The organism is Rummeliibacillus sp. TYF005, from assembly GCF_003844195.1.
GTDB lineage: Bacteria > Bacillota > Bacilli > Bacillales_A > Planococcaceae > Rummeliibacillus.
The window spans coordinates 1-47346 of sequence record NZ_ML122571.1 but is presented as its reverse complement, the minus strand read 5'-3'; the positions used below and the strand labels follow the sequence as shown (position 1 = coordinate 47346).

Here is a 47346-nt window from a genome sequence, read left to right as displayed (position 1 = left end):
TGTCCCCACCCCAACTATTTACAAAGAGCCGAAATGTTTTATTGATTAAATTATCATTCCTCCTTCTTGAGGTCCTCCTGTTTTATCCTATATTAATTCATGCTAAGCAAAAGATGAAAATATAATAATATCAAGATAGATAGCGAGAATTGAATAGAAGGAGGGAAAATACTGAAGTACGATGTAATCATAATAGGTTCGGGTCTTGCAGGTTTAACAGCAGCTAGTGAATTAGTGGATGCTGGAAAGAAGGTGTTATTGGTTGATCAGGAAGGAGAACAATCACTAGGTGGTCAAGCTTTTTGGTCATTTGGGGGATTATTTTTGGTTGATACACCGGAGCAACGCCGATTAGGTGTGAAGGATAGTTTTGAACTTGCTTGGCAAGATTGGCAAGGTACAGCAGGATTTGATCGCTTAGAAGACGAAGATGCTTTTGCATATCGATGGGCAAAAGCATATGTCGAATTTGCAGCAGGTGAAAAGTATAGTTGGCTTAAAGAAAAAGGTATCAAGCTATTTCCAGTCGTTGGTTGGGCAGAAAGAGGAGGTTCCTTTGCAGATGGACATGGAAATTCAGTGCCAAGATTTCATATTACTTGGGGGACAGGTCCAGGATTATTAGAACCTTTTTTAAAGCGAGTACAAAGTGCAAGAGTTGCAGGATTACTCGATTTTAAACCGCGCCATCAAGTAACTGAACTCATTGCAAAGAATGGCACCGTTGTAGGAATAGCAGGTACAATACTAGCTGAAGATAATACCCCACGTGGTCAAGAAACGTCACGAGAGATAGTAGGGGAATTTTATCATTACGCTGATGCTGTGATTGTGGCAAGTGGAGGTATCGGAGCGAACCTAGAACTCGTACGTCAAAATTGGCCCTCACGTCTTAGCTCCCCACCTCAAAATATGATTGCTGGAGTTCCTGCGTTTGTGGATGGGAAAATGTTGGCCGTATCAGAGAAGGTAGGAGGGCGCATCGTTAATCGTGATCGCATGTGGCATTATACGGAAGGGTTGAAGAATTGGAATCCAATTTGGAAAAACCATGGTATACGTATATTGCCAGGACCGTCTTCTCTTTGGATTGATGCAAAAGGAAATCGCTTCCATGCTCCTAATTTCCCAGGATTTGATACGTTGAGTACACTAGAAGCAATTCAAAAGACAGGCTATGATTATTCCTGGTTTATCCTAACAGAAAAAATTATTGAAAAGGAATTTGCGTTATCTGGATCTGAACAGAATCCAGACTTAACAAATAAAAGTATTAAGCAGGTATTAAAACGAATATTACCAGGACCACCAGCACCAGTACAAGCGTTTAAAGAACGAGGAGAAGATTTTGTCGTTGCCAATAATGTTAAAGAACTAGTTGAAGGTATGAATAAACTAGTAGGTAATAATCTTCTAGATTTTATCAATATTAAAGAACAGATTATAGCACGTGATAGAGAACTAGATAATCCATTTACAAAAGATGCACAAATCAATGCCATCTTCTGTGCACGTAAATATATAGGAGACAAATTAATACGTGTTTCGAAACCGCACAAACTATTAGATCCTTCTTGTGGACCGTTAATAGCCGTACGACTGAATATTTTAACCCGTAAAACTCTAGGTGGATTGCAAACAGATTTAAATGGGGCAGTACTTAATCATGCAGGAGAACCCATTCCTGGACTATTTGCTGCAGGAGAAGTTGCTGGCTTTGGTGGTGGAGGGGTACATGGATATCGTTCGTTAGAGGGTACTTTCTTAGGTGGATGTCTTTTTACAGGATTGAGAGTAGGAAGGTATTTAGCAAAGTAGATATTTTATAAATAGCTTTGCTATAATAATAAATATATGAAAATAGGTAAGAAAATATAATAAAAGTTATTGGTAAAATACTAGAAAGTAGATGAATATTTTGGAAAATAAATTTCGTGTTAGCCAAATTCTTATTGCAAGAGATACTCAAAAAGTAGAAAAAATTTATGCAGTAAATGAAAAAGGAGAACCATTCGACTTGCTTGAAATTGGGGTTCTAGAGCATTTCCATATCCTTACGAAAGAGCAGCTACAAGAAAAATTAGATCAGTATAATATTGGAGCAACACTTAAGGTGGATGGGTATCGTACACTTTTAACCTTAAATTCAAAACAGGACGCAAATCTCTATATCGAACATATAGGACCTTATTTTAATGAAATATTATTATAACTTTCATATTTAAATCAAATCACTCTATTAAAATATATTGCTGCAAGGAGAGAAAATAGAATTAATGAACCAGCCTCAAGAAAAGCGAACAGATTATAAGATTCAGCCCTTTTTCTCAATTTGGCTTCATCCTAAAAAAACTGCCCAATTCATACTAGAACATAAAAATTGGACATATACAATTGGATTTATTTTATTGGGTGGAATTGCTACGGGAATTTCAGAATTAGAAGATACAAAGCTCTATCCCTCTTTTCAAACATGGTTATTGCTTTTGGCATGTATTATTACAGGACCTTTTATAGGTGCAGTTAGTGTTGCCATTGGTACAGCTGTTACTTGGATCGTAGGTAAAATCTTCGGTGGTAAGGGTAGTTTTGAGGATATTTGGAAAGTAACAAGTGTTTCCTCTATTCCATCAATAGCGATAACTCCATTTCTGATTGTTTGGATGGCAAATTCGCCTCAAACCTTTTTTGATACAAACTATGAATCATCAACGATTATATTAAATATTGCCGCTTTTGCTTCACTTCTAATCAGCACAATTGTTTCAGTCTGGTCATTAGTGATTAATATAGCTGGTATTGCTGTTGCACATCGATTTTCGAATTGGAAAGCATTTTTTACAATTTTTATCCCGACTTTCTTGCTAATAGTAGTAATAGGTATTTGGGGTTTATTGTTGTATAGTGCATTTTCAGGAATATCTATTTAAAGGACCAAAAGAGATATCTCACTATTTATTGAGATATCTTTTTTATTAAAGTTATCAATAACAGTATAACTAGAAATAAATATGAAAATATGAATTTTCAAAAGACATAAAAAATTTACAAATTAACGTCTTTTCAGTATGATTAAATTTGTCTCTAGTAAATTTTTGATACGCTTTTTGTTAAGATGGAGGTATTTTTTTATACATGGAACATATTGAAAAGGGCAATAAATGGGCGTTACTTCCTTTTGTTGTATTTGTACTTTTATTTATAGGAACAGGTATAGTAACAAAAGATTTTACGGCTATGCCATTAAATGTTGCCGTAGGAGTTAGTTGTATACTATCATTTATGATGAATCGTCAAGAGAAGATGACGAAAAAAATTGAAATTTTCACAAAAGGAGCAGGCAATGCAAATGTAATGCTAATGGTCGTTATATTTGTATTAGCAGGAGCCTTTTCAAGCGTAGCTAAAGAAATGGGAGCAGTAGAGTCAACTGTAAATTTAGGGTTGTCATATTTGCCAGAGAACTTCTTATTAGTTGGCTTATTTATCATTGGATGTTTTATCTCACTTTCAATGGGGACATCAATGGGAACAGTAGTTGCATTAGCGCCAATTGGTGTTGGAATTGCTGATGCTACTGGTATATCAATGGGACTAGCTATGGCAACTGTTGTTGGAGGAGCGATGTTTGGCGATAATTTATCCATTATTTCAGACACCACCATTGCTGCAGTTCGTACACAGGGAACAGATATGAAGGATAAATTTAAAGTGAATTTACGTATCGTCCTACCGGCAGCCATGGTTACTGCAATCATAATAGCTTTAATGACTATGGGAAAGAGTCAATCCTTACAAGGAAATTATGATTATTCCATTATTTCTGTCATACCTTACCTGTTTGTATTGATCGTTGCATTAATCGGTGTTGATGTATTAAAAGTTTTAATCGGAGGTATTATCGCTTCAGCTATTGTTGGTTTTATCAATGGTAAGTTAACGTTCCTTTCATTCATCAAAGCAGTAAGTGAGGGAATGATAGGAATGGAGGATATTGCAATTATTGCTATTCTAATTAGTGGTTTAGTTGCATTAATACAACATAATGGTGGTATTCAATATTTACTTTATACGATTTCAACACGTATTCGTTCGAAAAAGGGAGCAGAGTTTGGAATTGCCTCACTGGTTAGTGTGACAGATATTTCAACAGTAAATAATACAATTTCAATCTTAATGACTGGTCCAATTGCCAAAAATATTGCTGATCAATATCAAGTTGATCATCGAAAATCAGCCAGCTTATTAGATATTTTTGCGAGTGTTTGGCAAGGATTTTTACCTTATTCGCCACAATTATTAGCAGCTGCAAGTGTAGCAGGGATTTCAACTATTGATATGTTGCAATATTCATATTATCCAATTTTAATGGGGATTTGCGCAATTGTAGCGATACTAATTGGTTATCCTAAATTCAAAAAATAGTAAAAAGGTCAAGTTACTACTGTATAGTCGTAGTACTTGACCTTTTACTTCCATCATCGGTGTTAATGAAGATATTATGCTCCGAAAATATTGTCTTCAGTGACAACTTCTCTTGAGATAGCTATGGCACCTTTTTTTCTTAAATGCAAGATGCACTCTTCGTTTGATTTTAGAATTTTTTCAAGGTAATATTCCTGCTTTTCAGGAGGAATGTGCATACCATTAAATTCATCTCGAAGTGCAAATTCATATACTGCTAATTCATCTTCAGTTAATTTTCCTGGATTTTTTGCTTCCATATATACAAACTTCCTTTACTTTAAAAACTAATAAGAACTTCTTTTAATTATACACTACAATTTAGTGTATTGAAGATATCAAACTCCTCTTGATAAATCCTACACTTATTTTAAAAGCATTTGAAGCTCAGGCACCACATTTTGCATTTTTCCGTTAATTAAGACCTCTATCGTATTTTCTATAGCTAGTTTTGTCATGGCGTTTCTAGTTTCTTGCGTAGCGGAACCTATATGTGGGGTTGCTGTAAAGTTATCTAATTCAAGCAATGGGTTATCATTGTTTATAGGTTCATGAACAAATACGTCCGAAGCAGCTGCGTAAATATCATGATTTTTTAACGCATTATACAGTGCTTTTTCGTCTACCGTCGCACCTCTTGACATATTAATGAATATCGCTGTTTTTTTCATCTTTTCAAACTTAGAAGCATTCATTAAATTCCTTGTTTCTTCAGTAAGTGGTGTTAGTAGAACAACAAAATCAGATTCTTCTAGAAGTTGATCTAGTGGTTTCCATAAAATATTTTCATTCTCTAATTCACTCTTTTTACGACGATTATAATAACTAACATCCATTGAAAACCCAAGTTTAGCACGTCTAGCTAGTTCTTCACCAATACGTCCCAGTCCAATAATGCCTAATTTTTTGTGGTGTACATCAAGTCCATAATAATTTACATCATCTTTTATAGTCCACTTTTTCCTTTTAATAGTAGAGGCAAGTTCACTGATTCTTCTAGAGGTATTTAACATAAGACCAAATGTTAAATCTACCACACAGTCATTTAATACATTAGGTGTATGTGTACCAATTATTCCAGCTTTCTTCATTGCAGCAATATCAAAATTATCATATCCAACACTTATGTTACTAACTAGTTTTAATCGAGGAGCATGTTGAATGAGTTCTTCATCAATTTTAATACTATAATTTAAGATAGCTTGTGCACTTTCTAGTGAAGTTAGAAATTGTTCTCTAGAAAAAGATGGTTGGTAGTCTGTTTCAAAATAATTAGATAAATAATCTAGAAAATGATGGTCTATCTCTCTCATAACTAAAAGTCTTGGTTTCACCCTAAACACTCCTTCAACGCATAATATAAATACATAATTAATAATATATGAAAAATGAGTGAAAAATCCAAAGATTCTTATTCCTTATAGTAGTTTATATACAAGGTAAAACTAAATACAAGTAAGATACATTGGATAACTATTATACTTACATATCACGTTGTTGAAAATAATGGCCACAGTTTATAAAATATTGTTAAGTAATCATCGTAAATATTTGAGATTTTTAACAAATAACAAGGCGAATATCGTAAAGGAAAGAATAAAATTGATAGCTCAATCGTAAACTGTTTTAGAGTAAGAAAGTATAAATATGTTCCAAAAAACAATAGATTTTCCTTTTCATTTCTGTTGAAAAGAGTAGAATAGTACAAGATAGGATTTTAGAAAGTGGGAGAATAAATGGAAGCAGCATTCCTAGCAAAAATAGCTTCAATTATTTTGTTAGATATCGTTTTGAGTGGGGATAATGCAGTCGTAATTGCACTCGCTTGCCGAAATTTAGCAAAAGAACAACGTAAAAAGGCAATTTTACTTGGTACAGGTGGCGCCATTGGTTTACGGATTGTCTTAACATTTGTAGCCGTTTGGCTTTTACAAATACCGTTAGTAAAAGTAGTCGGTGGCTTATTGCTACTTTACATTGCATTTGACTTATTAAGATCTGGAGATGAAGATCCAGATGTTAAAAGTGGTAATAACTTATTTGCAGCAGTTCGAACAATTATTGTTGCGGACTTTGTGATGAGTTTAGATAATGTACTTGCCATCGCTGGAGTTGCGAATGGTCACATTGGCCTTGTCGCATTAGGATTACTTGTTAGTATTCCTTTAATCGTCTTTGGTAGCCAAATTATTATTAAGTTAATGGAGAAATTTCCAATTCTTATTTGGATTGGTGCATTATTAATTGCTTACACTGCAGGCACAATGGTTGTAGATGATAAGTATGGTCATCAACTTGTTGAAGCTACTTTCCCTATGATGGAACATCTTATACCAATTATTAGTATGGTATTATTAATCATCATCGGTGTATGGACAAAAAATCGTCAAGTTAGAAATATAAGAAGATAAATGTTTGAAAATAGAAAGAGATGGCACCAGTAATTTGGTAGCCATCTCTTTCTGTTTTAATAATTTATAGTAGTGAGTATAATCCTTATTTAGCTTGATGGATTTCCTCTGTCAACGCTTCTAATTGATCAATTAATGAGCCGATAAAGGCAATTGTATCTTGTAGAGGTTTATCGGTTGTAATGTCCACACCAGCCATTTGTGCTAATTCAACAGGTGACTTAGTACCACCAGCTTGTAAGACTTTCAACCAATCATCTACCGCTGGTTGACCTTCATGTAAAATACGTTGTGATACTTGTGTAGAAATTGTTAACCCTGCGCTGTAAGTGTAAGGATATAACCCCATATAATAATGTGGTTGGCGCATCCAAGTTAGTTCAGCCCCCTTATTAAGTTCTACATCGTCTCCCCAGAACTCTTCTAAAACGGAGCGTTTTAAATCGTTTAAAATGGTTGCATTAACACTTTCACCAGCATCCACTAATTCATAAACTTTTCGTTGATATGCAGCTTCTAAAAGGTGAGTAACAAAGTTATGATAGTAAGTACGAGCGACTATGGTTGAAATTACCCAACGTTTAAAACGTGGATCATTCGAATTTTTAAGTAAATAATTGGCCATTAACATTTCATTCATAGTTGATGGTGATTCTACGAAATAAGTAGAAGATTCACTGTTGAAATAAGATTGATGTTTATGCGCATTTCTAAAATGTCCAGCATGGCCTAGTTCATGGGCTAATACAAAAACCTCATTCATACGTTGAGTCCAAGAAATTAAAATATATGAGTGGGATCCATATGGACTAGAACAAAATGCACCAGTAGATTTTCCTTCGTTGTTCGCAAAATCTATCCAGCGATCCTCAAATGCACTATCAATCATTTTTACATAATCTTCTCCCATAACTCCAAGTGCTTTTTTCATATAATCACGTGACTCTGGGATAGTGATAGATGGCTCATAATCAGGATCTAGGGAGATTTTTAAATCAGCAAAAGTCATCTTATCTAAGCCATGTTCTTTTTGTAGAAGTTTTGCATAACGGCGCATATGTGGTGCTAATTCCTTCATAATTACATCAATTTGACGATTGTATAAATCACGATCTACCTCTTGGTCAAATAGGAGATAATCGATTACCGATTCGTAGCCACGTAAATTAGCAATTGTTTTTTCAGTTTGTACATGTGTGTTGTATGCTTTAGCTGTTGTATGTTGATAGTCAGCTAGTTTTTCAGAAAATGCTTTGAATGCTTCACGACGGATATTCTTATCAGACTCTAGTTCCCAATCTCCTTCGAAAAGGTTATAGCTCAGTGGATAACTTTTATCACCAACAGTGAAGTTTTTGAATTTCATATCAACTAGTTTAGTAGTATTGTATATACCATATGCAGCATCAAAAGTAGAACCAAGTGCAGCTAAAGCTTTTTCCGCTTCAGGATGTAATTGATGTTCTTTTTTTGCAATAAGGCGTTTAATATAGTGTGTATAATTTGGTGCTAGTTGAATAGCTTCTTCTAGTAATTCCGTCGGTAAGGCAAGTATTTCACTATCTACAAATGATACTAAACTAGCAATTTGAGATGAAATATTTCCAAAGTTGTTAGCACGCATTTGAGCAAAGTCATTTGTTTGATCTGTTTCAAGATCTAATGACATAAATGCACCATAAGGAATTATAGCTTCTACTAAAGCTTCATAATCGGTAATAACATTAGCTACTTGCTTTGCATCCGTAATATGCCCTTGATATTGAAGATTGAATTTTTTTGCATCTTCAAATACTTTTTTTACACCTTCATTGTATGCTTCTTCATTTGTTACAAGATCCGTTAAATCCCAAGTTTCAGAAACGGGAACATCCTTGCGTTTAAGAATATTATCAATCATTTATAGCACTCCCTTTTATTACGTAATACGAATTATTTTCATTATAAAACGTATATTTAGTAAAGTAAAACATTTCAGAAAAAACAAGAAATTAAAAAGCCTAACACTAAGGTTAGGCTACATGTATTATTTGTTTAATATTATCTTGTCTAGTAACAGAGGGGTAATATATTTGGTATCCTGGTAAGCAATAATATTCTGGCCTGAAATTTCATCGATTAAAAGCAAATCACCATTTTGAGTTTCACGGCCAAATTTTAACTTTATCTCATGAAGTTTTAGACCTTTTTTGGCCAATTCAGTTCTTACAAAATTCGAAATATCAATAGAAAGTAATTCTAATGATCGTTCTTCATCTTTGGATAAAATTCCTTTTTCAAATAAAATCGATTTAGCAATAGAATCATTTTGATGTTCATCTTCAAAATATGAAATAGATACAACATCTTCAAGTTCATGACCATCTTGGTCATAATGCCAAAGCGTATTAGCACTTGGAAACTGACATAATACTATAAGGCCATTGCCTATAAGAGTAGTTGGCTTTACAGTAATTGTTGCCTCTTCCATATTTGAAGATAGATAATATGTCGGAATATCGATTGCTTTTAATCTTTTATAAAAGTATGTTGTTAAACTATGACTTGCGTTCATGATTTCAGTAGTTGTTCCAACATTATTGTGACTTGTCACCCCTTGGTCACTTAAAACATGTTTAAATTGTAAAACAAAATGATTTTCATCAATTTTATAAACATCTTTGGTTGTACCTTTATAAATCAGTTCCATTTTCCATACCCCCTTTCATGTTATTGTAAGTTATTGTAATTCATAATAGTAAAAAATATCCTAAAGAGAGGAGAAAAGTGTTGAAATGGACAAATATGGCGAAAAAAGCAGTAAACCCATTAGGATTTACCGCTTTACTATACTAAAGAGAAAAACATTATTAATGATTAGATAACACCTTGTGCAATCATTGCATCTGCAACTTTTAAGAATCCTGCGATGTTGGCACCGATTAATAAGTTACCTTCATGACCAAATTCTTTTGCAGCTTGGACACTATTTTTGTATATAGATGTCATGATGTCATGCAATTTTTGATCTACTTCTTCAAATGTCCAGAATAGACGCATACTGTTTTGTGCCATTTCAAGAGCAGAAACAGCTACACCACCAGCGTTTGCAGCTTTAGCAGGTGCGAACAATACATTATTTTCAAAGTAAACATCGATGGCTTTAAGAGTAGAAGGCATATTCGCACCTTCACCAACAGCTTTTACGCCATTTTTAACAAGTGTCTTAGCAGATTCCTCATCTATTTCATTTTGTGTTGCACATGGAAGGGCAATATCACATGGAATAGACCAAATACCATGACAATCTTCTGTATAAGTTGCATTTGGGTGAGTTTCAACATATTCTTTAATACGACCATGTCGCACTTCTTTAATTTCTTTAACTGTATCTAAATCGATGCCATTTGAATCAAATATATAACCGTTTGAATCAGAACATGCAACAACTTTTGCACCTAATTGTTGTGCTTTTTCAATCGCATATGTTGAAACATTTCCTGAACCTGAAACGACAACAGTTGCACCATCAAATGTCATGTTTATTTCTTTTAGCATTTCTTGTACGAAGTAAACACATCCATAACCAGTTGCTTCTTTTCGAGCTAAAGAACCTCCAAAACGTGGTAACTTACCAGTAATAACACCTGGTTCATATGCTCCACGGATACGGTTATACTGACCAAATAAGAAACCAATTTCACGAGCTCCTACACCAATATCACCAGCTGGCACGTCAACGTCAGGTCCAATATATTTATGTAATTCGGTCATAAATGCTTGACAAAAACGCATGATTTCAGCATCTGATTTACCTTTTGGATCGAAGTCTGAACCGCCTTTTGCACCACCAATTGGTTGACCTGTTAATGAGTTTTTGAAAATTTGCTCAAAACCTAAGAATTTGATAATACTTTCGTTAACAGATGGATGGAAGCGTAGGCCACCTTTGTAAGGTCCGATTGCTGAGCTATATTGAACTCGATAGCCACGGTTAACTTGAATTTTACCATGATCATCTTCCCAAGATACACGGAATTTTACTACACGTTCTGGTTCAACGATTCTTTCTAAAAGACTTGCTTTCATATACTCAGGACGTTGTGCAAATACGGGTGTTAAAGAATATAGAATTTCTTTAACTGCTTGTAAAAATTCTGGTTCATGCCCGTGTTTTTCTTTAAGGTTGTTATACACTGAATCAATATATTCAGTTGCTACTTTTTGTGAATCTGACATTGTTGTGACCATTTTGAAAACCCCCATGAAGTATTAGTAAAGTATATTTGTATTTTAGACTTAATCATATGAATTTTCAATCACTTAATATTATAAAAATACGAAATTAACTGAATTTTTAACCGGAAAGCGCTAACAATTGTGGCAATTAAGCATTATTATGTACGATTAAATAAGGTAAACTATATATAGGAGGTACGACAAATGTCAAAAATATGTATAGATGCCGATGGGTGTCCTGTCGTTAAAGAGGCCATTCAAATTGCAAAAGAGTTCCAATTAGAAGTAATTATTTTTTGTGATACCTCACATCGATTTGAAATAGAAGGTATTAAAACGGTAATAGTTTCTAAAGGTGCAGATGCAGTTGACTTTGCACTAGTTAATCAACTACAAAAAGGGGATATTTCAATAACACAGGATTATGGTCTTGCCGCTATGGTGTTAGCAAAAGGTGGCTATGTTATGAATCAAAATGGTCTACAATATACGTCTGAAAATATAGATCAACTTCTATATTCGCGTCATATCAACCAAAAAATTCGTCAGGCTGGTGGAAGAACAAAAGGGCCGAAAAAAAGGTCAAAAGAGTCAAATGAAAGATTTATCACTAACTTCCGTAAATTATGTGATTATGTAGTAACCAATATCAAATAGTAAATTTAAAAGACAAAAGAAAACAGACCGGTTAGAGTCAGTTTTCTTTTGTCTTAAAATCTAAGTTATTCAGCGGTTAGTTCCTCAACAGTTTGTTCGACTTCCTTACGCGTCATTTTTTTATTTCCTTTTCGCATTGTGTCGAGTGTTTTATGTGCTAATGCAAGAGGAATTTTACAAAACATTAAAATACTGCGTTTTGAAATACTTTTATTGTATTCATCCGCTTTAGCTAAATTTTCTTCTGCATAATTGAACAAATCTTCTCTTGTCCATCCTTCTGGGACAAAGCTTACTCCACGTTCTTGATCTTCAGATTGATTGCGTAAAATATTGACAGCTTGTAATCCTCGGCCATAGCCTATCGCAAGTTCTCGATTTGTTTCGATACCAGCACCCCAGCACCAAATATCTGATAGCATAACACCAACAAGACCAGCAACATAATAGGTGTATTCATCTAAATCTTCTTTCGTTTTGACAATCCATTCTTTAGACGCCCATTTCGCCATTCCTTCTGCCATTTCACTAGTTGAAGCTGCAACAGTTTCACGAATTTCCTCAGGGCATAGAGTTAACCAATCACTCAGCCGTAATGTTACTTCCGGTAATTGATCTTTGTAAGGTTCTAATAATTTCATGTAAGCATCATTGTCAAAAGGCTTTAACAATAATTTACTTGTTTCGTTTAATAGCTCTGTTTTAATATGGTTAGGCAATTCCTCATGATCTTCTATTTCATCGATGGCTCTCATGCATAAATAAGCTGTTCCTACAGTAGTTTTTAGGTCTTTTTCTAAAAATGTAATGGGGATGAAGAAAGTTCGACTAGTCTTTTTTAAAACTGCCATTGCTTCTTTATAAAGTTCTTTTTGTTGTGTCACTTGCAATTTCCTCCGTTTAATAAATAAAACATTATCTATATCGTATATCAAAATTACTAAAATAGAAAATCAAATCATTATAAAAACTAATTTCTTTTGATAAAAAGACTCAAATGCTCGAATATTTTATGTAATAAAATATGAATTGTTGGCAACAAGTCAGTACAATTTTACATTAATAAAAGCCCGCTCTTATAATGAGGGGCTTTTAATAGGAATAAGAGTGGAAATCAACTATATCATAGGAAATTCGATTAAAATTTCTATTCCTAAATGTTTAATGGTCTTTTCTTGTCCATTTTCTATAATAGTAGATGTTTGAAAATCAGTACCATCTCTACCGAGAATACTTAAGATAATAGCATTGTAACTACGTCTTTCTGACATTAATTGATTAATTTCTTTTGCTGCATTTTCTGGAATGCTGCCGACAATATGAAAACCAGATTTCACTTCAATTTCATCGTGGTGTTTGTTTAACTCTAACTTAGCACCTCTTTGCAGTGTACGAATAATACGTTCATACTTAAAAGTATGTTCTAAGTTAAGACAAAAAACAGTGGATAAATTTTTATTTGCTTTAGAAAGAATTAGTTCCCTTTCTTGAGCAATCCTTTTATACTTTTCTTCGTTTTTTAAGCTATTCTGTAGTTGCATTGAAAAAGTTCACCCCAAAAAGAAAATAATTACACATATCTTATTATTCTGCAAAAATAATTAGATGTCTATTATTTTATCATTTACATCTATGAAAGCATTTTCAAAACAAAGCCAATGTGCTATAATAGGTAAATAATTTTGTCTAAAATGTGAATTTTTTATTTGAGAAATAAATTAAACGATAACAGTTTAATGGATGTGTAATGATAGATTTGTTCATTGTTTATAGTTTGATTAGAACAAGAATATTAATTAGAATTTAGAAATTCAAACTATTATTTATAAATGTGTAGATAGAAACTTCTCTTTTAAATAGTAAAAACTATAAATGTAAAATTGACTCAATTAGCATTTTCAATATATAGAATGGTGCATTGCTTAAAAAGTAATAACCGAGTAAAGTATTAATGGGCGATTAAGAAGGGGCAGATTTTGATGACAAATACAATAGGCATTGACGCTGGGGGAACACTTACTAAACTAGCATATATGAACGATCAGCACGAGATTCAATTGCAACATTTCCCATCGAATGATTTACCAAATGTATTAGATTGGATTAACCAACATGATATTGATGAAATTGGTTTAACAGGTGGACGTACAGAACAAGTTAAAGTTCTACTTGATAAGGTCAATTCTATCCATTATATAGTGGAGTTTGAGGCAACATTAAAAGGAGTTCGATATCAATTAGAAAAAGAAGGCTATTCTTTTGATAAAAGTATTATTACGAATATCGGTACAGGAACCTCAATCCATTATATGGATGCTGAAAAACATATGCGAATTGGTGGTACTGGCGTTGGTGGTGGGACACTAATTGGACTTGCATCGCTAACAACAGGCGTTCACAATTATGAGGAAGTTTTGCATCTTGCTAAAAAAGGCAATCGACAAGGGATTGATTTATTAGTTCAAGATATTTACCAGGGGATGGATTCACCAACTGAGCTTCAACCTACTTTAACTGCAAGTAATTTTGGAAAAGTCGGCATTAATGATGAAACAAATTACGAAACAGAAGATGTGTTAGCAACAGTTCAAGGTTTAGTAGGCGAAGTTATTACGACATTAAGTATTCAATTAGCAGAACAAATGGATACAGAACATATAATATATATTGGTACTACACTAGATAACAATGAAAAACTTCGAGATATCATTGCAAATTATACTATTCTAAAAAAGAAAACACCTATTTTCTTACAGGATCATGGATTTAGCGGAGCGATAGGTGCATTAATGAATATTATTGAATAAGTAAAAGGCTTAATAGCTAATGGGCGCTATTAAGTCTTTTTATATCTTATTGCTTTTTCGTTTTTTGAATGCCTTGTCGAGCAAGGGCATCTGCTGCTTTGTTTTGGGAATCAGGTATCCATTTTATAAAGAATAACTCGAATCGCTCTATAAGTGTTAATGCTTGTTGTAAATAGGGCTTATATTCGTCATTCTTTACAAATTCTTTTTCGATTGATGATACAACAATTTTGGAGTCGGAACGCACTGAAATAATGCCTTTAGATAATTTAGCTGCTTCTTGCAATCCTCGGATAAGAGCCATAAATTCAGCTATGTGGTTATTCGTAATACCAACAGACTCACTAATTTTCACTTGGTGACCTTCGCCTTTTATATAAATGCCAATAGCACTAGGTCCGGGATTTCCTGCACTAGCTGCGTCGATATATACTTCTAACATTTTATCACCACTTCCAAGTTCTATACTTGAATATTAACACATAGAAAGTAAAATTGATGTAAATTTGAAAACGGTGCATAGTAATGGCTTACTTGCTTATATTATTTACTATATCACTTGACTTTCAAAATTTCGGTAGTAGAATAGAAAAATACTGCAAAATGAGGTGATTCCATTTGATCGAGCAGAGCACCATAGTAAAAGAAATCGATGAATTATTAGAAAACTATTGCGAAGGCTGTTTAGCAAAAAAACAAATGCGAAAAGAGCGGGGAAAATCCGGTGCTCATAAATTTTGTATTGAATCATGTACTGTTGGCGAACAGTTACAATTTTTAGGTGAAGAATTACTAAAAGTATATACTAAAGCATAATTAATATAAAAATATATGTTGATAAAGACACCATAAGAATGTTAATCTTATGGTGTTTTTATTAAATGGAAAATTGCGTCATTTTAGAATATACAGAACTTTATGTTTTTTATTTAATCAGTTTAATAAGAATTTTTGAAAAAGTATTGACTATTATTAGGATAATTTGTACACTGTGAAAAAACAAATGTTTTTTATAGAAATACAAAAACAAAATTTTTAAATAAATTGTAAGGATCTGATGAGATGAAAGTATGTAAATTTGGTGGGACTTCAGTCGCTAGTGCAGAACAAGTTAAGAAAGTTGCAGCCATCGTGAAATCGGATGCTACACGAAGAATAATAGTTGTTTCTGCTCCCGGCAAACGTTTTAGTAATGATATAAAAGTGACAGATTTACTTATCCAGTTAGCAAATGCAGTAATTGAGGGAAAAGAATATCAAGCTGAATTACAACAGGTAGTTTCTAGATATAAAGAGAATGCAGAAGGTTTGAATCTTGACGACAAAATAACTGAAGCCATTGCTACAGATTTACATGCTCGTATAGAAGAAGCTTCTAAAATTAGTGATGATTTTTTATTGGATACATTAAAAGCAAGTGGTGAAGATAATAACGCGAAGATGATTGCTGCTTACTTTAAAAGCATTGGTATGAATGCAAAATATGTTAATCCAAAAGAAGCAGGTTTAATCGTGAATGATGGTCCAGAACGAGCTATGGCGGTGGCAGAAGCCTATGCGAAATTAAATAGCTTAAAAAATTCAAAAGAAATTATTGTTTTTCCCGGCTTTTTTGGATTTACAAAGGCAGGAGTACTAAGAACTTTTGACCGTGGTGGTTCTGATATTACAGGTTCTATTTTAGCTGCTGCTGTTCAAGCTGATTTGTATGAAAACTTCACAGATGTAGATTGTGTATTTAGTGCAAATCCAAAAGTGGTCAATAACCCAGCAGAAATTCAAGAAATTACATACAGAGAAATGCGAGAGTTATCCTATGCAGGTTTTTCTGTATTTCATGATGAAGCATTAATGCCTGTTGTAAAATTGGGCATTCCAGTGAATATCAAAAATACAAATAATCCGAAGGTGGAGGGTACGAAAATAGTTTCTAAACGTAAGGAGAATCATCGCCCAGTGACAGGGATTTCTGCTGATTCAGGATTTTCAATTTTATATGTAAGTAAATATCTAATGAATAGAGAAATTGGATTTGGACGTAAATTGTTGCAAATTTTAGAAGAAGAGCATATCTCTTATGAACATACACCGTCAGGCTTAGATGATATTTCAGTCATTATTCGCAGTCATCAACTATCGCCAGAAAAGGAAGAGCGTATTATAAAACGTGTTTATGACGAATTACATGCAGATGATGCATATTTCCGTCACGGTTTCTCAATGATTGTTATTGTCGGAGAAGGTATGAATAATAATACTGGTTTGGCAGCTCGAGCAACGAATGCTATAGCAACAACTGGTGCTAATATCGAAATGATTAACCAAGGTTCATCAGAAGTAAGTTTATCCTTCGGCGTACAAGAAAAATTTGAAAATGTAATTTTACAAGCGTTATACCAAGAATTTTTTGCAGTTGCCGCAGTTAGATAAAGGGATGAATACGATAAAGTGAAACAAGCTCTTTTTTGCAGCTTTGCAGTTTAATACAAAATTAATCATAAAACAGCTGGTTTAGAAAACATTTTCCTACCAGTTGTTTTTTTATTTTTACTCTTTTATTCTTTTAATCTTTAAATGTGAAATTATTTATAATTTTCAGTTTAAATTAATAAATTAATAATAGCTTTAATTTGCTTTTTTTATAGGATTTCCTATAAATTTAGAATAGTAAGATAACAGGAGGTGAATTCTCTGCGTTGATCAATATTCAGCGTAGAGAGACCATATTTGGACATTGAGATAGCCAGTAATTTAGTTCTGTTTGTAATTTTAATTGCAATGACTGGATTTTTTGTTGCAACTGAATTTGCTATTGTGAAAGTAAGATCTACACGAGTGGATCAGTTGCTGGCAGAAGGAAATAAAAAGGCGAAGAGGGCCAAAAAGGTAATTACTCATCTAGATGAATATTTATCTGCTTGCCAGCTTGGTATAACAATAACAGCTTTGGGATTAGGGTGGATTGGTGAGCCAACTGCAGAAAAATTATTACATCCAATTTTTGAAGCATTTAATATTGAAGGCAATACAGCTTCTATATTATCGTTTATTGTTGCATTCTCTGTTGTTACCTTTTTACATGTTGTAGTTGGTGAGTTAGCGCCTAAGACGTTAGCTATCCAACAAGCGGAAATGATTACCTTGAATTTTTCAGGTGCCATCATTCTTTTCCATAACATCATGTATCCAGCTATAAAATTATTAAACGGATCAGCAAGAATATTAACAAGTATTTTTGGCTTAAAAATGCAATCTGAAGGAGAAGAAGTTCATAGCGAGGAAGAATTACGAATGATTTTATCTGATAGCTATGAGAATGGTGAAATTAATCCTTCTGAGTATAAATTAGTGAATCGAATCTTTGAATTTGACGAACGGATTGCAAAAGAAATTATGGTGCCTCGTACGGAAATTGTAAGTTTTGATAAGGAAACAACTTTAAGTGAAGTTTTTGAGCTGATGAATGTAGAGCAATATACTCGATATCCAGTTATAGATGGTGATAAAGACCATGTAATTGGAATTGTTAATATGAAACAACTTTTATCAGCATTGATAATAGATGAAAACAGTAAAACAAAAAAAGTTCAAGATTTTATGCAACCCGTAATTCGTATTATTGAAACAGTTCCCATCAGTAGCCTACTCATTAAATTTCAAAAAGAAAGAATTCATATGGCTGTTTTACTCGATGAGTATGGCGGAACATCTGGAATTGTGACAATTGAAGATATTATTGAAGAAATTGTAGGAGAAATACGTGACGAATTTGATGAAGATGAATTACCGGAGATTCAAAAAGTAAGCGAAGGTCATTTTAGTTTTGATGGTAAAGTGTTACTTGATCAAGTAAACAGTATGTTAGGCGTACAAATTGTTGAGGAAGATATTGATACAATTGGTGGATGGTTTATGTCACATCAAGATAATGCAAAAGAGGGAGATTGTTTCGAAAGAGACGGATTTAAGTTTATCGTAAACCAAGTCAATAAACATCAAATTGTCAGGATAGAAGCGATAAGAATAAGTGCATAATATAAAAAAGCTACTCACAGTAAGAGTGAGTAGCTTTACTATTTAAATTTATAATTTAATCACATTGGCAGCCTGAGGTCCGCGATTTCCTTCAATAATATCAAAACTTACATTTTGTCCTTCTTCTAATGTACGAAAACCTTCTTGTTGAATTCCTGTGAAATGGACAAAAACGTCATCACCATTATTGTACTCAATAAAACCATAGCCTTTTTCGTTATCGAACCATTTTACTTTTCCTTGGGGCATTCGCGTTCCTCCCAACAACAAATTAAGTTTTCAGATTTATAAAAAAATAAAGGATGGATAAACTATACATGAATATATAAAATATGTCAATTGATTGTCGAGGTTTGAATCATATTGATGAAAATTCTATTCTATAGTATGGTTATTGTATCAAAAGAGTGAGTATAGCTTTTACGCTCCTTTTAAATTTTTTAATGAAAGAAGGCTTTACTGTGTCAAAAACTACTCAACCATTATCAGATTTAGAAATTGCTCGAAATGCGACATTGCAACCAATTACAGAAATCGCGGAAGCTGCAGGGATTCCTGAAGAAGCATTGGAACTCTATGGGAAATTTAAAGCTAAAATTGATGTAAATCAATTATCTCACTTAACACCAGATGCAAAAGTGGTCTTAGTTACAGCTATCAATCCAACACCAGCAGGGGAAGGTAAATCTACTGTAACAGTAGGATTATCTGATGCGCTTCATCAATTACATAAAAAAGTGGTTGTAGCTCTTCGTGAACCGTCATTAGGACCTGTAATGGGTATAAAGGGAGGAGCAACTGGTGGTGGATATGCACAAGTATTGCCAATGGATGAAATAAATCTTCACTTTACTGGAGATTTACATGCAATTACAACAGCTAATAATGCTCTTGCTGCTCTAATTGATAATCATATACACCAGGGGAATAAGCTAGGAATCGATCCTCGTCGTATTATCTGGAAAAGAGTTCTAGATATGAATGATCGAGCATTACGTAATATTGTAATCGGTCTAGGCGGCCCAGGAAAAGGAACACCTCGTGAAGATGGATTTGATATTACAGTAGCATCAGAAATTATGGCAATTTTCTGTTTAGCTACTGACTTACAAGACCTGAAAAAAAGACTTTCAGATATAGTAATAGGCTATACTTTTGAGAAAGAACCAGTATTTGTTCGTGATTTGGGTGTTGAAGGGGCATTGACATTATTATTGAAGGATGCTTTCAAACCTAATCTTGTTCAAACTATGGAAGGAACTCCAGCAATTATTCATGGAGGACCTTTTGCAAATATTGCACACGGCTGTAACTCTATTCAAGCAACACAAACTGCGCGTAAGTTAGCTGATATTGTCGTTACAGAAGCAGGTTTTGGTGCAGATTTAGGTGCTGAAAAATTCATGGATATTAAAGCAGTACAAGGTGAGTTTAAGCCAAGTGCTGTAGTAATTGTAGCAACTGCAAGAGCATTAAAAATGCATGGTGGAGTAGATAAATCAAGTTTACAACTTGAAAATGTACCTGCTATTAAAAAAGGGATAAAAAATCTCGAAAAACATATAGATACAATCCGTCAATATGGCGTAGAACCTATTGTAGCATTAAACCGATTTATTACAGATACTGAAAAAGAAATCGCAGAGATTATTAGTTGGTGTGACTCTCATCAGGTTAAAATTGCTCGTACAAATGTATGGGAAGATGGTGGAGCAGGTGGTATCGAGCTTGCAAATAAAGTTTTAGAAGTAATCGACAAAGAAAATCATTTTAAACCTATATATGATGTAACTGATTCAATTGAACAAAAAGTACGTTCAATTGTTCAAAAAGTGTATGGTGGACTAGATGTAGAATTTACAGATAAAGCACGTAAACAAATGATTGAAATTGAAAAGTTTGGTTGGGACTCAATGCCGGTTTGTATGGCAAAAACACAATACTCATTGTCAGATCAACCAAAACTATTAGGACGACCAGAAGATTTTACAATTACAGTACGAGAAATCATTCCAAAGTTAGGTGCTAAATTTTTGGTGTGCTTAACAGGTAATATTATGACAATGCCTGGACTCCCTAAAGAACCAGCAGCATTGAAAATGGATGTAGACGAAAATGGTAAAGCAGTAGGATTGTTTTAAGGGAGACATTAAATAGAGTATCGTTTTATCTATAGGATAAAAATAATTTATTTTTAACAAAAAAGAACAAAAAGAGGCTTTCAAAAGTGAGATTGAATTTCCCATTTTGATAGCCTCTTTTTGTATGAATGCATTATTTTTAAAAAACTATAATATTAAAACAGGAATTTTAAAAAATAAATTGAATATATAATAAAATGATTTTTTATAGAATATAAATGTTGTAATGTAGAATATATACGAATAAATGATTTGTTCAAAAATGAATAAGTCAAGAAAAATATTTTTGTGCAAGCGCTTGCATTTATAATTACAAAATATTAAAATTATTCCATAAAGTTCATGTTAGGAGGTGCGTTAATGGTTCCTTTGAGCGAACCTTGGTGGAAAAAAAGTGTTGTTTACCAGATTTATCCGAGAAGTTTTATGGATTCAAATGGGGATGGAATTGGTGATTTACAAGGAATTATTTCCAAGATTCCTTATTTGCAAAGGTTAGGTATAGATGTTATTTGGCTAAGTCCAATCTATGATTCTCCAAATGATGATAATGGTTACGATATTCGAAATTATGAAGCAATTATGAGTGAGTTTGGTACAATGGAAGACTTTGATCAATTGTTAGAAGAGGCCAAAAAAGTAGGGATTCGAATTGTAATGGACCTTGTTGTTAATCATACGTCAGATGAACATCATTGGTTCATAGAATCTCGTTCCTCTAAGGACTCACAATATAGAGATTATTATATTTGGCGTGAAGGAAATGGTGAATTACCACCAAATAATTGGGAATCTGTATTTTCAGGTAGCGCTTGGGAGAAGGAAAAAAACACAAATTCGTATTATCTACACCTTTTTTCAAAAAAACAACCTGATTTAAATTGGGAACATCAACCTCTAAGAGATGACATTTATAAAATGATGTCCTATTGGCTTGATAAAGGAATTGGCGGTTTTCGAATGGATGTGATCAATTTTATCTCAAAGGATAGTAAATTACTAGATGGGAAAGTTTATGCTGGTCAGTTGTATGGAGATGGAAGTCCATATTATATTAATGGGCCTAATATTCATACATATTTACAAGAAATGAATGCTAAGGTATTAAGCCATTATGACGTGATGACAGTAGGTGAAATGCCTGGTACTTCTACAGATGAAGCGAAAATTTATACGGATCCTTCAAATCAAGAAGTTAACATGATCTTTACTTTTGAACATATGAATATCGATCATGGACCTTTTGAAAAATGGGATATTCAACCTTTCAATTTAGTAAAGCTAAAAAAAGTTTTAGAAAAATGGCAAACAGCACTTTATAACAAAGGGTGGAATAGTCTTTATTGGAATAATCATGATCAACCTCGAGTTGTTTCACGTTTTGGATGTGATGACGAAAAGTATCGAGAAAAATCTGCTAAAATGCTAGCAATCTGTCTTCATATGTTACAAGGAACGCCATATATTTATCAGGGCGAAGAATTTGGTATGACGAATGTAAAATTTAAATCGATAGAAGATTATCGTGATATTGAAACTTTGAATATGTATAAGGAAAAAAGCAATCAAGGAATTCCACATAAAGAAATACTAGACAGTATTTACGCAGCAGGTCGTGATAATGCAAGAACTCCGATGCAATGGAGTACAGATGGAGGATTTTCAACAGGAACTCCGTGGATTAACATGAATCCCAACACACCGAAAATCAATGCTGAACTTGCGCTTGAAGACACATCATCTATTTTTTATACGTATCAAAAGCTTATTCAGCTAAGAAAAGAACACGATATTATCACATATGGACGATTTCAATTATTGTTAGCTAATCATGTCAATCTATTTGTCTATAAACGTATTTTTGAAAAGCAAGAGTGGTTAGTCATCAGTAACTTTTCTAAAGAAACTGAATTATTAGACCTATCATGTTGCAAAATTCAAGATTATAAATTTAAAGTAATTATTGCTAATTATGAGGATATAAAAATTGAAGGAAATACGCTTAAAGTTCGGCCGTATGAAGCGTTTGTTCTTTCTTTTGGGAGGGGATAACTAGAATGAGCCTAGTACTAGGTGTTGATATTGGTGGAACTAAAATACGTATAGGTGTTGTAAGTGAGACTGGTGAAGTTATAGCTGATACGACGATTCCAACAAAATTACCTTTATACCCTTATTTAGAAGAGAAAATTCTCGAGGTACAAAAACAATTTCCTAATTTAATAGGGATTGGTATAGGAACGAGAGGGATGGTAGATAGTGAAGAAGGAATAGTCACTTTTGAAACCGAATTACCCGGCTGGAAAGGGACTCATGTAAAGAAACAATTACAAGCTGCTACAGGAATTCGTGTAGAAATAAATAACGATGCAAATTGTGCAGCACTAGCTGAGTCATATCTTGGCTCTGCAAAGGATTATCGTCGAGTGGTTTGTTTAACAGTAGGAACTAAATTGGGTGGCGGAATAATTATTGATGGAAATGTTATGAATGGTGCGCACGGTGGTGGTGGAGAAATTGGTCATATGATTTTGTATCCTAATGGTATTCTTTGTGGCTGTGGACGATATGGTTGCAGTGAAGAATATGTTTCTGGGACTGCTTTAAGAAGGTTAATATTAAATAATAATGTTATAGATCCCAAAACTGAGGAATTGGTAACTCCACATGAATTATTTAAGATGGCAGCAAATGGCCACAAAGGTGCAATAGCTGTTCGCAATGCTTTCCTTACCGATTTCGCTATTGTCATATCTAATTTACAGGCAATTTTAGATATGGATTGTGTTGTTATAGGTGGAGGAGTTTCTGAATCATCTGATGATTGGTGGAGTTTTCTTCTTACTGAAGTAGAACCATTAAAATTAAAACCTTTAGAAATTAAAAAAGCAGTCTTTGGAAATGAGGCAGGAATGCTTGGTGCTGCATTATTAGTCATTGATCGCTCAAAACTCTTGCAATACAGAAAAGGGAGTGTAAAGACATGGCAACTTTAAAATTAAAAGGAATTTCGAAAATATATGATAATAAGACAAAGCTAAAGGCCGTATCAGATTTTAATCTAGATGTAGAAGATGAAGAATTCATCGTTTTTGTTGGACCATCTGGCTGTGGAAAAAGTACAACTTTAAGAATGATCGCTGGTTTAGAAGAAATCTCAGAAGGAGAGTTTTTAATCGATGGGAAGCGTATGAATGAAGTTCCACCAAAAGATCGTGATATTGCAATGGTATTTCAAAATTATGCTTTATATCCACATTTGACAGTGTTTGATAACATGGCTTTTGGATTGAAAATGCGTAAAGTCCCAAAAAAGGAAATTGAAAAAAGAGTGAAAGAAGTTGCAGCAATTTTAGATTTAGAACCATATTTAAACAGAAAACCAAAAGCATTATCAGGTGGTCAACGTCAGCGTGTTGCATTAGGTCGTGCAATAGCTCGTGATGCTAAAATATTTTTAATGGATGAACCATTATCCAATTTAGATTCAAAATTACGTGTACAAATGCGCACAGAAATTATTAAGCTACATAACCGATTAAAGCCGACAACCATTTATGTTACACATGACCAAACAGAAGCAATGACAATGGCAACAAGAATTGTCATCATGAAGGATGGGGTTATCCAACAAATTGGTACGCCAAAGGAAGTGTATGATGCACCTGCAAATGTTTTTGTCGGAGGATTTATTGGTTCACCTGCTATGAACTTTTTTACAGGAGTTTATCAATCAGGTTCTATTCAAATTGGTGAAAAAACTATACCATTGCCAACAGAATTTCAGTCAATATTACAAAATTACAATGGTGAAGAAGTTTTCATGGGGATTCGTTCAGAACATATAAGCAATGAGAAAAACAACTCTGTAAGTAATGATGATTATATTGTTGAAACACAAATTGAAGTAGCTGAACTAACAGGAGCGGAACAAATGATATATGCAAACTTGGAAGGACAGAATTTTGTAGGAAAAATTGACTCCGCTAAAACAGTTCATCCTGGGGATTATATTAATCTAGTATTCCAACTAAAATATGCACATTTCTTTGATAAAAAAACAGAATTGCGCATAAATTAGATATTGTTATATAAATAGCAATATGTTAGGATTTAAATAATTCATTATGTGCAAACGTTTTCGCATTTTGAATTATTTTTTTATATTAATTATGCAAACGCTTGCAAATGAAAATTTATCACAAAGGGGTAGAGAAAAAGTGAAAAACAAATGGCGTGCAGGGCTCTTAGCTATGTCACTAGGGATTACGGGGATTTTAACGGGGTGTGGTTCTAACGAAGATTCATCAAATGAGGGGACATCAGGATCAAAAAATAAGCAAGTCACGATTGACGTGTTCCAGTTTAAAGTGGAGTTTAAAGATCAATTTGAAAAAGTAGCGAAAGATTATGAAAACGAACATAAAGATGTAAAAATTAACATTACAACTGTTGGTGGAGGAGAGGATTACGGCGCAGCTCTTCGCTCAAAATTTGCTTCGGGTAAGGAACCATCCATTTATAATATCGGTGGACCACAAGATGTGGCAGATTGGCAGGATAAGCTAGCGGATCTATCGGATTCAGGAGCTGCAGGTGCTGCATTAGAAGGAACACTTGATGGAGTAACATTAGATGGGAAAGTGCTAGGTGTTCCATACAATCAAGAAGGTTACGGATTTATATACAATAAAAATATCTTCAAAAAAGCAGGAATTGATCCGACGACAATTACGGATTACGCTTCGTTAGAAAAAGCTGTAAAAGAATTAGATAGCAAGAAAAAAGAATTAGGAATTCAATCTGTATTTGCATTACCTGGTAAAGAAACATGGGTAACGGGTCTACATTTATCAAATACATTTCTTGCTCCGGAGTTCGATAATAATGTTTTAACTGCTTATGATGCTAAAAAGGTTGATTTTAAGTATGGTGATGCATTCAAGAAAATATTAGATTTGCAAAATCAATACTCCGTTCAACCTACTGTAAGCTTGGACTATTCAAAACAAGTTGAAGAATTATTCTCTCTTCAAAAAGTAGCAATTATTCAACAAGGAAACTGGATATATGGATCAATCGCTGGAATCGATGAAGAATTTGCAAACAATGGTATTGGAATTTTACCAATTCCTGTAGAAGGGTATAAAGAAGACAGTATTCCAGTAGGGATTCCAATGTACTGGGGTGTTAACAATAATGCTGAAAAAGAAGTAATCGAGGCATCTAAAGAATTCTTAGATTGGTTATATACTTCTGAAAAAGGTAAAGAAACAGTTATCAATGATTTTAAGTTTATTCCAGCCTATAGTGGATACGATGCTTCTAAAATCTCAGATCCACTATCTAAAGCCGTTTATGAATATGCAAATGAAGGTAAAACAATTGGTTGGACGTTTATGGGTTATCCAACAGGTTGGGGACAAGACGAGTTGGGTGTGCAAATTCAAAAATACTTAAGCAAAAAAGCATCATGGGATGAAGTTGTAAACACAACTAAAAAATCATGGGAAGATAATCGTAAATAAAAAATTATTCAACATTAATAGGTAGTAAAGTCCATTATAGAAATTATCTTTTTGGAAAAGGATGACCTTTCATCAATATTCATTTAGGATGAAAGGTCATTCATTGATATATCGGAGGTGAAAAGATGCGTAAAAAGGACTTAACTTATTGGTTCTTCTTATTCCCAGCGTTACTCGCATTAGCAGTAGTTGTTGTAGCACCGTTAGTCGTAGGCGTTTATTATTCTTTTACAGATTGGAATGGAATACAAGTAAAAGAATATGTAGGATTTAAGCATTACATAGAGCTTTTTCATGATAAAGAATTTATAAATTCTCTTTGGTTTACAACCAAGTTTTCAATTGTTTCAATCATATTAATTAATACGTTTGGTTTATCTTTAGCTCTTATTGTTACAACAAAGTTAAAGACAAATAAAATACTAAGAACTATATTTTTTATGCCAAATCTGATAGGGGGATTAATCCTCGGGTTTATCTGGCAGTTTATTTTCACGAAAGCCTTTGCTAGCTTCGGGTCAATAATCGGCAGTGAAAAATTACAAGGTTGGCTATCAACTCCTGAGACAGGTTTCTGGGGTTTAGTGATTTTAATGAGTTGGCAAATGTCTGGATATATAATGGTTATTTATGTGTCGTATCTAGAGGGTGTGTCAAAAGAATTAGTAGAAGCAGCTGAAATAGATGGAGCTAACGTTTTCCAAAGATTTTGGTATGTTGTTTTCCCATTAGTAGCACCGGCATTCACAGTTAGTTTGTTTTTGACACTATCAAATACGTTTAAACTTTACGATCAAAATCTATCACTCACTGGTGGCGGACCTTACAATTCTACTCAAATGGTCGCTATGGAAATCTTCAATACCGCATTTTCACAATACAATATGGCATATGCTCAAGCTAAAGCAGTTATATTCTTTATCATTGTAGCAGCAATTGCGTTATTGCAAGTATATTTAAACAAGAAACGTGAGGTGGAGATGTGATGAAAAAGGCTTATTTAATACCAATTGAAATATTAGGGATTCTACTGGCGCTAATTTGGTTATCGCCTTTCTATTTGATGATTGTCAACTCATTTAAAACTAAGAAAGAAATATTTTCAGACACATTAAAACCACCAAGCACTTTTTCTTTTGATAATTACATTCAGGCATTTAAGGAATTAGACTTTTTAAGAACATTTGGAAACTCACTGCTAATTACAATTTGTAGTTTAGTAGTAATTATTGTCTTTTCTGCAATGGCTGCCTATGCATTGTCGCGTATGAAAAGTAAGGTTGCAACAGTAATTTTCTTTATTTTTGTAGCAGCTATGTTAATTCCTTTCCAATCTGTTATGATACCACTTGTAACGATTTTCGGAAAATTCGAAATGCTGAATCGTTTCGGAATCATCATTATGTATTTAGGTTTTGGTACAAGTTTATCAATCTTTTTATATCATGGAGCGTTAAATTCTATTCCAAAATCATTGGATGAGGCAGCAACTATTGATGGAGCAAATAGGTTTCAAATTTTTTGGCACATTATTTTCCCAATGCTAAAGCCAATAACAGTTACAGTAGCCATTTTAAATACGATTTGGATTTGGAATGATTATTTATTACCATCATTAGTGATAAACCAACAAGGAATGGAGACGATACCATTGAAGATGTTCTTCTTCTTTGGGGAATATACAAAACAATGGCATTTAGCATTAGCAGGTCTCACTTTAGCCATAATACCGGTAATAGTCGGTTATTTCATAGCACAAAGAGAAATTATTAAAGGAGTTTCAGAAGGTGCAGTTAAGTAATATTGAAAGGAAGATGTTCCATTGGCAGTAACAATTATTGATGTAGCGAAAGAAGCAAATGTCTCGCCTTCTACGGTTTCTCGTGTCATTGCGGATAGTCCAAGGATTAGCGTACAAACAAAACGCAGGGTAAGGGAAGTGATGGAACGCTTAAAGTATTATCCCAACTTTCAAGCAAGAAATTTAGCTGCGAAAAGGACAAATACAATAGGTGTAATTATGTCCCATTCGACATCTCTTGCTTTTCAGAATCCATTCTTCCCAGAAGTAATAAGAGGTATTTGCTCAAGCGCTCATTCAAACCAATATGGAATTTATTTGTCTACTGGTGGTACAGAAGAAGAGATATATAAGGAAGTAGTGTCGATGGTACAAGGGAAAAAAGTAGATGGAATCATCTTGCTCTATTCTCGAGTCAATGATCGTACGATGGCATATTTAAAAGAAGTAAAATTTCCATTCACAATGGTAGGGCGTCCATATGAAAACGAAAAGGAAATTTCATATATAGATAATGATAATAAAACAATCTCCAAGAATATGGTGAATTATCTTGAAAAATTAGGGCACCAACATATTGCATTTGTTGGTGGGGATATCGATTTTGTTGTTTCTTTAGATCGTTTAGAGGGATATAAACAGGGTTTAAAGGAAAAGAATCTATACTTTATTGATGAGTATTTTATTAGAGATGAAGACTTTAAAACAAAAGGCATTAAAAGTATCCAAGAATTAATGAAGCTAGATATGCCACCAACAGCCATTATCGCTCATGATGATTTAGTTGCATATGAAATTATTCGCTATTTAGAGGATTTATCTATAAATGTTCCAGAAGACATTTCAATTGTAAGTTTTAATAACCATGCTCTCTCTGAGTATGTAAAGCCTCCATTAACGACAGTGGATATCTCGATATTTGAATTGGGTTTTGAGGCGGCAAATTATTTATATGAACAAGTTGGATCTGATCAAATAACGATAAAACATCATTTTGTGCCAACAACCCTAATTGAACGTAATTCATGTAAAAGTATTAAGTTTGAAAAATAGACATTAAATGAGGTGAACTATGAAAAGAGCTTGGTGGAAAGAAGCGGTCGCTTATCAAGTATATCCGCGGAGTTTCCAAGATTCGAATAATGATGGCATAGGAGATTTAAGAGGGTTACTTTCAAGACTAGATTACTTACAAGATTTAGGTATAGATGTAATATGGATTTGTCCCGTTTATCAATCTCCAAATGATGATAATGGGTATGATATTAGTAGTTATGTAGATATTATGGAAGAGTACGGAACAATGGAAGACTTTAATAGGTTATTAGATGAAATCCATAAACGTAAGATGAAACTCATTATTGACCTTGTCATTAATCATACAAGCGATGAACATCCCTGGTTTATAGAGTCAAGATCTTCCAAACAAAATGACAAAAGAAATTGGTATATTTGGCGAGATTCAGTTAATGGAAAGGAGCCAAATAACTGGGAGAGTATTTTTGGTGGTTCTGCATGGGAATTCGATCAAAAGACAGAACAATATTATTTACACTTATTTTCTAAAAAACAACCTGACTTAAATTGGGAAAATGAAGATGTCCGACAATCATTGTATACAATGATTAAGTGGTGGCTAGATAGAGGAATCGATGGATTTAGAGTTGATGCGATTAGTCATATCAAAAAGGACACGACTTTCTCTAATATGCCAAATCCAACAAATCTACCTTATGTACCTGCATGGGAAAAATATATGAATGTCGAAGGGATTTTAACATTTCTAAATGAATTAAAGAAAGAAACATTTGCAAAATATGACATTATGACAGTAGCTGAAGCAAATGGAGTAGGTATTGATGAAATCCGTGAATGGGTAGATGAAAATGAAGGGAAATTCAATATGATTTTCCAATTTGAGCATCTCTCACTTTGGGATGCGAATGCTGAAATTCAATTAGATATTCCAGGATTAAAAAGAGTACTGACTAACTGGCAAAAGGCATTAGAAGGTAGTGGCTGGAATGCCTTATTTATAGAAAATCATGATATTGCTAGAAGTGTGTCCACTTGGGGGAATGATCAGGAATATTGGAAGGAAAGTGCTACTTCTATAGCCATTATGTATTTCTTTATGCAGGGAACACCGTTTATATACCAAGGTCAAGAGCTTGGTATGACCAATGTGAAATTTTCATCTATTGAAGAGTATGATGACGTGAAAGATAAAAACTTTTATGCTGAACGTATAGCGATGGGTGATACGCATGAGCAAGTGATGAATATCATTTGGTCATCCAGTCGCGATAACGCTCGTACTCCAATGCAATGGTCAGACAAAGCGAATGCAGGATTTACAGATGGAAAACCATGGATAGGTGTAAATCCAAACTATACCGAAATCAATGTCGAAAAACAGAAGGTAGATCCGAATTCAATCCTCAACTTTTACAAAGAAATGATTCGTTTGCGCAAGGAAAATGAGGTTTTTATATATGGTGAATACAATTTAGTATTGGGTGAACACAAACGTATTTTTGCATATACACGTACGCTCAATAATGAAAAAGTAATGATTGTAAGCAATTTATCACCACAAACAGTTAATATAGATGAAATCGACGGTATTATTTTTGAAAGAAAGAATCTATTGCTATCAAATAAAGAAGTAGAGAATCATGATCCATTAAAAGCCCTAAAATTAAAGCCTTATGAAGCTAGAATTTATCGAATATAAAATAAAACTCATTCATGACGTATTATTTTCATCAATGAGAAATAAAAAAGACGTATTGTCTAAGGACAATACGCCTTTTTATATGTTTTGTAATCCGTTGCCTTTCAGTTAACGCGGATACTAGAATATTAAAAGATCAGCAGACTTAATACACTGGCTTTTTTAACATTTTAAATATATTGGTTTTATATGCTTCTACACCAGGTTGGTCGAAAGGATTAATTTCAAGTAGATAAGCACTATATGCACAAGCCATCATATAAAAATATAACAGATGACCAATATGCATTTCATCAATTTGGTCGATAGTGATTGTTATATGAGGAACACCGCCATCTAAATGTGCATTGGCTGTAGCTTCATGGCATACTTTATTAAATGCATGCAATGATAGCCCACTCAAATAGTTTAACTCATCACCGTTATTGTTAGATTCTAGAATTGTCAAATCTTCATCTATATTCTTCACCATCAAAAATGTTTCAAATAAGTTTCTTTGCCCATCTTGAATATATTGACCTAAAGAGTGTAAGTCTGTTGAGTATTGAACAGATGAAGGAAATATTCCTTTTTTATTTTTCCCTTCACTTTCGCCAAATAATTGTTTCCACCATTCTTGTAAATATTTCAATCTTTCTTCAAACGACGCCATAATTTCAATTAAATAGCCATTATCATGCAAGCGTTTGCGCAAAACCGCATACTGAATAGCAGGATTATTATGCATATCAAAGTGACCGAATTGTTCTTCTGCTTTTTTGGCACCTGCAATAAGCTCAATGATATTGAATCCAGCTGCTGCTATTGGCAATAATCCAACGGCGGTAAAAACAGAATAACGACCGCCTATATCATTAGGTACAACAAACCTTTTATAACCTTGTTCAATGGCAAGTGAACGGAGTGCCCCTTTTTCCTGATCTGTTGTTACAATAATTCGTGATGCTGCTGATGATCCATAACGATTTTCCATATACTGACGTAAAAAACGGAATGCAATAGCAGGTTCAGTTGTCGTTCCGGATTTTGAAATAACATTAACTGTTACTTCTTTGCCATCAATGTACTTCAATAATTTTTTTAAGTAACTACCATTGACAGAATGACCGGCAAATATGACTTCTAAGCTATCATTCTTTTCAAATGGAATAGATAGAGCTTCAATGACTGCTTTGGAACCGAGATAGGAGCCTCCAATACCAATTACGATTAAGACATCAGAAGTGGAACGGATATGATTAGCAGTAGTTTTAATTTCTTCTAATAATTCTTGACTTATAGAACTTGGCCAATTTAGCCAACCTAAATAATCTGAACCAAAAGCTGTCTTGGATTTCATGTCGTTATAAATTGTTTCTAATCTTTTTTCAAGTTCTGGTGAAAGAAGTTGTGTATAATCATCTGAAAAACCGATTGTAATATCCATTGAATCCCCCTTTTTAGAAAAATCCTTCTAATATTATTTTACCATTATCGGCAAAAAAGTCACTATCTATTATTTAGAAAAAAACATCAATATGTAGAAAAAAAACAATTTTAAAAGAATAATATGCATTTTATACATTTTAAATTTCAACGAGGAGTTTAAGCTGAAACGACAGAAAATGGGAATGATAAACCGAATTCTTATAATTGGTCGTTAAAGAATTCCATCCCTTATAAGGTTTCTCTTAAAATGATTGGATAAAATGATTCGTAAAATAACTATGATACGTGAAATACCGTTATAATAATATCATTGGGCAAAAAAGGAGTTTTTTAGATGAACAAAGTGAAACAATGTGAACAACTTGTAAAATCTATTTATGATCAATTTGACGCAAGTCATGATTATCAACATATTGAACGAGTAATGATGAATGCAAAAACAATTTTAGAAACAGAGCCAACAGCAAATGGAGAATTAGTTCAATTAGCTGTGCTTTTACATGATGTAAGTGATCCTAAGTATACAACTGGTAAAGAAAACGAATCGACCATTCTAAACCAACTTGATTTAAAACATGATGAAATTCAAAAAATACAAGAAATCATTGCCTCTGTATCTTTTAGAGGAGGAAACGAACTGGAAGCTAAATCTATTGAAGCGAAAATTGTTCGCGATGCAGATCGATTAGATGCTATCGGTGCGGTAGGGATTGCGAGAACATTTGCTTATGGTGGTGCCAAAGGAAGAAAGTTGTATGATGAAAAGGAAGAAGTTCGAGTTCAAATGACGGAGGCAGAATACCGTAAAAAAGAAACAGCTTCTGTAACTCATTTTTATGAAAAGCTATTATTACTAAAAGATTTAATGACCACAACAAAGGGTAAGCAAATGGCTGAAGCTCGCCATCAATTTATGGTAGACTTTTTACAACAATTGAAGTTAGAAAGAGAAGGGAAACTATGAGTCATTTAATCGTTTCGAATTGCACAAAAACTGTTGGCGATAAAACGCTATTTGAAAATATCGAATTTACAATTGTAGAAGGGGAGAGAGCAGGGTTAATCGGGATTAATGGTACAGGAAAATCTACATTAATGTCCATTTTAGCAGGAGAGTTGGAAGCAGATTCACTTGATTTAGACCATCCAAACAAATACCGAATAGCATATCTTCCACAAAATCCGGTTTTCGAACCTGGTGAAACAGTACTACAGGCCGTATTCGCAGGAGACTCACCAATATTACGTTTAAATCGCCAGTATGAAGAAACTGTAGCATTGCTAAGTAGTCAACCAGAGTCTGTAACTTTGCAAGATCAGCTTTTTCGATTACAACAACAAATGGATCAACTACATGCTTGGGATGTCAATGCTCTGGCCAAAACGGCTTTAACAAAGCTAGGTATTGAAACATTTGAAGAACAAGTCGTTAATCTCTCAGGTGGACAGCAAAAACGTGTTGCATTAGCAAAGGTTTTAATTGAGCCAGCAGATTTATATTTATTAGATGAACCTACCAACCATTTAGATGTACAATCGACAGAATGGCTTCAAGAAATGGTATTACGATTAAAAGGAGCAGTTATTTTTATCACACATGATCGCTACTTCCTTGATGCAGTTTCTACCCATATCTATGAACTAGCAAATCAAACACTGTACAAGCATAATGGTAACTATGCAGCATATCTGGAAGCTAAAGCGATTCGAGAAGAAATGGCAGTAGCAACAATGGCGAAAATGAGAAATCGATATCGTTCTGAACTTAAATGGATTCGTCGTGGTGCACAAGCAAGATCAACAAAACAAAAAGCGCGTATTCAACGTTTTGAAGAACTTGAAGATAATCTAGAACATAAAACAGATGATACAAATTTAGAACTAGGCTTAGCCACTTCTCGATTAGGCAAAAAAGTTATTGAAGCAAAGGATATTTCCAAGGGATATCAAGATAAGCACCTTATCAAGAACTTCTCTTTTCTATTACAGCAAGGTGATCGAATTGGTATTATTGGTGCAAATGGAGCAGGGAAAAGTACATTATTAAATATACTAGCTGGAGATATCCAACCTGATGAAGGAATAATTGATGTAGGTTCGACTGTTCGTATAGCACATTTCACGCAACATCTTCCGGATATGAATACAAACCAGAGAATGATTGAGTATATACGTGAAACAGCAAATGATATTGAAGATGCTACAGGTGAACATCACTCAGCCGCGAATATGTTAGAACGATTTTTATTTCCACTACATACTCATGGAACACCTATTGGTAAATTATCTGGTGGAGAAAGAAAACGTTTATATCTTTTGAAATTATTAATGGAACAACCAAATGTTTTATTATTAGACGAACCGACAAATGACTTAGATATTGAAACACTTTCTGTATTGGAAGATTTCATCGAACAATTCCAAGGTGTTGTTGTCACTATTTCTCATGATCGTTTCTTTCTCGACCGAATTGCTAAAAAGTTATGGGTGTTAAATGGACATGGTGGTGTTGAAGAAAGCCTGGACATTTATAGTGATTATCTTGCGAATCATGAACAAACTCAACCTGTATCTACTGTTAAACAAGAAAAAGTAGAAAAAACTATTGAAAAAAAGATGAAACCACAAAAGAAAAAATTATCATTTAAAGAGAAAAAAGAATGGGAAACAATTGAAGATGATATTGCGAAAGTAGAGGAAGCAATTATGACTGCTGAAGAAGGTATTGCTGGAGCAGGATCTGATTTCACTTTACTACAAAATTTGACTTCCGAATTAGAAGAACTCAATGCAAAATATGAACATCTTATCGAACGTTGGGAATATTTACAAGATATTGTAAATGGGTAAAGCTTTTCTTCTACAATCTCATTTCACAAATTTAGCGATAAATATTAAAAGGGGAAAATTAGATGAAAATTGTTGCAATTGAACCGACTCCAAGTCCAAATACGATGAAGGTAATCCTTGACCAAGAATTACCTTTTGGTACTGCCAATAATTATAATGATAAAAACAAACAAGATGCTCCAAAAGAAATTCAAGAAATTCTTTCCATTGAGGGTGTGAAAGGTGTATATCATGTTGCGGATTTTTTAGCAGTTGAACGCATTTCAAAATATGATTGGGAAAATATTTTAGCAGCTGTTCGTAATGCTTTCGGTGAACAACATGAAGCCTCAGTTGGTGAACAAATAGATGAGCATTACGGTGAAGTTTATGTGCATGTTCAAATGTTCAAAGGTATTCCGCTCCAAGTGAAAATTTTCGATAGCATATCTGAACAACGTTTTGGATTAGAAAAGCGTTTTATAGATGCATTTAACAAAGCTATGCAAGGTGATGAAAACTATATATTACAACGTAAATGGGTAGATTATGGTGTTCGATATGGAGATAAAGAAGAAATTGGAAAGAGCATCGTGGATGAGTTAGAAGCTGCGTATCCAGAAAGTCGATTAGCAGAATTGATAACAGCTAACAACGAGAAAAAGACAGTAGTTGAACAACGTAAACGAAAAGTGAATATAGAAGAATTCGAAAAAGAGGATTGGGAAAAACGTTTCCAATTACTCGATCAAATGGCTGACCCGGAAGTTAGTGATTTACCATTGTTAGAAAAGGCATTAGAAGATGAGAAAATGTCAATTCGTCGTCTTGCAACAGTATATCTTGGAATGATTGAAGATAAAAAAGTTGTACCAAGTTTAGTTCGAGCATTACAAGATAGAAGCGCATCCGTTCGTCGTACTGCTGGTGATTGCATAAGTGACTTAGGATTTGAAGAGTTTGAACCAGCGATGATGGAAGCTCTCAAAGATCGTAACAAACTAGTTCGTTGGAGAGCGGCTATGTTCTTGTATGAAACAGGTACTAAGGCATCTTTGAAAGCTTTAGAGGAAGTAAGTAGTGATTCAGAGTTTGAAGTTAAATTACAAGTGAAGATGGCAATTGCCCGTATTTCTCAAGGTAAAGAAGCAATGGGATCTGTTTGGAAGCAAATGACAGAAGCACGTGCTAAAGAAAAAGAGTAATTTATAGAAATCCATATATTATGAACGGGCAACTGATAGTTATTATGATTTTAGTTGCTCGTTCATTATTTTAATAGTTATTGCTTTAAAATTTAGAAACGGAAGTTGTAATTTTTTGACGTTTATTTTTTGTTGTAATCATAGTATAGCTTGTGTAAAAAGAAGATACGCTTAATATTCCTAATAACCATCGAATGCCGAGACTATAAATTGGTGCGAAAATTCCAGAAACTAATAATATTAATCCTAAAACAGAAAGAAAAACTCCAGTATTTATGTCCTTCATATAAGTCATCTCCTTATGCTTTGGTAAAACTATTATTTCTATACTTATAACTCAAACCCTCTTTTTATCTGAATTTTCTTAAAATAATATAATTTTATAGTGATTTAAATTCTATGTTTATGATGCCCGTAAAGAATATTCATATGATTTTATAGAAATAATTTGAAAATGTGTCTATTTTATGTCTATAATTATAGCAATCTTATTTAATATGGTTGCAATATTCGAACAACGTAGGATCGAAATACAAGCAACCTTGGAGGAAGTAGTACTTCAGGGAGGTTTTTAAATGGTATGTATTCGTTTAGTTCCACATGATGTAAGCTATGCTGAAGAAATTTCTAAATTGACGAGTGTCTCGGAAGTGCGAAATGCTCTTGGTATGACAAATGCACAATGTTCTGTTCCTGGTACAAGAGATTTTATAAGATTGATGCAATTAGAGGAAAAGTTAGGACATCATATTTCCCGTGTGATTCTTGACGAGGGTAATAATATCATTGGTGTTATTTCATTAAAAAACATAGACGAAATGCAAAAGTCATGTCACGTTGGTACGTGGCTGGGGCGCGAATATTGGGGGAAAGGATACAATGAAATTGCTAAAATAGAAATACTTAAAATAGCATTTGAGAAATTGCACTTAAATTATGTTTTTGCTGGGGCTCGACTTGAAAATATTCGTTCACAAAAAGCTCAAGCAAAATTACCGTACATGACGCTTAATGTTGAACAACAATTCCACTATGAATGGAAAAAACTCGAATGGTTAGAACAAACCCCATGTGTACTAAACATGGTTAGGAAGGAAGATTTTTTAAATTGGTATTATCAAGATATAGCTGTTAGTTAAGCCGATTCGAACAAGTGGAATCGGCTTTTTAAATTAATTTATTTCGGAAATGATTTTTAAAATTATTCAAAATTTTTCCTGGATTATGGTAATATAGAAACATATTTGGAATATTAAGAGATGAAGGTATTTACTTTCATTAAATTATACAAAATGTGTAGAATGGTTGGAGGAATCATGAAATACAAAAAACAGATTATGTTAGTTTCATTTATTATATTTATAATTATTGGAACTTTCGCGTTTGAAGGCTTAAAAAAAACATCAAAAACAAATGGAGTAGAGCTATCATTTTCAGAGTTGACACAACCAAATTTTTTGAATCAGCAACTAGCGGTTCTATATGCATCATCTACTACAGATGTGTTACAAAAAGGAAAAGGAAATAGCAAAGCGATATTTATCAATCAAAAAGGAGAATTGCATGCATTAAAACTGTCCGGTTTAGAAAGTGGAAGTACATATTTTAATAAAAAAGTTCTTTTCATTGAGGATTCTAAAAAGGTAATAATGCTAGGAAATTCAGTGGAAAATTATGATATGCCTACAGAAGAATTAAGAGGAATTAGAACCGGATATCTATCTAAAACGAGACAGTTTTATAGTTTATATAATACTGGGTTCAGTAAAAAGGATGATTATATAACGACTATTCGTTACGGCGGAGAGGAAAAAATTCAATCAGCACATATTCCTTTTTTTATATCAACTGTCGGGCAATTATCCGATCGCCTCATTATTGTCACTCAAGATTTAATAACAGGGGAGTTCGCTTTGCGACAAGTACAATTGAAGTCTAAAGTATTGAATAAAAAGCTAATTGATTTGCACTTGGAAAATGCGGGAGAATTAGATGCTATTACACCAGTAGTAGCAGATAATCATAACTTATATTTTGTTATGACACATTATCAATCTGAAAAAAGTGAGGATTTATATTTAGTTATCGTTAATCGTAGTACGAAAAAAGTAAAGACAATCCCATTCATACAATATCGTTCCGAGGATGAAGTTGAGAACGGTCTACCATTTAACTTTAACAATTCAGCTTACATAAAAAATGGCCATTTCTTTTATGTAAACGGTTTAGGTGAAGTTTACGATTATCAAGTTACTTCAGGAGATATTAAGAAAATTGTACAACTTAGCCGTGAAGACAAAGGAAATAGTCGGCTAGAACAAATAACTTTTAAAAACAATAAAATTTATCACATATATTCAGATGAAGACCAACAATTTTTCCTCGAAACATTTGATTTGTTTTCAAGGGTAAAGGAAAAGACTATAGAAATTAAACATTTAAAATCTATTTTACCGATGGATGATCAGAATTACTATTTATCGAGTTTAGAAATACTACAATAGGTGTGATCCCCCCTAACTATTTTAAAGATAGGGGGGATTTTTCCTTTTAGACATATATTAACAGTATTTTAGTAAAGGTTTTCTAAATTATATGTCGAATTATAATTACGTATGATACTTTGATGGAGGGATGATGAGATGACGAAGAAGATTTTGATATTAACAGGAGATGCAGTTGAGGCATTAGAAGTGTATTACCCATATTATCGTTGTTTAGAAGAAGGATTTGATGTAACAATTGCTGCTCCAAGCGTTAAAAAAATTCAAACGGTTGTCCATGATTTTATCGATGGTGTTGATACTTATACTGAAAAGCCTGGTTATGGCTTACAAGCAAACGCTAGTTTTGAAGAGATAAAACCGGAGAAATATGATGGTTTGATCATTCCTGGTGGGCGTGCTCCAGAATATATTCGGTTAAATGAGCATATTCCAGGTATTGTAGCCCATTTCTTTGAAGCAAATAAACCAATCGCTGCAGTTTGTCATGCGGCTCAAATTTTTGCAGTTATACCTGAGGTGATTAAAGGAAGAGAGCTTACCGCATATATAGCTTGCAAACCTGAAGTACAAGTTGCTGGTGGCACATACATCGATGAAACGCTTCATAAAGATGGCAATTTAATAAGTGGTCACGCTTGGCCAGATTTGCCAGGATTGATGAAAGAATTTTTGGTGAAACTACAAGAAGAATCTGTAAAGCTTTCTTAATTTTAAATAGTGAAAGTAAAAACAAGGATGCCATATCAATCGGCATTCTTGTTTTTATTTGCTGAATGATAGGATTTTAACCATTTAATAGAGAAATAGATAATAAAGTATCAATTTATGGGTTCTACTACACTTAATAAATTTATGTATTTTTATACATAGTTGAATTTTTTTAATGATAATTATTAGAAAATTATAAATACGGGGTGTTCCTTCATGGAAAAAATCGACCAATCATTAGATAAAATACCGATTTCAATATTCGATAATACTGTTCAGCAAGTACATTTAAGGAAAACAATGCGTGATATAGTGTCACTTTCAGGGGTTTTAAATGACTTGCATTCACAACAAATCTATCAAACTCCGATTGAAATTCTTCGTTTCTTAAAAATCCTTAAATTATTAAATGAAGAAGCTTTAGGTTTAACTCGAACAATTGAAACAGAGGAAGAATTATTTTATCGCTATATTCACTATTTTCATGACGGAGAACCTCCATCTTTGGAAAAGGTAATTCAAATTTGCAATACTTTAGCAAAGCATAACTGGATATCTAAGCAGAAGAAAAAGTTAAAGCTGCTTGATAGAGGTAAACGAATGATTGACATGCTCATAAGAATGGCAAATGATTCTCTGGCCTATCATATGCAAGATGATCTTTTTCGACCATTATTCCAAGCAATCCGTGATGCAGAGTTAAGTGAAGCCTATGATGATTGTGGCATTTCAGGTGAACACAAAATTGCTTCTATGATTAGAAATGTCGAAGTAGCGATCGAACAAATTGAATTACATCAATTAGAGTTATTAGCGGAAAAAAATGCATTACCGAGGATTGAAAAATTGTATTCTTTAATGCGAGAAATAGATGACAAGATGAATGCGCGTTTAAAACAATGTAAGTCAGTTGATGAAGCTATGCAATCTTTAATGAAAAGAGGAGCAGCTGCTTTTACAAAAGGAACAGATTTGAGTTTAGGACTTTTAAACAAATACAATCGTTTTGTTATGATGAAAAATTCACCTATAACGACCAGTATTTCTCCAGAAAAGGTACGGCAATTCATCGTCAATATGTATGAGCCTCCTGTAGATTCAAATATTCCAAATGGACATGAAATTTTTAGCTTTATGGAACAACAAGAATATGATGATGAAGGAATTGATGGACTGTGGATACCTATCAAATTTACATCTCCAATTAGTAGACTAGATATTGAAGAGGGAATTGATTATTTAGAAAACTATGAACCCCAAGCAAATGTGGAAGATATTGAAAAAGTGCCAATCCAGTATGTAGAAGAAATAATTGAAAAAGCCAATGCTCGCGATATATTTTCTGAAGTTTCTTGGCAAATGACCAAATCAGATATTAAAACGGAAGAAGTAGAAGAATTTCTGGAAGGAAAAAAGGATGTTGAATTGGAACAGCTAATTGTTCAATCAGGTTCCAATAATTGGGGAGACAGTATTCGAACATTACTAGCGGTATCAGCTTTAATAGGAAATCAGAATGTAGAGGAAAATCGTAAGGAAGATGTACAAACCATCGAAAAAGAGTGGGAGTGGAGCAATGATGATGATAGAAAATATAGTATACGACAACGAACAGCAAAACCTAAATCCTTTGATGGTGATGCAGAATCTTAAAGCTTTTTTATCTACAGAAGAAGAATTAGTCTTCATGCAATTACTCTTCTCTTCTTCATCAGCAATCAAAGGACAGAATTATGGGCTAAAACGAAAAGAAGTAGAAAAACTGTTGAATATTAAAAATGATGAACAGGCATTTTATTCTTATATTAATCGATTGAATCAGGCAATCGCAAGATATTTTAAAGTAATCTACGATGAAAAACGGGATCAACTAATTGTGATGATGAGAGTCCCAGCAAAACAAGCAAAATCGACATTAAACAAAGAAGCATTAGCGATATTATTATACATGTTCTATCAGCAAGAAGTATTGAATCATGAATATACATTGTTACAGCAATTGCTAATGGATTTTGGACATGAAATGCAGCATGCAAGTAGAAAATTACAAAATAATATTGAGATATTAAAGAAAATCGGTGCCGTAGAAGATATTAAACTTTCCCAATCGGAGCAAGCATACAAGATAACTGCGATTGGCGCACATATGTTTTCAAATTCTTTTCTAAGAAGAATGACTGAATTTGCTCAATCGGCACAGTTAAGTAAGGAAGAAGTTGTGAAATTTTTTAAACGCCATAATTTGTATAGGCAGGAGGAAGAACTATGATTCCATATAGCTTACAATTTAGTGGTATTCGAGACTATAAACCAGTGAAACTAACATTTGGAGCAGACGGTGAACATGTTTTAATCTCAGGGCCAAACGGAGCAGGAAAGTCAACAATCACCTTTGCCATTGGTGCAGCTTTGTATTCCTCAAAAGTTGATATTGAAGGCTTACGCTCTGCCAATTTACGTTCTGGTCAAACATGGAATGCCGAAGTGTTATTAACTTTTCATAATACAGGCGTTTCCAAAATTGATGGCGCTCCTTTTATCGCTTTTCAGCTACTTATTAAGCAAGAACCAAATGAAGTTATTCAAAGACAATTTAAGGTTTATACAGGAGATTCCCCAGATGATTTAAAACAAACCACGACATATCGTTCGGGCGATCATTACTCGAATCTTTCAATGTATCGAGATGACTTGATATACAAATATAAAATCCATCCAGATATGTTTTACTTGATTTGGTATCAAAAAGAAGTCAATCAATTCGCAACGATGACGCCAGAAGAACGTTTTCGACGTTTTAGTGAAATGTATCACATTGAAGAAATCCAAAGGAAATGGGAAATTAGTGTAGAAAATTTAAAGGATTTAGAAGCTGAATTACAAGTTACAAAGAGTAATATTAAGCTGATTGAAACGCAGATGAAAATTGCCAATGAAGCATACAATCGTTTTAAAACAAATGAAAGAAGTCTTCGTATAAATGGAAAAAATCATGTTTGGCTGACATTAAGCATTAAAGCAAAATTAGAAAAAGAACTTAAAGACTTTGAGCTCGAATTCAAAAAGACAGAACAACAATTACAAGGATTACAAAATAAGAGTACAGTAATTCTAAGTCAAATATCTGAATTAAAAGAACGAAAAAAGCAAAAGGAACAACAAAGCTATCAATTAGATAAAGCCATTCGCCAACTAAAACATAAAGAACTAACATTGCACAATCAACACCTTCGACTAAAAGCAGAAATTGAACATCTCAACAAAAAACTTGAAAATACCCAAGAGCTTCGAAAAAAGCTCCAATATAGTGAGGAAGATGCAAGAAAACTTGTAGTCGAAAATACAGTGAAAATGGAAGAATTAAAGAAAAAGCTTGAAATATATAAAGGCGAAATTATAGAAAATTCAAGAAGAGTAGAAGAATGGCAATACAAAAAAGTAAAAGAAGAATTTGCGATAAATACAATCATTGCTCAAGAGGAAGACTTCAAAAAGCTGCTGTCTATTTATACAAGTAGTTATGAAGTTGAAAAATGCTTACAACAAAATAAACAGGCTTATAATCAGCTTGCAAAAAGAATCCCTTTAACAGAAGAAAAATGCCAACAATTAAAAGCGGAAATCACCATGTTACAGCAAAATAAGATTATGTCGATTCGCCAACAAGATGCAATCCAACATTTAAAAAGACAAGGAATACAAGCATATACACTACGCGACTTTGTAGAATTAGATGAAAGTGCAACCTTGAAGGATGAAAAACGAATAGATCCGATTAAGTATACAATTTTTTATAAAGCTCGTTCATGCAAACCAGCCAATGACCTTTATCATGTGTCGTTGTCAGGCGTTATCCCTACAAAATTTTTGAATCATTTACCGCAACAAAAATTAAAAATTAGAGATGGGCTATCCGAGGAGCAAATGATTATGGCAACCAAAGTATTGTTTTGGATAGAGCAATTCTTTGAAAAGCAACCGAGACTTCAACACGGGTTATTAATCGATGAACGAGGAATACGTGGACCGCAAGAAGTAGATAGTTTTATATTAAGTAATAAGGCAATAGAAATACGTTTAACACAATTGCAAAAGACCCTTTCTGAAACTGAAAAACAACTGCAAGAAGATATCCAATCTAGTTCTGAATATGAACAGCGGATAAATAACTTACAAAGTGTGATAAAAGATGTAAAAAAAGCAGAAGCATTTGTATTAGAAATGGATAAAAAGAGCGAGCATCAAAAGCTTATCCAACAATTACAGGGGAAAATCTTAGATGTACAACAAGAAAATTTAGATTTACAAGAACAGTTAATAGAGATACAAGCACAACAGGCTATGGAAAAACTGCAAAAACAATCACTCCAAGAACAACTAGAAATTTATAAAAAATTGGGAGAAATAAAAGCAGAGCAACAAAAATTACTGCAGTATGAAAAAGAAGAAAAACAGCTCATTCAGAATATAAAAGACAATGAAAAGACAAAAAGAGAGAAACAACTTCAATTTCACGATATCCAGGATTTACTGAATACTTTATCACGTAATATTGGGCGATTAGCAAATGACAAAGAAAATAATGAACAAGCCATTCACCATATTGATAAAAAACAAATGGAAATTAATGATAAGATATTGACAATCAAAGCGGAAATAACGAGAAATGAAATGATTTTAAAAGATTTAGAAATAGTCATTCCCGAATTATTTGAAGAAGCGCTCCAGGAAAAAGTTGTTCAAGATGAATCAATGTCAACCTTACTATCACAAAATGAACAATCTAAAATTGCCTTTGAAACAGCAAGAAATGCAGATGTAGATCCACATGCTGAAGAAAATTATAAGATTCGTAAATTAGAATTCGATAGAAAACAAGAGGATATCTGGAAGATGGAGGAACTTTTAGAAGAAGGTAAAGACCTTGTTTCAGAAAACGAAAAGAATTTAGAAACAACGATTAATATGCACGTACTTAAACTTAATAAGCGATTCCAACAATATATGGGACAATTTAACTTTGAAAGTGAAATTTCATGGGAATGCTTTGAGGATCGCCGTGGACGAGCACTATTCAAATTATATGTGAAAGCACACAAAGATGGGCATGGTAGCAAATTAGAAGATGTAAGTATAAAAGCGAGAAATGGTAAACATGGGAAAGGGGTATCTGGAGGTGAAGAATCCCTAAGCTCTCTCTTATTTGCACTTGCTTTACTACAGCATCTAGATACAACTCCTGGTTATATTATTTTAGATGAGTTTGATAGTGCATTAGACGAAATTCGTAAAGAAAAAGTATTTGAATTATATGCAACTGAACTAAAACGAAAACTAATTATCCTATCTCCGAAAGCCCACGATGATCAATACTATGCAAAGTATAGTAAAGTTTTTATCGTCCAACACGACCCAACAAAAGTAGAAAGCACTATTAAAGGAATTCAGATGAAAGAGAAGAAAGAGACCTTGGAGATAAGGTGAAACTCCTATAAGCGAGGGAAACGAGCAGCATTCAATTAATCTCTTACTATTTTTTATTTTACAAAAATTGAATTGTCCTGTATGATAAATGTAAATCAAATACTTAACGTAACACATGGTGGAGTCAGTCAATCTGGCCCCGCCATGTGTTTTTTATTTCAAAATAAGGGGGAAATGATTTGTTTATTCTTCAAATTGTTATTATTTTATTGGCCACAAAATTAGCTGGTCACTTGAGTGTTAGGCTTGGTCAACCATCCGTATTAGGGAAGATTATTATCGGTATCATTTTGGGCCCTGCTTTATTGGATTGGGTACATGATACAGAAATATTACATACTTTTAGTGAAATAGGTGTTCTGTTATTAATGTTTTTAGCAGGACTTGAAACGAATTTGAATGATTTAAATCGCAATAAAAAGGCGGCATTGCTTGTTGCCATTGGAGGAATCATTGCTCCAGTTGGGCTGGGTTACTTAGGAGCACACTATTATGGACTTTCTACAGCTGAAGGGATTTTCATCGGGTTGTTACTAGCTGCTACTTCTGTTAGTATTTCAGTCCAAACTTTGCGTGAATTAGGCTGGTTGAATAGTAAAGAAGGAGCAACATTACTCGGTGCAGCTGTTTTAGATGATATTATCGTTGTAGTTTTATTAGCAATCGCGATGAGTTTCTTTGCCGGTTCTGATGTTAGTATTGCTTTACTAATCGGAAAGAAAATATTATTCTTTGTGATTCTAATTCTAGCTTCAAAATGGTTGGTTCCATATTTTTTAAGACTATTTTCTAAAGTGAAAGTTACAGAGCCGTTATTAAGTGGAGCTTTAATCATTTGCTTTGGATTTGCATATTTTGGGGAGATTCTTGGTATTGCAGGAATTATAGGATCATTTTTTGCAGGAATTGCGATAGCACAAACAACATTTAAGAGAGAAATCGAAGAAAAGGTTGAACCAATTGCCAATGGTATTTTTGTTCCATTTTTCTTTGTAAGTATTGGTTTGGCCGTGTCATTTGAAGGTATAGGAAACCAAATTGGCCTGATCGCCGTGTTCTCATTAATCGCACTTCTTTCAAAATTTATCGGTTCTGGTTTGGGGGCAAAATTATCAGGATTCAACATGCGCTCTTCAATGGGGGTTGGAGCAGGGATGATTTCTCGAGGCGAGGTAGCTCTGATTATCGCTGCTATGGGATTAGATAGCAAACTATTACCATTTGAATATTATACCCCGATGATTATTGTCGTTGTGATCACAACATTAGCAACTCCACCACTATTGAAATTGATATTTGGAAAAAGAGTAACAGAATAAAAGGATTAGTGGATAGATATAGTATTAATATGATCTATCCACTTTTTGTTTTAGATTTAAAAATGGATGAATCTGTTTTTTACTATAATTTGCTATGTAAATAACTGAATAATTTTTATGCGAATCCCATATATCATTATAAGTAGAATTTGGGGTGAGCTAATGTTGTCTATAGGAATTGTTGGTTTTTTAGCTACAGCAATAGGGATTGGTCTGGGAGGTATTATTGCATTATTTTTGAAGGGAATACAGCAAAAAGCGCCAACCATTAATGCTTTATGTACAGGCTTAATATTGGGACTAGTTTGTTTGGAGATTGCTCCTGAAAGTATTGAGCTTGGAGGGGTGCTGGTATTTACTATTGGCTCTATGATCGGAATTTTTAGTTTTGTAAAAATACATGAACTTTCACATAGATTGATCCCTTCTACGGTAAATCCTCAAAAGGGAAAGTTAATCCAAACAGGATTGTTATTAGCCATCAGCATTACCATTCATAATCTTCCACTAGGAATTGCTTTTGGTTCAAGTCAACATTCTGAAATAAGTAAACCGTTATTGCAAATGCTTATTTTACATAACATACCTGAAGGGATAGCAATGTTTGTTCCGTTATTTCTTGCAGGTCTTAGATTTAAAACTTTCCTCTTCATCATCTGTTTTGTATCTTTACCTGTAGCAATAGGTGCAATAATAGGGAATTTCATTGGTATGCAATATCCCTTACTATGGTCATTTATTATTAGTATTGCGTTAGGCATCATTGTTGTCGTTACCATGAAAGAAATCTTTATGGAAGCGGTCAAGCATTCATCTTTTAGCTATGCTATCTCATTGTTTATCATCGGTATTTTGGCTATTTGGATGTATATTAAATTTATCTCTCATTAACCATTTGCTTAAAATCTTCGAAAATAGTTGTACAGTCGTACTTAAAACTAAAAATACAATTTGTAAAAGATGATATCAAATGAATGACTTATTAATAGAATAAAAGTAAAATATAGTTAAATATAAAATAGCTTTCTATTAATCCTAAAAGCCCAGGGGTGAAATGTCAATCATAA

General features: G+C 33.5%; 41 protein-coding genes. 30 read left to right on the top strand and 11 right to left on the bottom strand.

Features of this window, described 5'->3' with window-relative positions; all coding sequences use genetic code 11:
* The first annotated feature begins 171 nt into the window (after positions 1-171).
* The 4 genes from CW357_RS13790 (at position 172) to CW357_RS13775 (ending at position 4425) form a co-directional block, all read left to right on the top strand.
* A complete protein-coding gene (locus CW357_RS13790; protein WP_124218349.1) occupies positions 172-1818 on the top strand; it encodes an FAD-binding dehydrogenase in 1647 nt (548 codons plus the stop codon).
* Positions 1819-1918: 100 nt separating this feature from the next.
* A complete protein-coding gene (locus CW357_RS13785; protein ID WP_119416096.1) occupies positions 1919-2212 on the top strand; it encodes a hypothetical protein in 294 nt (97 codons plus the stop codon).
* A 64-nt stretch (positions 2213-2276) separates the two neighbouring features.
* A complete protein-coding gene (locus CW357_RS13780) occupies positions 2277-2930 on the top strand; it encodes a Yip1 family protein (protein WP_124218348.1) in 654 nt (217 codons plus the stop codon).
* Positions 2931-3135: 205 nt separating this feature from the next.
* Positions 3136-4425 (top strand): Na+/H+ antiporter NhaC family protein, encoded by a 1290-nt coding sequence (locus tag CW357_RS13775; RefSeq protein ID WP_119416094.1) that lies wholly within the window; start codon positions 3136-3138, stop codon positions 4423-4425.
* A 74-nt stretch (positions 4426-4499) separates the two neighbouring features.
* Here the strand turns inward: CW357_RS13775 and CW357_RS13770 are convergent, their stop codons facing one another.
* The gene (locus CW357_RS13770) at positions 4500-4724 is read right to left on the bottom strand and encodes a hypothetical protein (protein ID WP_119416093.1); all 225 of its coding nucleotides are present in this window, start codon (positions 4722-4724) and stop codon (positions 4500-4502) included.
* Positions 4725-4829: 105 nt separating this feature from the next.
* Positions 4830-5798 carry a 2-hydroxyacid dehydrogenase gene (locus CW357_RS13765; RefSeq protein WP_124218347.1) on the bottom strand — a complete coding sequence of 323 codons (969 nt, stop codon included), beginning with the start codon at positions 5796-5798 and terminating at the stop codon, positions 4830-4832.
* A gap of 402 nt (positions 5799-6200) precedes the next feature.
* Between CW357_RS13765 and CW357_RS13760 the strand changes: the two genes are divergently transcribed.
* On the top strand, positions 6201-6875 hold the full coding sequence (locus CW357_RS13760; RefSeq protein ID WP_119416091.1) for a TerC family protein: 675 nt from the start codon (positions 6201-6203) through the stop codon (positions 6873-6875).
* Between the two features lie 85 nt (positions 6876-6960).
* On the opposite strand, the gene pepF is transcribed toward CW357_RS13760, so the two are convergent.
* The 3 genes from pepF to gdhA all read right to left on the bottom strand — a co-directional run bounded on the left by pepF (position 6961) and on the right by gdhA (position 11105).
* Positions 6961-8775, bottom strand: a complete 1815-nt coding sequence (pepF, locus tag CW357_RS13755; RefSeq protein WP_124218346.1) for an oligoendopeptidase F — start codon at positions 8773-8775, stop codon at positions 6961-6963.
* Between the two features lie 126 nt (positions 8776-8901).
* A complete protein-coding gene (locus CW357_RS13750) occupies positions 8902-9564 on the bottom strand; it encodes a phosphoribosylaminoimidazolesuccinocarboxamide synthase (protein ID WP_119416089.1) in 663 nt (220 codons plus the stop codon).
* Positions 9565-9731: 167 nt separating this feature from the next.
* A complete protein-coding gene (gene gdhA / locus CW357_RS13745) occupies positions 9732-11105 on the bottom strand; it encodes an NADP-specific glutamate dehydrogenase (protein WP_199670739.1) in 1374 nt (457 codons plus the stop codon).
* Positions 11106-11297: 192 nt separating this feature from the next.
* On the opposite strand from gdhA, the gene CW357_RS13740 reads away from it, so the two are divergent.
* Positions 11298-11750: a YaiI/YqxD family protein gene (locus tag CW357_RS13740; protein ID WP_119416088.1), complete on the top strand. Its 453-nt coding sequence runs from the start codon at positions 11298-11300 to the stop codon at positions 11748-11750.
* A 65-nt stretch (positions 11751-11815) separates the two neighbouring features.
* Here CW357_RS13740 and CW357_RS13735 read toward each other — a convergent pair whose 3' ends face one another.
* A complete protein-coding gene (locus tag CW357_RS13735) occupies positions 11816-12634 on the bottom strand; it encodes a squalene/phytoene synthase family protein (protein ID WP_199670738.1) in 819 nt (272 codons plus the stop codon).
* 234 nt (positions 12635-12868) lie between these two features.
* Positions 12869-13291, bottom strand: coding sequence for a hypothetical protein (locus CW357_RS13730; RefSeq protein ID WP_124218345.1), 423 nt, complete (start codon positions 13289-13291; stop codon positions 12869-12871).
* Positions 13292-13729: 438 nt separating this feature from the next.
* Between CW357_RS13730 and coaW the strand changes: the two genes are divergently transcribed.
* Entirely contained in the window at positions 13730-14557 is an 828-nt protein-coding gene (gene coaW / locus CW357_RS13725; protein ID WP_119416086.1) for a type II pantothenate kinase, read from the top strand.
* A gap of 46 nt (positions 14558-14603) precedes the next feature.
* Here coaW and CW357_RS13720 read toward each other — a convergent pair whose 3' ends face one another.
* Positions 14604-14999: a ribonuclease HI family protein gene (locus tag CW357_RS13720; protein WP_119416085.1), complete on the bottom strand. Its 396-nt coding sequence runs from the start codon at positions 14997-14999 to the stop codon at positions 14604-14606.
* Positions 15000-15178: 179 nt separating this feature from the next.
* Between CW357_RS13720 and CW357_RS13715 the strand changes: the two genes are divergently transcribed.
* The 3 genes from CW357_RS13715 (at position 15179) to CW357_RS13705 (ending at position 18592) form a co-directional block, all read left to right on the top strand.
* Complete coding sequence (locus tag CW357_RS13715) at positions 15179-15373, top strand: zinc-finger domain-containing protein (RefSeq protein WP_119416101.1); 195 nt, start codon at positions 15179-15181, stop codon at positions 15371-15373.
* A gap of 246 nt (positions 15374-15619) precedes the next feature.
* A complete protein-coding gene (locus tag CW357_RS13710; RefSeq protein WP_119416084.1) occupies positions 15620-16987 on the top strand; it encodes an aspartate kinase in 1368 nt (455 codons plus the stop codon).
* 297 nt (positions 16988-17284) lie between these two features.
* Positions 17285-18592 (top strand): hemolysin family protein, encoded by a 1308-nt coding sequence (locus CW357_RS13705; protein ID WP_119416083.1) that lies wholly within the window; start codon positions 17285-17287, stop codon positions 18590-18592.
* Between the two features lie 48 nt (positions 18593-18640).
* Here CW357_RS13705 and CW357_RS13700 read toward each other — a convergent pair whose 3' ends face one another.
* The gene (locus CW357_RS13700; RefSeq protein WP_119416082.1) at positions 18641-18841 is read right to left on the bottom strand and encodes a cold-shock protein; all 201 of its coding nucleotides are present in this window, start codon (positions 18839-18841) and stop codon (positions 18641-18643) included.
* Positions 18842-19053: 212 nt separating this feature from the next.
* On the opposite strand from CW357_RS13700, the gene CW357_RS13695 reads away from it, so the two are divergent.
* The 9 genes from CW357_RS13695 to CW357_RS13655 all read left to right on the top strand — a co-directional run bounded on the left by CW357_RS13695 (position 19054) and on the right by CW357_RS13655 (position 30799).
* Entirely contained in the window at positions 19054-20733 is a 1680-nt protein-coding gene (locus tag CW357_RS13695; protein ID WP_241155103.1) for a formate--tetrahydrofolate ligase, read from the top strand.
* A gap of 360 nt (positions 20734-21093) precedes the next feature.
* Positions 21094-22785, top strand: a complete 1692-nt coding sequence (locus tag CW357_RS13690; RefSeq protein ID WP_305794143.1) for a glycoside hydrolase family 13 protein — start codon at positions 21094-21096, stop codon at positions 22783-22785.
* Positions 22786-22790: 5 nt separating this feature from the next.
* Complete coding sequence (locus tag CW357_RS13685) at positions 22791-23729, top strand: ROK family protein (RefSeq protein ID WP_119416080.1); 939 nt, start codon at positions 22791-22793, stop codon at positions 23727-23729.
* Positions 23717-24814 (top strand): ABC transporter ATP-binding protein, encoded by a 1098-nt coding sequence (locus tag CW357_RS13680; RefSeq protein ID WP_119416079.1) that lies wholly within the window; start codon positions 23717-23719, stop codon positions 24812-24814. The genes CW357_RS13685 and CW357_RS13680 overlap by 13 nt, the downstream gene beginning before the upstream one ends.
* A 139-nt stretch (positions 24815-24953) precedes the next feature.
* Complete coding sequence (locus CW357_RS13675; protein ID WP_233548082.1) at positions 24954-26261, top strand: ABC transporter substrate-binding protein; 1308 nt, start codon at positions 24954-24956, stop codon at positions 26259-26261.
* A 125-nt stretch (positions 26262-26386) separates the two neighbouring features.
* Entirely contained in the window at positions 26387-27247 is an 861-nt protein-coding gene (locus CW357_RS13670; protein WP_119416078.1) for a carbohydrate ABC transporter permease, read from the top strand.
* Positions 27247-28062 carry a carbohydrate ABC transporter permease gene (locus CW357_RS13665; protein WP_119416077.1) on the top strand — a complete coding sequence of 272 codons (816 nt, stop codon included), beginning with the start codon at positions 27247-27249 and terminating at the stop codon, positions 28060-28062. The genes CW357_RS13670 and CW357_RS13665 overlap by 1 nt, the downstream gene beginning before the upstream one ends.
* Before the next feature lie 21 nt (positions 28063-28083).
* Positions 28084-29115 carry a LacI family DNA-binding transcriptional regulator gene (locus CW357_RS13660; RefSeq protein WP_119416076.1) on the top strand — a complete coding sequence of 344 codons (1032 nt, stop codon included), beginning with the start codon at positions 28084-28086 and terminating at the stop codon, positions 29113-29115.
* Between the two features lie 19 nt (positions 29116-29134).
* A complete protein-coding gene (locus CW357_RS13655; RefSeq protein WP_124218343.1) occupies positions 29135-30799 on the top strand; it encodes a glycoside hydrolase family 13 protein in 1665 nt (554 codons plus the stop codon).
* 145 nt (positions 30800-30944) lie between these two features.
* Here CW357_RS13655 and CW357_RS13650 read toward each other — a convergent pair whose 3' ends face one another.
* Entirely contained in the window at positions 30945-32225 is a 1281-nt protein-coding gene (locus tag CW357_RS13650; RefSeq protein WP_124218342.1) for a glucose-6-phosphate isomerase, read from the bottom strand.
* A gap of 336 nt (positions 32226-32561) precedes the next feature.
* Between CW357_RS13650 and CW357_RS13645 the strand changes: the two genes are divergently transcribed.
* The 3 genes from CW357_RS13645 (at position 32562) to CW357_RS13635 (ending at position 36261) form a co-directional block, all read left to right on the top strand.
* Positions 32562-33191: an HD domain-containing protein gene (locus CW357_RS13645; protein ID WP_124218341.1), complete on the top strand. Its 630-nt coding sequence runs from the start codon at positions 32562-32564 to the stop codon at positions 33189-33191.
* Positions 33188-35077, top strand: coding sequence for an ABC-F family ATP-binding cassette domain-containing protein (locus tag CW357_RS13640; RefSeq protein ID WP_124218340.1), 1890 nt, complete (start codon positions 33188-33190; stop codon positions 35075-35077). The genes CW357_RS13645 and CW357_RS13640 overlap by 4 nt, the downstream gene beginning before the upstream one ends.
* A 62-nt stretch (positions 35078-35139) precedes the next feature.
* Positions 35140-36261 (top strand): conserved virulence factor C family protein, encoded by a 1122-nt coding sequence (locus CW357_RS13635; RefSeq protein ID WP_124218339.1) that lies wholly within the window; start codon positions 35140-35142, stop codon positions 36259-36261.
* An 85-nt stretch (positions 36262-36346) separates the two neighbouring features.
* Here the strand turns inward: CW357_RS13635 and CW357_RS13630 are convergent, their stop codons facing one another.
* Positions 36347-36547 (bottom strand): hypothetical protein, encoded by a 201-nt coding sequence (locus CW357_RS13630; RefSeq protein WP_124218338.1) that lies wholly within the window; start codon positions 36545-36547, stop codon positions 36347-36349.
* A 289-nt stretch (positions 36548-36836) separates the two neighbouring features.
* On the opposite strand from CW357_RS13630, the gene CW357_RS13625 reads away from it, so the two are divergent.
* The 8 genes from CW357_RS13625 (at position 36837) to CW357_RS13590 (ending at position 47170) form a co-directional block, all read left to right on the top strand.
* A complete protein-coding gene (locus CW357_RS13625) occupies positions 36837-37400 on the top strand; it encodes a GNAT family N-acetyltransferase (protein WP_124218337.1) in 564 nt (187 codons plus the stop codon).
* A gap of 177 nt (positions 37401-37577) precedes the next feature.
* On the top strand, positions 37578-38765 hold the full coding sequence (locus CW357_RS13620) for a hypothetical protein (protein ID WP_124218336.1): 1188 nt from the start codon (positions 37578-37580) through the stop codon (positions 38763-38765).
* A 138-nt stretch (positions 38766-38903) separates the two neighbouring features.
* Entirely contained in the window at positions 38904-39476 is a 573-nt protein-coding gene (locus tag CW357_RS13615) for a DJ-1/PfpI family protein (protein ID WP_119416067.1), read from the top strand.
* A gap of 216 nt (positions 39477-39692) precedes the next feature.
* Entirely contained in the window at positions 39693-41129 is a 1437-nt protein-coding gene (locus CW357_RS13610) for a hypothetical protein (RefSeq protein WP_233548081.1), read from the top strand.
* On the top strand, positions 41059-41745 hold the full coding sequence (locus CW357_RS13605; protein WP_119416097.1) for a hypothetical protein: 687 nt from the start codon (positions 41059-41061) through the stop codon (positions 41743-41745). The genes CW357_RS13610 and CW357_RS13605 overlap by 71 nt, the downstream gene beginning before the upstream one ends.
* Positions 41742-44960, top strand: coding sequence for a coiled-coil domain-containing protein (locus CW357_RS13600; RefSeq protein ID WP_124218335.1), 3219 nt, complete (start codon positions 41742-41744; stop codon positions 44958-44960). The genes CW357_RS13605 and CW357_RS13600 overlap by 4 nt, the downstream gene beginning before the upstream one ends.
* Before the next feature lie 179 nt (positions 44961-45139).
* On the top strand, positions 45140-46279 hold the full coding sequence (locus tag CW357_RS13595) for a cation:proton antiporter (RefSeq protein WP_124218334.1): 1140 nt from the start codon (positions 45140-45142) through the stop codon (positions 46277-46279).
* A 165-nt stretch (positions 46280-46444) separates the two neighbouring features.
* Positions 46445-47170 carry a ZIP family metal transporter gene (locus CW357_RS13590; protein ID WP_164489607.1) on the top strand — a complete coding sequence of 242 codons (726 nt, stop codon included), beginning with the start codon at positions 46445-46447 and terminating at the stop codon, positions 47168-47170.
* Positions 47171-47346 lie beyond the last annotated feature (176 nt).

What these genes read in the sequence shown, in the direction of transcription:
- gdhA (WP_199670739.1), bottom strand. Translation starts at nt 11,105, where the DNA reads ATGGTCACAACAATGTCAGATTCACAAAAAGTAGCAACTGAATATATT.
- CW357_RS13760 (WP_119416091.1), top strand. Translation starts at nt 6,201, where the DNA reads ATGGAAGCAGCATTCCTAGCAAAAATAGCTTCAATTATTTTGTTAGAT.
- coaW (WP_119416086.1), top strand. Translation starts at nt 13,730, where the DNA reads ATGACAAATACAATAGGCATTGACGCTGGGGGAACACTTACTAAACTA.
- CW357_RS13645 (WP_124218341.1), top strand. Translation starts at nt 32,562, where the DNA reads ATGAACAAAGTGAAACAATGTGAACAACTTGTAAAATCTATTTATGAT.
- CW357_RS13690 (WP_305794143.1), top strand. Translation starts at nt 21,094, where the DNA reads ATGGTTCCTTTGAGCGAACCTTGGTGGAAAAAAAGTGTTGTTTACCAG.
- CW357_RS13640 (WP_124218340.1), top strand. Translation starts at nt 33,188, where the DNA reads ATGAGTCATTTAATCGTTTCGAATTGCACAAAAACTGTTGGCGATAAA.
- CW357_RS13700 (WP_119416082.1), bottom strand. Translation starts at nt 18,841, where the DNA reads ATGCCCCAAGGAAAAGTAAAATGGTTCGATAACGAAAAAGGCTATGGT.
- CW357_RS13630 (WP_124218338.1), bottom strand. Translation starts at nt 36,547, where the DNA reads ATGAAGGACATAAATACTGGAGTTTTTCTTTCTGTTTTAGGATTAATA.
- CW357_RS13620 (WP_124218336.1), top strand. Translation starts at nt 37,578, where the DNA reads ATGAAATACAAAAAACAGATTATGTTAGTTTCATTTATTATATTTATA.
- CW357_RS13650 (WP_124218342.1), bottom strand. Translation starts at nt 32,225, where the DNA reads ATGGATATTACAATCGGTTTTTCAGATGATTATACACAACTTCTTTCA.
- CW357_RS13670 (WP_119416078.1), top strand. Translation starts at nt 26,387, where the DNA reads ATGCGTAAAAAGGACTTAACTTATTGGTTCTTCTTATTCCCAGCGTTA.
- CW357_RS13685 (WP_119416080.1), top strand. Translation starts at nt 22,791, where the DNA reads ATGAGCCTAGTACTAGGTGTTGATATTGGTGGAACTAAAATACGTATA.
- CW357_RS13750 (WP_119416089.1), bottom strand. Translation starts at nt 9,564, where the DNA reads ATGGAACTGATTTATAAAGGTACAACCAAAGATGTTTATAAAATTGAT.
- CW357_RS13720 (WP_119416085.1), bottom strand. Translation starts at nt 14,999, where the DNA reads ATGTTAGAAGTATATATCGACGCAGCTAGTGCAGGAAATCCCGGACCT.
- CW357_RS13635 (WP_124218339.1), top strand. Translation starts at nt 35,140, where the DNA reads ATGAAAATTGTTGCAATTGAACCGACTCCAAGTCCAAATACGATGAAG.
- pepF (WP_124218346.1), bottom strand. Translation starts at nt 8,775, where the DNA reads ATGATTGATAATATTCTTAAACGCAAGGATGTTCCCGTTTCTGAAACT.
- CW357_RS13775 (WP_119416094.1), top strand. Translation starts at nt 3,136, where the DNA reads ATGGAACATATTGAAAAGGGCAATAAATGGGCGTTACTTCCTTTTGTT.
- CW357_RS13740 (WP_119416088.1), top strand. Translation starts at nt 11,298, where the DNA reads ATGTCAAAAATATGTATAGATGCCGATGGGTGTCCTGTCGTTAAAGAG.
- CW357_RS13655 (WP_124218343.1), top strand. Translation starts at nt 29,135, where the DNA reads ATGAAAAGAGCTTGGTGGAAAGAAGCGGTCGCTTATCAAGTATATCCG.
- CW357_RS13780 (WP_124218348.1), top strand. Translation starts at nt 2,277, where the DNA reads ATGAACCAGCCTCAAGAAAAGCGAACAGATTATAAGATTCAGCCCTTT.
- CW357_RS13730 (WP_124218345.1), bottom strand. Translation starts at nt 13,291, where the DNA reads ATGCAACTACAGAATAGCTTAAAAAACGAAGAAAAGTATAAAAGGATT.
- CW357_RS13710 (WP_119416084.1), top strand. Translation starts at nt 15,620, where the DNA reads ATGAAAGTATGTAAATTTGGTGGGACTTCAGTCGCTAGTGCAGAACAA.
- CW357_RS13625 (WP_124218337.1), top strand. Translation starts at nt 36,837, where the DNA reads ATGGTATGTATTCGTTTAGTTCCACATGATGTAAGCTATGCTGAAGAA.
- CW357_RS13605 (WP_119416097.1), top strand. Translation starts at nt 41,059, where the DNA reads ATGATAGAAAATATAGTATACGACAACGAACAGCAAAACCTAAATCCT.
- CW357_RS13600 (WP_124218335.1), top strand. Translation starts at nt 41,742, where the DNA reads ATGATTCCATATAGCTTACAATTTAGTGGTATTCGAGACTATAAACCA.
- CW357_RS13770 (WP_119416093.1), bottom strand. Translation starts at nt 4,724, where the DNA reads ATGGAAGCAAAAAATCCAGGAAAATTAACTGAAGATGAATTAGCAGTA.
- CW357_RS13665 (WP_119416077.1), top strand. Translation starts at nt 27,247, where the DNA reads ATGAAAAAGGCTTATTTAATACCAATTGAAATATTAGGGATTCTACTG.
- CW357_RS13615 (WP_119416067.1), top strand. Translation starts at nt 38,904, where the DNA reads ATGACGAAGAAGATTTTGATATTAACAGGAGATGCAGTTGAGGCATTA.
- CW357_RS13680 (WP_119416079.1), top strand. Translation starts at nt 23,717, where the DNA reads ATGGCAACTTTAAAATTAAAAGGAATTTCGAAAATATATGATAATAAG.
- CW357_RS13610 (WP_233548081.1), top strand. Translation starts at nt 39,693, where the DNA reads ATGGAAAAAATCGACCAATCATTAGATAAAATACCGATTTCAATATTC.